Source organism: Sporosarcina sp. P19, from assembly GCF_002743165.1.
In the GTDB taxonomy this organism is placed as follows: Bacteria; Bacillota; Bacilli; order Bacillales_A; family Planococcaceae; genus Sporosarcina; species Sporosarcina ureae.
In genome coordinates, this window is the sequence record NZ_PDYR01000007.1 from 115,343 (window position 1) to 157,717 (window position 42,375).

Here is a 42,375-nt window from a genome sequence, read left to right on the forward strand (position 1 = left end):
TATCGCTATTCATTGCATTCGTAGCTGCAGCCATTGATATGGTTATAGGTGTTGCATACGGAGGGATTTCCGGATACTTTGGTGGACGGACAGATGACATCATGCAACGGGTTGTTGAGATCTTAATCGGTATTCCTACGCTAATTGTCGTTATTTTGATGATTATGATTATGGACCCCGGGATAGCCGCTATCATTGTCGCGATCACCATAACTGGTTGGATCGGGATGTCGCGTATTGTACGTGCTCAGACAATGAAATATAAATCACAGGAATTCGTATTGGCTTCACGCACGCTAGGCGCTAAGGATGGAAAAATCATTACGAAACACTTATTGCCGAACATGCTTGGGATTATCATCATTAATACGATGTTCACGATTCCGAATGCTATTTTCTTTGAAGCGTTCTTAAGCTTTATCGGAATCGGCCTCCAGCCACCAGCTGCTTCACTAGGTACATTGATCAATGACGGATACAAAGTGATGGAGAATCAACCATACGTTCTATTGTTCCCAGCCATTGTCATCAGCGTTCTTATGATTGCATTTAACTTAATAGGTGACGGACTACGCGATGCACTAGATCCTAAAATGAAAGATTAAGAGGAGGAGAGCAAGTTGACAAAAATATTAGAAGTAAAAGACCTCGAGCTTTCCTTCCACACATTTGCAGGTGAAGTGAAAGCGATTCGTGGCGTAAACTTTGATTTGTATAAAGGAGAGACGCTCGCTATTGTAGGCGAGTCGGGATCGGGTAAATCTGTAACGACGAAATCAATCATGCGACTCCTGCCTAAATCAAGTGCTGAATATAAGAATGGTCAAATTCTATTTGAAGGAAAAGATCTAACGAAAATTCCTGAAAAAGATATGCAAAAGATTCGTGGCAAAGATATTTCGATGATCTTCCAGGATCCGATGACTTCGTTAAATCCAACTATGACAATTGGAAGACAAATCATGGAGCCGATCTTGAAACACCAAAAGCTGAATAAATCACAAGCGCGTAAGCAGACGATTGAACTATTGAATTTGGTCGGTATACCGAATGCCGAAAATCGTTACAAGATGTACCCTCACCAATTTTCTGGTGGACAGCGTCAGCGAATCGTTATTGCGATTGCGCTTGCATGTAATCCGAAAGTATTGATTGCGGATGAGCCGACCACAGCACTGGATGTCACGATACAAGCGCAGATTCTCGAACTGATGAAAGACATCCAGAAGAAGACTGATACGTCTATCATATTTATCACGCATGACCTTGGTGTAGTAGCTAACGTTGCCGACCGAGTAGCGGTTATGTATGGTGGCCGAATCGTTGAAATCGGTACAGTAGATGAAATCTTCTATAATCCACAACATCCTTATACATGGGGCTTACTAAGCTCAATGCCATCTATGGATTTAGAAGATCAAAAGCTGTATGCGATTCCAGGTACACCGCCTGATTTATTAAATCCACCAAAGGGGGATGCATTCGCACTCCGGAGTGAGTATGCAATGAAAATCGATATGGAGCGGCAACCGCCTTTCTTCCAAGTGAGCGATACTCATTACGCGGCGACATGGTTATTGCATCCGCAAGCACCACAGGTTGAACCGCCTGCCCTTATTATTGAGCGTATGAAAACATTTAAAGGTAGCCGGTACTATGTTGATCAGACAGGAGGTACTGTGTGATGTCAGACAATTTAATTGAGGTGCGTAACCTTAAACAATATTTTAATGCAGGGAAATCTACTGAAGTCCGTGCGATTGATGATATTAGCTTCACTATTAAGCGCGGAGAAACATTCGGTTTAGTAGGTGAGTCAGGTTGTGGTAAATCGACAACAGGACGTACCATGATCCGATTATATGATGCGACAGCAGGTCAAGTTCTCTACAATGGTGTAGATGTACACGCGCCAAAAAGCAAAAAGGAAAATCATGAATTGAATAGAAAGATGCAAATGATTTTCCAAGACCCTTATGCTTCTTTGAATCCACGTATGAAAGTTTTGGATATTATTGCAGAAGGATTAGATATACATGGTCTAGTAAAAGGCAAAACGGAGCGTAAACAAAGAGTAATTGACTTGCTTGAAACTGTTGGTTTAAACCGTGAGCATGCTGAGCGTTATCCGCATGAGTTCTCAGGTGGTCAGCGTCAGCGTATTGGAATTGCACGTGCATTAGCTGTAGATCCCGAATTTATCATTGCGGATGAGCCGATATCTGCACTGGATGTTTCAATTCAAGCGCAAGTCGTCAACTTGTTGAAAGAACTACAGGAAGAAAAAGGGCTGACGTATTTATTCATCGCTCATGATTTATCGATGGTTAAATACATTTCCGATCGTATAGGCGTGATGTATTTCGGTAAATTGGTGGAGATGGCTCCAGCGGATGAGTTATATCGAAACCCCATGCACGCTTATACAAAATCTTTGCTGTCAGCGATTCCGTTACCTGATCCTATTTATGAACGTTCTCGTGTGCGCCATCCGTATAATCCGAAGGACCATCAATATGGACCAGACGAAAAAGTGGAATTTCGTGAAGTTGCTCCTGAACATTTTGTATTATGTTCAGAGAAAGAACTCGCCGAGATGCAAGCTACACGTGTATAAGATATGATCCTTCTGACTGTATAGTTGTCAGGGGGATTTTCTATTTATCTAATTCAATCCAACAGTTTATCTGATAATATGTACGTTTCATCGAACATTGTGCTAGTATTGAAATAATAAATACCATTTGAATCGATAGGGTGTGTTTGAAATAAAGAAATTAACGGAGACAGTTCAAAGACAATTGATGGAAGCGGTCATCGATGGTAGTAGAGTTGGAGCTCTGGTAACAGATGCTTCGCAAAAGGATAATCCGATAATTTTTGCTAACAAAACATTCGAAACGATGACGGGGTATACTCAAGAAGAAACACTTGGGCGTAATTGTAGATTTCTTCAAGGCAAAGATACAGATCCCACTACAGTATCGAAGATCAGAAAAGCTGTTTCAGAAAGAGTGCCTATCACAGTCGTTTTGAAAAACTATAAAAAAGACGGTACATTATTTTGGAATCGACTTAGTATTCGTCCAATTATAATTGACGAAGTACCCTATTATATTGGTACACAAACTGATGTTTCAGTACAATACAGACAAATAGAAGAGCTACATACGAAAGACCATGAAATAGAACAGCTATTGTTACCTATCATGAGAATTTACGATAATTTGGCGGCCGTGTCATTAATTGGTCAAATGACGGAAGAACGTTTTAATCTATTAATTACAAAATTGAGTGATTATGTTCACTCGAATGAAGTGGATCATGTAATGATTGATATAACAGGTTTATACTGGCAACAAGGGACTTCAATTGATCGGTTGTTGGAAATACAGCAAGTACTGACGCTTATAGGGTGTCAACTTTATATTACAGGCATCTCGCCAGAACTTGCACATAAATTAGCGGCAGCTAAAGATCCTCAGCAAAAATTAAAAACCTTTTCAAGTGTTCAGCAAGCAATTTACTATATTCAGCGATAGAGAAAAGACCTCTACCCTAACGAAAAGTTAGAGTAGAGGTCTTTATCAGATACCGAGTTGTTCTTTTACTTCTTTAATTTGTTCGATATGGCGCAGTTCATGATAGCCTACAAATGGAATCCACTGCGTAAGGCTCATTTCGCCAAAAACAGGGTGCGGATAGGACTTCACTGCTAATTGATCTTCTAGTGCGTTTTCAGCTACATCATGTAAAGTTAAATGAGTAGCAGAGAGCTTGATTTTCAAGTCATGGAGAGTAGAAAATTCTGAAGTCGGTGTCACGAAATTAGGTGCATCTACTTTTTTAGAACGATGAACAGTAAGTTGAATCGGCTTAACTGTAGTGATGCTTTGGCCGTCGTTAGCAAGCTGGGTCTGAATAGTTTTAGCGACACTACCTTCCATTAAGTACAGGTGCTGTAAAATTTGTTTAATGGACCATTTGTCTTCAGCTGGTTTTCGATTAATCACTTCATCTGACAGGTGTTCTACTTGTGCAAAAAGCTCTTTACGTGCTTGATCATTAATTTCCACAGTCCTCACCCCTTTTTATCATAGTATCACTGACTAGACAATTAATCTTTTTTAAAGCTTGAAGAATAGGAGTTCAAATGATGAAGCCAAATCAACCTAAAATCCCTGGTCGTTTAACGCCGGTACAGTTACAAGACTTACTACACGAGGAAGATCCATTCCTGCAAAATGCAAGTATTATCGATTCACGAATAGATGGGCAAACAATAGAACGTGCCCAATTAACAAGTATGCTCATTAAAAATTCCAGTTTTCAAGGAGCTATTCTACCAGATCTATTCGCTACCGATATTCAATTTGAAAACTGTGATTTTTCCAATGCAGACTTGACGGGTATAAGTATTCACCGAGTGAGTTTTCATAATTGCAAAATGCTTGGTGTCAACTTTACAAACGCCCGATTTACGGATGTGTTATTTGAGGAGTGTATTTGCAATCTTTCTGCGTATGTCCATACAAGGTGGGAGAGAGTGCGGTTCGATAATTGCCAAGTGAAGGATGCAGATTTCTTCGATTGTAAACTAAAAAATACATATTTTATGAAGTGCAATCTGGATTCTGCAAGCTTTGATGAGACACCCCTAAAAGGCGTAGAAATTAAAACTTCAAAATTCGAGAGCATGACAGTGTCTATGAAAGATTTGGATGGTTGTGTCGTATCATCGTTACAAGCGATTCAATTCGCTGCCATGTTGGGGTTAGATATTCAAGATGAATAAAGCGATACAATGAGGTACTAAAAATACTTGTGGAAAATAAGATAACGTATACTTATTATCACTAATTACTTTCTTTCTCTTTCAACAGCCTTAAAGTAGGAGTATTAGTGAATGTTCATGAAATAAAATAATGGCTATTAAAGGGGCTATGCTATGTTTATACATCAAGTAACAGAGGATATTTCACTGAAACTAGTAGGACAGAAAGATGCAGAAGAATTATTCACTCTTGTGGATGAATCAAGGGAACACTTGCGTGAGTGGTTACCCTGGGTTGATTCCATGACGGACGCGGAACAGTATGGATCAATCATAAATGCATGGTTACAACAATTCGCTGAAGAAGATGGGTTCCAAGCAGGTATTATGTACAAAGGAAACTTGGCAGGTTTTGCAGGCTTCCATTCAGTTAACTATACAAATAGGCAAACAAGTATTGGCTATTGGCTGGCTCAAGATTATCAGGGAAAAGGAATTATGACTGCGGTAGTGTCCGCGCTGGTCAACTATGCATTTAACGAATATAATCTACACCGCGTAGAAATCCGATGTGCTGCGGAGAATAAAAGAAGTCAGGCAGTTCCTGAGCGATTAGGATTTAAGAAAGAGGGAGTCATACGTGACGGAGAGTTTCTATATGATCATTATCATGATTTAATCGTATACGGTATGCTAGAAGATGAGTGGAAAAAGTGAAAAAACATAATACATTTCATGCAGGGTCCTTCTCAAACGGGACTCTGTTTTTTATAATTTCATTTCGGGTATAGTACAATTAACATGAAGGGATGGATCGTCTTGCTAACTACTACTGAAATGGATAGAGAACTGACGAAGAATAGAAAGTTAGAAACTGCAACATTTGGAATGGGATGTTTTTGGGGGCCTGAAGCACGCTTTGGTAGCTTGCAAGGCGTCATAAGAACACGAGTAGGTTACACAGGTGGGACTACAGTGGCGCCAACCTATAAGACGATAGAAGATCATACTGAAACGGTGGAAATCGATTATGATCCTACAAGTATTTCTTATGAAGAAATACTTCTTCATTTTTGGCGTAATCACTATCCGAATCGTGATCAATACAAAGGGCAACAGTATGTCTCATCATTGCGCTTTCATAACCAACAACAAAAACTGATAATCGATGTAGTAAAAAGTGAAATGGAGAAAGAGCTTGGTGAACCAATTGAAACGGAAATTACCCCTGTAGGTCATTTTACTTTAGCTGAAGACCGCCATCAGAAATATTATTTGAAGCGTTATCCGAATGTCTTGGATAAGTTATATTGGCTATATCCTTCTGAGGAGTCGCTTATCAATTCGACATTTGCGGCAAGATTGAATGGATTTGTCAAAGGTTTTGGCACGCGTGATCAAATTGTGACTGAAATTGAAAGTTGGCCATTACCTGAAAATGCACGTCAGCAACTCATTCGGCAGTTCATGATATTAAAGTGGTGAAATCAGTGAAATACTGGAAGTTTTCTTCTTGTAACTTCATTCGGTGGTTGCTATGATATTCCAATATCAACTTAGTACGAGCGTAGGAGAGAGTACATGAAAAAAGAATCCATCACGTTAGGTCTGCTACTAACCAATTTACTGATCGCATTTTTAGGAATCGGATTAGTCATACCTGTCATGCCAAGATTAATGAATGAATTACATATATCGGGTACGGTGGTTGGTTATATGGTCGCGACTTTTGCGATGGCCCAACTGCTTATTTCACCACTATCAGGAAGATGGGTAGATACCTTTGGTCGAAAAAAGATGATTGTCGTAGGTTTGATCATTTTTAGTTCTTCTGAATTCTTGTTTGGGATTGGACAGACATTGCCCGTACTATTTGCATCCCGGATTTTAGGTGGGATTAGTGCGGCTTTCATTATGCCGGCTGTTACTGCCTTTATTGCAGATATCACCACGATGGAAACTCGTTCAAAGGCATTAGGGTTTATGTCTGCTGCCATATCTACCGGATTTATATTAGGTCCAGGGGTTGGCGGATTTTTAGCGACATATGGTACTCGGGTTCCTTTCTTCTTTGCTGGAGGATTGGCTTTGTTTGCGGCGATCTTTTCCTTTATTGCATTACGTGAACCAGAACGTTATCAAGAAGCGGTAGCGGAGGATGTAACTAAACCTGGGTTGAAGCGGATTTTTGCACGTCATTATTTTATCGTCTTTATTATTATATTGATTTTATCTTTTGGCCTCGCTTCATTTGAATCGATTTTTAGCTTATTCGTTGATCATAAGTTTGGATTCACGCCGAAAGACATTGCAATCATCATTACAGGAGGCGGTCTGGTCGGAGCAGTCGCGCAAGTAGTGTTATTCGACAAGCTTGCGAGAACGATAGGAGAGAAACGTCTGATCTTTTTTTGTTTAATCTTTTCATCCATTTTAGTTTTTCTGACAACGTTCGTGCAAAGTTACTTCTCCGTACTGGCTGTTACAATGATTATTTTTGTAGGGTTTGACTTGATACGACCGGCAGCAACTTCTTATTTGTCGAAAATTGCGGGAAATGAACAAGGATTTGTTGGTGGCATGAACTCGATGTTCACGAGTATCGGAAATGTCTTCGGTCCAATCATCGGTGGAGCGTTATTTGATGTAGATGTCGATTATCCGTTTTATTTCGGAGCATTTGTATTATTACTTGGCGCAGTATTGAATTATCTATGGATTAAACGAACGCCATCTTTCAGGCCTAATATCTAGGGGGAATTGAATTGACGATTATTGGTTTTGTCCGGCATGGTGTGACTGCATGGAATAAAGAAGGACGTGCACAAGGGAGTTCGAATATTCCGTTGGACGAAGAAGGTATAGAGACTGTAAAGAAGCTGGCATTGCGCTTGGCGGATGAGAATTGGGACCTCATATTTACTAGCCCTATGACACGTGCTAGACAGACCGCAGATTTAATTGCCGCTCAATCGGGGATTGAAGTTGTGGAAGACGATCGACTGCGCGAGCGAAGTGGCGGTTTGATCGAAGGAACGACGGAGCAAGAACGACAGCAGAAGTGGGGGCCTCAGTGGAGAGAACTAGATTTGCAGTTCGAGACGGGAGAAAATGTTGTGGCCCGAGGTCTTGAATTTGTGAATGAACAGGTCCAGGAGAATCCTAATCAACGTCTACTCGTCGTAAGTCATGGTAGTTTTATAAAACGGGTGATTGTGGCTTTGATGGAAGATGAAAAATATACAGTCAAGATCGATAACGCTTCATTGACTATAATCAATATAGAAAAGAAAAGTTGCTTGCTGTTAAATGACACACTACACGTAACGGGAGGACTAAATGGAAATCCACTATGAATTAACGGAACAAGATGTGATAGCGTTTAATTTATATCATGTGAAGAATTCTAAAGTCGGTAAAAATTCATTGCAATGGCAGCGGTATATATCGCCGCTAATATTTTTACTGTTTGCATATTTTTTAACTGTTTTTACGGATATGGCGAAAGGTCCGTTATTTGTTACGTTTGGGCTAACTGCGATATTATGGGTAATTTTTTATCCTAAATATTTTTACTTTCATATTACACGACAAGTGAGCAAGATGCTTAAAGGCGGTAAGAATGAAGGGCTTGTTGGAGAACATTTTATGAAGCTGAATAAGACAGGCATAGCAGATCAGACAGCAGTTGGTGAAACAAAGGTACAATGGGCTGGTGTGAAGCAGCTAATAGAAGACCCGGATTATTTCTATATATATACGAGTACGGTGAGTGCATATATTATTCCGAAGCGAGATGTATACTCCGTTGATGGGCTAAAGACTTACGTTCAACAGCGGATTAAAGCGTAAATAAAAAATCAGAGGCTACGGAGCCCCTGATTTTTTATTTTCCTAAGCGACGATATCTCCAAAATGAAATAAGCAGTATAATGCGATAGCCAGCAGAACGCTTCATAGGCAGTCCTTCTTTCTGCAACAAACATATTTATTTTTTACTAGGTTTCATCTCATTTAAGCCAATTCTCATCGCAGCTATCGCGCACGTAACATTTAATATGATTGCGATCGCTAAAAATAACCATTTCAATTTTTCAGGTAAATCGAGAAAAATCGCTAAAAATAAAAATGTAAAGCCGATTACAAGCATGGACAAATACATAGCCAATTTCTTCGACACAAGTAGTCCACCTTTCTTAAGTTCTACCCTCATTGTATCATGAAAAAACAAGGAATTTAAAATGCGTGTTTTTATTTCGTAGTTCTTGGGAATAATAAAGTTATATAAATTAGACGGGAGTGTGGAAAATGACAAAGAGTTATGCAGATACACCTAAAGATGATCATGATAAGAGTTCAGCAAAAGTAGCTAACGATGCAGCAAAAAAAGCTGAAGAACAGGTAGAAGAAATAAAGAAAGATGCAAGGGAACAAGTGAAAAAGAAAAATAAATAAAGTTTAAAAGCGATTATTTCCGCGGAAATAATCGCTTTTTCATCCTATTCATTTATTTTAGCAAATAATGTAACATACGGTCCTTATCATAAAAAAACTGCTTCATAATTTGGTAATGACTTGTTTCTTCCAGCGTCGTTTCTTGCGCACCTTCATCAGAAAACTCGATGATTTTTGCGCCTGGATAAGATAGTAGAAGGGGGGAGTGTGTTGCAATCATGAACTGTGAGCCTTCACCAACTAAATCGTGGATTCTGCTTAACATGGATAGTTGACGCATTGGTGATAAAGCTGCTTCTGGCTCATCCAGTAAGTAAATGCCATTCCCTCTAAAGCGATGAATGAAAGTCGCCCAAAATGATTCGCCATGGGACTGTTCATGTAATGAAGTCCCCCCGTAGCCATCTATAATCCTAGGACTAGGACCTTCTGCACTATCTAACTCTTCAATTGTCGATGCTAAATTGTAGAAAGTTTCAGCACGCAAAAAGAATCCATCGGTCGGTCGGATGACGCCTTTGATGAGCGTAATATATTCATCCAATATGGAATGGGAATCATAAGTAGAAAAGTTGAAGTTCAGTGAACCACCTTCAGGATTGAAACCAAAGGCAACGGCAATAGCCTCAAGTAAAGTCGACTTTCCCATACCATTCTCTCCGACAAAAAATGTCACGTTCGGATGAAAGTCAAGCTCGGTCAGCGTATTGATACTGGGCAAATGAAATGGATAGTCTTCAAATGAAGGAACTTGATCACGCTTCAAACGCATTCCACGTATGAATTGGTCTGAATACATATGATACCTCTTTTCTCTATGGCTTTTAAAAGATTATTACGTAATGAAATCAGTCCAACAGGTCAGGTTCTTCGCTCACAATATTTTCCCATAGCGGTTGGAAATTTTCCCAACCATCAATATCTCTACCAACTTGTTTAGCGGTGCTCGCAGCATGCTCGGGAGGAATCGGACTTACAATGCCGGCAGCTTCTGCTAGTAATTGAACTTGGCAAGAACGTTCCAGCGTAATAAACCAAAATGCAGCAGCATCAACAGTTTGTCCAACCGTTAATGGGCCATGATTCTTTAGAAATATCGCTTTGTTATGTGCTAATGCGTTTGCAACTTTTACCCCTTCATTTTCCTCATACACAACACCAGAAAACTCATCCAATACAGAGTGATCATTGTAAAATGCACAAGCATCTTGTGTCAACGGATCAATTAGTCTACCTGTCGACGCCCATGTTTTTCCGTATACTGGATGCAAGTGAACTGAAGCAATGACGTCGGGTCTGGCTTCGTGAATAGCAGAGTGAATAACTAGGGCAGATTTATGGAGAGAATATTTCCCCTCAACCACTTCACCGCCCGGATTTACCAAGACGAGATCGGATGCTTTAATCTTAGCGAAAGGTATGCCATACGGATTAACCCACATATGATCTTTGAATTCTGGATCACGATATGTCGCGTGACCTGCTACACCTTCTGTAAAACCGAAACGAGCAAACAGGCGAAACGCACCTGCTAATCGTTGTTTATTATGTTGACGCTCTTCATCAAGAGTCGAAAATATTGGATATTGTAAATAATCGGTTACGTTCTCTCCGCGTACACGTTCTTCGCTGAAATTCATTAAATAACCCTCCATCTATTCTTAATAAATAAATATGCTCTATAACAAGAATAACTTGCCATTACGAAAATATCAAATGCAGTATGTTGTGTTTAGTGCTTGTATATTGGCATTTTAAGCAACTTCACAGCATATGTGATGAGTAATTGATAGACTACATGGTAGACAACGAGTAATGAAAGGAGTATGTAAAATGAATCAAGATCAAAAGATCGTGTTCTTTGATTTAGATGGAACATTAATGAATCATGACAAAACAATTTTAGACTCGACGAAACAATCACTCGCGGCATTGAGGGACAAAGGCATATACACTGTTATTTGTACTGGTAGGGCACCACTTATGTTCAAATGGTTACTAGAAGAACTATCGTTTGATTCCTATATTTCCATGAATGGACAGCATGTGGTATTGGATGGAGAGATAATTTACTCGAATCCTATGAAGCCTGAGGTTATACAACAACTTACCGATTATGCACATAAACAAGGGCATGGATTGACATACTCCACGTTTGAGTCATTCGTGACGAACGTAAAAGAACATCCACTTGTTCAAGAGGGAACCGCACGTTTAAAAATACCTTATCCCCCTGTAGATCCTGAAGTATATTCTCATTCTGACGTGAATCAAGTACAAATTTACTCCACTCCTAAAGAAACGGAAAAGTACATGGAGTTATTCAAGGATTATTCCTTTATAAGATGGGATGAAAATTCGGTGGATATGTTGCCGGAAGGGGCTTCCAAGGCGATTGGTATTCAAAAAATGCTAGAACACATGAATATACCTATTGAAAACAGCTATGCATTTGGAGATGGTGCGAATGACATGCAAATGATCGAGACGGTAGGTATCGGGGTAGCGATGGAGAATGCCATACCGGAATTAAAAGAGGTAGCAGATTTCATCACTGCATCTTGTTCAGATGATGGTATTATGAAAGGCTTAATCAAAGTAGGTTTACTAAAGGAAAAAGATATTCCATTACTGCATGATCGTATTAAGCAGTGAGTCAAAAGGCGTGAATTAGATTTCATTGTTGACAGTTATGTGAACGAAGAGTATATTTAGATGATATACAAAAAGGGAATATTTTAATATTTCAAATTACTTATTGAGTAATTTGGTTCACATCTTGGAGGAGGCCATATTTACAATGAAACTAGAAAAGCAGTGTCGGGAATCAAGGGTCGTACGAACGAGCAGGGTATTTCCAAATGATGTAAACAACCATAATACATTGTTTGGCGGACGTTTAATGAGCGATATTGATCAAATTGCATCGATTTCAGCAGCTCGGCACAGCAGAGCAGATTGTGTTACGGCATCTATGGATTCCGTTGACTTTCTGTATCCAATCCGTCCTTCCGATTCAGTCTGCTTTGAGTCATACGTGACTTGGACTGGAAAATCTTCCATGGAAATCTTTGTGAAAGTTATTGCGGAAGATTTGGCAACTGGTAGTTGTAAAATTGCGGCCACCTCATTGTTAACATTTGTTGCATTGGATGAAAATAAAAAGCCACTAACGGTTCCACGTGTTATTCCTGAAACAGAAGAAGAAATATATTTACATGAAACTGCACCACAGCGAGCGGAAATTCGTATCATGCGTAAACAGCAAAGTAAAGATTTGGCCACAGTATTAACGAATAACTATCCGTGGCATGATCCGGCGCAAGTTCATGCATAAAATACTCAGTCAACTACGTTTGACTGAGTATTTTTATAAAAAGATGTATAAAACTCAATACTTTGTTACATACTACGAATAGATAGGACGTTCTCTAATTAGTTTTCTTGGAGGATACCTATCTTTTTATTGTTATAAAATATATTCAACTACATAAACAGCTTCACGTATCAAAATATAGTTAGTTACAGCTATAATGAGAGGTATCATAGTAGAAGTAAGGAGATGATTCGTTTATGGTTAAAACGATTACTGCAGAGGAATTGTTCAGGAAAATAAAAACCGAGGAAGCACTTGTACTTGTAGATGTACGTGCTGAGGATAAATATAACCATTTTCATATCGAAGCGAATACGGTAAAAGATATAAATATGCCGAAAACAGAGATTTTTTCGTTAGAAGATGAAATGGAGAAAGTGATTCCACAGTTACCGAAAAATAAAGAAATGATTATTACCTGCACAACAGGAAATTCTGCAACTACATGTGCAAATATACTTTCTAGTAGAGATTACAATGTTACTATATTGGAAGGCGGAATAACCGCATGGAAAGAATACGTTAGTCAGGAATCAATTGAACGAATCTGGAAAGAATTTAAGGAAATTCATCCCGATGCACCTAAACAGTATGAAGCCTGGTCTTTCGGTAATTCAAAACAAATGGCGGATGAACTTGCAGAATTGGTAGTGAAGGGAACTAAAACAGCGACTTCATCTAACTATAGACTCTATGAATTAGAAAATGAACCATTACCGATGGTAGGTCTTCATAATATCATTCTTGACGGCAAGGGAATGGCAGTCGCAGTCGTGGAGACTATTTCAGTAAAAGTAGTGCCTTTTAATAAAGTGACAGAAGAACATGCGTATTTGGAAGGTGAAGGTGATCGTTCATTGCGTTATTGGCAAGAAGTTCACGAAGATTTTTTCACGAATGAATTAAAAGAAGTAAATCTATATTTTCATTATGAAATGCCAGTAGTTTGTGAGACTTTTAAATTATTATATAAGAATTAAGCTAGTCATGGGGAGTTATTGAGCTAACAGTAAATATCCATAGCAAAAATTGAGTGCAAATAAATCCTTCTGTTTGTAGGGGTAGGGGATGCCGAGGCCGGTTTGTTACGGCATTCAGCATCTCTTTTTGTTCATAATTTTTTTTGCTGAATAGGTTCAACTACCTCTATTTCTTCTACTGTTACATTATCTCTACTTTTATACACCCAGCTCTGAAGTAGTGGCTGAAAACGAGGCATGATATTACCGAGAATTTTCCCAATAAAGTATGCAGCTAGAATGGTTCCGATCCCGATGGCTCCAAGTGAGTTAATAAATACTAAGCAAACAATACCCGCAAGTGCGACGTTTACTAAATCACTGGAGACTTTCGCCTTGCCAAATTTCATATTAAAGCGGTCACTCACAACGTAGGTTAATGCATCATAAGGCATTAAGGGTAATTTGGCTGAAAAATAGGCTAACAATCCAGCTGATATAATATAAAAACTTATCAATAAAAATAAATACTTACCTACTAATGTTTCAGGAGCAGGAAGTAATTGTATGATGGCCAATGTCAAATCCATAAAAACACCAAATAGGAATACGATAACTAATTGAACAACAAATTCACGTAATCCAACACGTTTTGTATTCAAAAGAATCTGCATGAAAACAAATAAGATATTTGCAAGTATTGTCGTGATCCCTATCGTTAATCCGGATGTGAGGGAGATAGCGTAAGCTAATGATGAAACAGGAGAAACTCCAAGGTTAGCCTGTATGGAGAAGCTAACGCCTAGTGATAATAAAAATAACCCTATTACATACAGGGTAAGTCGTTTGGAAATAGTATTCATATGTAAGAAAAACCTCTGCTTTCGTTATCTAACACAATTAATTTTATCATGTAAAGTGAGATATAAATAATATATAATAGTGAAATATGACATATGAAATAGTGTATAACGGAGTGAAAATCATGGATATTAAACAGCTTCATTATTTCAAGGAAATTGTAGATCAGGAAAGTATTTCGAAAGCTGCCCTCAATCTGCACATAGCTCAGCCACCACTCAGTCAACAATTGAAAAAGCTAGAGATGGAGCTTGGTACAACGTTGATTCATCGCTATCGACAAAAATGGGAGCTAACAGAAACAGGGCATATTCTGTATCAATATGCAAAAAAAATACTTCTTAGCTTGGATGATGTGAAGAGACAAATCGAAGAAATTGAAAAAGGGAGTGCAGGAACATTGCGTATTGGTGTTTCGTCTGCCTGTTTAAATCTGCTCGTCGACTACGTCAGCATATATCGTAAACAGTTTCCGGATGTCAAAATCAGTATTGAAAAAGGGAATTCCGAGGAATTGCTGAGGAAGCTGGATCATAAAGAAATTGAAGTCGCTTTGTTATTGCGACTGGAACATAGTGCACACTGCGATGTATTGGCGTTAAAACAACAGGAATATGTGGTAGTGTGTCCGCGGAGCTGGGGAGATATTTTTTCATCCGAGCATGTTACATTTCAAGATCTTGCCGAGCATCCTTTTATAATGCTTGCTGCAATGGAAGGCCATTCGTATTATGAAAACATCCTAAAAGCTTTTCAAGAAGCACATACTATTCCAGACATTGTAATGGAGAGCAAGGATCTGACCACCGTAATCGCAATGGTTAGTAAAGGTTTAGGCTATTCTATTATTCCACGAGTAGCTTATGCGGTACCAATGGAACAATTAAAGATCTATGAATTAAAGCAATTTGATTTCCGTGTTGAGCCAGTCATGATTAAGACGAAGGGTGAACGAGTTTCTAAAGCGACATCTCATTTTTGGGAGTTAGTAGATTCTATACGTACCGACATTACCCATGACTGGCAGCAATCCATATGGTGCGATTATGACTGTAGGTAAAGACCATAATACGTAAAAATCCAATCACATACGTGATTGGATTTTTTGTGTAAATTGTTATTTCACTTGTTCTTTCGTATCTACTTTTTGCACTTCTATTTTCTTGGGCTCATCATCATCGTCATCCATAATGTCCTTTGCCGATTTCTTGAATTCAGACAACGTTTTTCCTACTGCTGAACCAATTTCGGGTAATTTACGGGGTCCGAACAAAATTAAAATAATCACTAAAATAATAATTAAGCCAGGTACTCCAATTGCGGCTAAGTTCATAGCGATTCCTCCTCTCGTAGCTTTAAAAAATGTAGTCCTCTTTACATCATAACCTATATTTGATCTCATAAAACACTATTTAAGGATTTAAATGAAGAAGAGTATTTCTACACTCTTCTGATTAAATTTCCAACGATTGGACAAACTAACAAATAACTTGTTTGATCAGAAAGTAGTGATGAGTATGGATGAAGCAACGTGTCATATAGAACCACCTGCATACTTTACACGTTTGGCTACACGACTGGAACCAACCGCGGATATAGTGAAAAAAACCTTGAAAAGTAGAGATCGAGTAGTGCACCTTTTGTATTTGAAAAGTGTAGTGGATATGATGCAACTACAAGAAATTGTGGTGAAACCTTTCTATGAGATGTCAGCCGAACAGAATTTTGCGGAGTATATTCAGTCATTACCTTATGAAACCAAGATGCCAACTGGGGATGAAGAGGTTCTTATAGAAATAACGAAGGGTAATGTATTTGTGATGATCGACAAGCAAATAACGTTACTTGAGTTAAAATTAGTAGCAGCCAATGCGGTGCAAGAAGCCATTATGGAGCCTACCATTCATGGTCCCCAACTTGGACTGAGTGAGAGTATTGAGACGAATATTAACCTAATGCGGCAACGTTATCATAAGCCGTCCTTAATTATTGAACCAATGCAACTGGAAGATGCTTCGAATCGTGATATTGCGTTAATTTATGATGAAGAAAGAGTAAAACCCCAACTATTGAAGATAATCAGAAAACGTATTCTCACCTTGGAGGTAGAACTAGTTCAGGGAAGCTCAGACTTACAGTATTACATGAACAATAAAAAATACAGCTTGTTTCCAACCAGTCTTCTGACTGAGCGACCGGATCGTATACTTCATAATATGGCGGTTGGAAAAGTTATTATTTTAGTAGATGGCAGCCCTCATGCAATTATTGCACCTACAACGTTTTTTGATTTTATGCTTTCGATGGAAGATGCGTATTACTCCTTTTGGGTAGTATCGTTAATACGGTTTCTTCGATATGCAGGATTGTTTACATGTATTATGCTGCCATCTATATATGTTGGGGTTACTTCCTATACACCGGAAGTTCTTAGGACAGAGCTTGCCTTGACGGTGGCTGCGAGCAGGATTGGCGTTCCGTATCCCTCATTTATTGAAGTGTTTTTCATGTTGATCTTTATTGAACTGCTGACGGAAGCTAGTATGCGGTTGCCAAATAGTATCAGCGCTACGGCTACAACAGTTGGGGGACTTATCCTTGGAACTGCAGCAGTAGAGGCTGCATTGACATCAAACATCATGGTCATCGTCGTCTCCCTTGTAGCGATTTCCACCTTTGTTATCCCAATAAGTGAAATGAATTATGCTGTCCGGGTCTGCCGTTTTCTACTATTGTTATATACGACGGCATTTGGTCTAGCAGGTATGGTACTCGGTATGTTGGGTTTATTGTTGTATTTGGTGAACAAAGACAGTTTCAGTGAGCCGTATTTACGGATGTTTTGGAAAAATAGACAAGAAGAATTGAAGGCGGATGATTCATGAGCCGCTTTGTTTATTTTTTACTCATATCCAATATGATCGCCAACCTCATTGCTGCTAGTCCAAGAATCTTTTTCGCTAAAAGTGAAGAAGGGGCAATTGTCACGATGATCATTGCGTTGTTTTTTGGCGTATTTATGAACTGGGCATTGATCACTTCTTTTAAAGCGTTTCCAGGGAAGAGCTTACCGGAAATTTTATCTTTATATCTATCGAAATGGATTACTATTCCGGCATTACTCTTAATAGGAGTAATTTGGTATGTATCAGGTCTTCAGACGCTGATTACTTATATAGATATTCTATTACGATTTTTAACCCCAGAGATGTCTGTTTATTTAGTCATTGCGATGTTTATTCCAGTGATCACTTTTGGAGTAATCATGCAGAGTCGAAATATATTATTTACACTTGAATTGGTGTTTGTTTTGGCGTTTCCTGCTGCAGCATATTACGTAGTAAAACTCTATTTTGCTGAACAGGTCAGCTGGGATCATGTGGCAATTGCGATGACTTTTATTGATAATCCACCAGACTATACAGTGTTTTCTACTACGACTTATTTATTCGCAGGAACTTTTGATATCGTTATTTTCAATTCGCTTCTGAAGAAAAAAATGACTTTTGGTATTAAACAGGCTTTAATTGTGTTCATTCTGGGCGCTTTTGCACTTTTTACTACCTATTTTATTCCGATTGGAGTATTAGGATTTGATCAAGTGGAAAGTATCCTGTACCCATGGATTCTGACTAGTGATTCTATTCGAATGAAGTTCGGGGTAATTGAGCGTGTGATATTTATCTTTTTGCTACTATTCTTGGCGATTGCCTTTTTAAATATTACGATTCATTGGCATGTTGCTTGTAAATTATTTCAAAGTGCATTTGGTATAGAACAATTGAAAATAAAGTGGCGTGAAAAAATCAGTCTTGTAATAATGGTTGTAGTATTTTGGTCCATAGCGATCTATACAACATTAAAAGTGACCGAGTACGATCTGTTTCTTTTTAGTGGGTATTACTTTAATTCTATTCCAATTGTGTTGACTGCTCTAATAACTCTAATGCTTGTAGTAAATAGGAGGGCGAAGTCTTGAAATTCCTCTCAGTGAGTAAATGGTTTATGGTGGTTTTATGCATGAGTGGTGTTTTGCTTCAATATGGCTGTGCGTTCAAAGATATTGATAAACGCCTTTTTGTGTCTGCGATTGGGATTGATCCTGCCGAAAATGTAGAGAATGGATACAAAGTAACATTGAAAGTCGCTTTACCGTTTGGGGCTATTAAGGATTCTGAGAGGCCGAGCTTTGCTTATCTTTCACGCGAAGGACAATCAATAGGCGAAGCGATTCGCATGCTGGAAACACATGTAGACAAAGTATTGGAACTTGGTCATATGAAAACAGTTATTGTAAATGAAAAACTTCTTAGTGATGATATGCAGTCATTCATGGATTATTTTATTCGACGCGGTGATATCCAATTAATCGCGTATGTTGCAGGGGCCAGGCCTTCAGCCGAAACGATTTTAAAAGTAGAACCAAATACTGAAGCACCGGCATCGGTTGCTTTAATCAACTTTTTTGGAGCAACGGCGAATGATAATCCATATGTTGTGACGACTTTTCTATTTCAATTGCGTAGAGATATCCTTGCAGATGGTATAAATCCCGTTTTGCCATTAATTGAGACAAATGCAGGAGGCGATGAACTAATAGTAAATAATTCCATAGTAGTTGATAAGAGAGAGGATCCGGCTGTTCTATCTGCTATTGATACGAAGTATTTTAATTCTTTATTGAAAGATTCAACTGGATTTACCTATCTAGTCAAAGAAGGAAGCCTTAAGTTATTATTGAACATTAGCCAAAGTAAAATGACGTATCAATTTGTACCGAGTAAAGGAAGTGGAGCGCCGCGTGCGATAGATATGCACATTGTGATGAAAGGAACGATAGGTGAAGCCAATAAAGATTTATCTATTGCTAAATTGGATGACTATAATAGATTGGCCTCAAAAGAAGTGAAACAAAATGTCATGCACTTTCTAACTAAAATGCAAGAGGAAAATCTGGATCCTTTTGGTTTTGGCTTACGTTACCGAGCTACACGGTTGCATACAGAAGATATATTTACTACGTGGCAAAAAGCATATCCTGATATCGAATTCAAAGTTACTGTGGACGTCAAACTACAGGGAACAGGAACGATAGAATAATTAGTAGAAAAACGTCATCCATCACAGTATCGGATGACGTTTTTCTACTAGTTTTTATGAAAGTTCTTTTTACTTTCTACGATTACGCCGCTCTTGATTGTCTAAGTTAGCTGGTTGCTGCCGTTTCTGATCGAAGGTAAACTCCTCACCGAACTCCATACTATCCAGCCGCTGTGGTTGTTCAAGCTGTACAGGTCTTTCTTGTTGTTTTCTTTCAGGCTTTCGTTTCTTCATGAGAAACCGCATCCTTCCTACCTTTTAGATGAATTTCTTTGGCCAAGTTAGGATGAGCACAACTACAGATTCTATTCATGATAAGAAAAAACTTCACCAGCGCTATACGCTTGGTGAAGTTTTGTGGTGATTATTGCAAATGCAATGGTGGTGGGAAAATCCAACCTTTTGATTTATTTAAGCTCAGTAATTTGGCACCGAATGCTACTTTCTCCATATGACACTTTGCAAACATAGCTGCCACGTCTTCACGTAGACATTGTCCCATTGCCATACTACATGAAACGAGTCCTTGTCCAACATTAATGGATATAGCTCCACTAATTTCGGGGTCCATAAAGCGTGCGCCCGCAGGAATGTCCTCAGCATTTGCTTTTGGTCTTTCAGGAAGTGCAGGTGGCGGTGTGATGCCATTTGCTTTCAGTACTTTGCCGAAATCTTTGTTCTCCGCTTTCATAGTTTTAATTGCATCTTCAAGCAGACTAATGAGATCCGTATCTTCCGCGTGGTTAACGAATGCTTCATATCCGCTGATTAGACCGTTATTTGCACCCATGAACGCCCATATAGCTGTGATTTCTCCGTAATGCATAGGCTGATCTTTTGGATTGCCATCTAAAATACCCATAAAAACACACTCCTCATCATTGTTTTCACTTCAAGAGTAGTCTTTACAGATATCATTTTTTTATACTTATTTTTTATATGTCGTAACAAAAGAAGGGCCTGAGAAAATGTTAGGTCGCTGATCGACGCCATCTTGAGTACCGCGTTTCGCATGCGCTTTTCCGTAAGCCTGTGACTCTTGCCAGTTTTTGAAGGACTCTTCGTCTTCCCACATTGTCAAAATCACATATGTGCCAGAGTGTACTGGTCGCAATACGCGAATCGCCACGAATCCTGGCTCTGCTTCTATTAGACGTGCACGGTTATTAAAGCGCTGTTCAAAAGTTTCTCTTCCTTCTTCAGTTACAGGAATATTGTTTAATACAGCAAAACGACCAGATGGTAAATCTCCGCTCTGATCCAAAATATCGTATTCGATGGCGTTGTTGAGAGTTGTCGTTTCCGCCTCTTGTAGCACAAGCACTTCTTCATCATTATTCATTAATGACGCACGTGCTTCTTCTGGTAAGTTACCTGCATCTTCTAGTGGGCCTGTCCATTTAAATAGTTTCATTTCAAACACCTCATCTTTTCTATTTTGTTGATTACAACATAGTATAACGGAGAAAAGAAAATGCTTTCAATGAATAAGCAAACAGTTCTATTGGTTTAAGTTCAGAAATAGCAGGGAAGAGTAAGGAAAATACTTTTGGAGGCGATCAAATGAATCACAAATATGCAGATGTACTAGCGGTATTAGAGGATTGTATAAAGGCGTGTAATCATTGTTTTGACGCGTGTCTAAAAGAAGAAGTTGTTCGTATGATGGCGGACTGTATTCGACTCGATCGAGAGTGTGCAGACATTTGTTCATATGCAATCCAGTCGATTACTCGACAAAGTCCATTTACCGATAAAATCTTGCAACTTTGTGCGGAAATTTGTGAGCAGTGCGCAGAAGAATGTGGCAAACACGATCATGATCACTGTAAGCAGTGCGCTGAAGCATGCCGCAAGTGTGCAGAAGCTTGTCGCAATGTAGCTTAATTTCGTATATACAGTTAAAACACCTTCCGCTATTATGAGGGTGTTTTTTGTTTGCAATGAGTTGGCTTCTCCTGATTTAATCATTTTGCATACAAAACAAAAACCTTCCATACAAGTATGGAAGGTTTTTTCTCTGTTTATGTAAGCCGTGTTTGCCGTACTTAGTCATAGAAAGTTTTAAACCACCACTCCTCAAAGTGGGTGTTTGCGGAAAACGTTCCTGTATGTCTGGATTGCTATAAGGAATCCAGCATGCCATTTCCGTTTCGTAATAAACTCCCTTTTACAGCTTAAAGGTTAAAACTTAATGTCATACGAACAATACAGCTTGTAGATTTATATTACACCTGTAAAAGCGAAAATGCAATGGAAAGTTCTTCTGTTTATTGAAACTAAAACGTATGTTAGAACGTATAGAAATGAAAAGACAGGAGTGATCATGTATGGAACAGCATGAAAACAACTCGGAAAAACAACAATTGGTTACAGGACAGACACGGGAAATCAGTACACTGAATCAGGAAGTGGATGAACTGCGTAAAGAAGTAAAACAGCTTCGTGAAGATATTGAGCTAATTGATATATTTCAAAAGAAACCCATCGTTTCATCTGCAGTCATCGGACAAATTGGTGGAATTATTATTGCTATACTGGTTATAGTCGGAATATTCTTTTAATTAAAAACTCTGCATGATGCTATAAAAATGGTGGACTTATAGTTTTTGCTGGTTATATTAAAAAGCTAGTGATTTTGACATATATTACGCCTGTTTCAATTACGCCCGTACAGAGTTTATTGGGATGTACGATTCCCGTGAGAACCCTGTACGCGATATTGAATTGCACAAAAAGCGAGGGCAAGCTAGAGCCACAATTAATGTATTCGCAGTTTTGATTAAAAGCATCATAAGAAGTGTCATTCAAATTAAAATGGCAGAAAATCAGAATTTCATTATTCGCTTGTCAATGTCTATTAAATCCCCGTTCTTCGATGATACGTACAGTAATGCCAGTTAATTCATCATGCTCAGTGAATCGTTCACTGAGCATATCTGTAAGTATATGTTTTAGAAAGTATTCTACACAGTTCATATCTTGATAAATCAGTATGGTTCTTAAGGCTTCTTCATAGATTTCTATAAACAATGGCTCTGGGTTATCCTTTTGGATCTCGCCAAATGATTCATAAAGCAAATCAACTTTATCAGCAACGGATAAAATGCGCCCCTCCAATGTTTCATCCTTTCCTTCTTTTAACCGCTCTAAATATATAGCTTGAAACTCAGTAGGAAATTCTTTTTCTATAAAACTTCTAGTCATTTCTTCTTCTACTTCACCGAATAGTTTTTTCAATTCTTTTGAAGCGTATTTTACAGGTGTCTTAATATCCCCTGTAAATAGTTCTGCGTAATCATGGTTCAAAGCCTTTTCATATAGGCTTTTCCAATTCACATTCTGTCCAGATTCCTCTTCAACTGTCCCGAGGAACTGAGCAATTTTTGTTACTTTAAATGAATGGCTAGCGACAGAATGCTCCTGAAATTTGAACTTTCCAGGACAACGAATAATTAGTTCTAAATCAGATAAGCTTTTAAAGTATTGGTGTACTCCCACAGCATTCATCACCTTTATTTAGTATTTACGGCTTAAAAACATTCCTATTCATGTTTTTAAGAGGGGCTTGTCTACATGCAGCACTATTATATAGTAACCCTAATGCAGACAGAATTATACGGATAGGTAAGAATTCCATTTAGCAACAAGTATATCCAATAACTAATTATAGAATAACTAGATCACAGGTGATGATGTTTAGACTCTTTATAATGTGGAATAGTATTTACAGAACATCACATAAGGAGTGGTAAGCATTATGGCTAAAATTGCAACAGTACTTGGTGATATGTTTGAGGACTCAGAATATATGAAACCGGCTGCCGCGTATAAGGAAGCTGGACACGAAGTAGAAGTGATTGGCGCTGAAGCAGGAACAGAAGTAACGGGTATGAAAGAAAATACAAAAGTGGGAATTGATAAAGCAATTGCTGACGCTAAATCGTCAGATTATGACGCGTTATTTATTCCAGGCGGGTTTTCACCGGACATTTTACGTGCAGATGATCGTTTTGTGAAATTTGTCAAAGAATTTATGGATGCAAAAAAACCTGTATTCGCAATTTGTCATGGTCCACAATTGCTCATTACAGCGAAAGCGCTTGAAGGGCGAGATGCAACAGGATATACGTCCATTCGTGTAGATATGGAATATGCAGGTGCAAAATACGCAGACAAAGAAGTAGTAGTCTGTCAGAACCAACTTGTAACAAGCCGTACACCTGACGATATTCCAGCTTTTAATCGCGAATCACTAAAAATTTTAGAAAAATAATAAATACTTCGATCGTCAAGGTGTAAAAGCCTTGACGTTTTTTTGTGTCTTCTGCACATTAAACCGCTACTTACAACATACGATAACCATACATTTTAACATTCGTTGAAAAAGATTCTCAATTGTACTTGAAAAAGGTTCTCAATGAGAGTATGCTAAAAGCAACGAATAAATCGGAAAGACGATCGCGTCTTACAAATGAAAGGTCGGGGATCTAACATGTATAAGATTGTTGCATTGGCGGTATTAGCAGGGATTGCATTAGGTGCAGCAGCTGGATTTTCCTTTGGAAGTAAAGAACTGACAGGTATGTTCGCCGGAATGGCGGCACTTGCGTTTATCGCAGCACCGGCAGCGGTCGTCTATGCAAGTGAAAAGAAAAAATGGCATCAAGCTCACTAATACAAAAAAGCATCCAAAATTTTGGATGCTTTTTTGTATTAATGTAATCAAATATTTCCAAGTCTTATTTCTACGAGAGATTAAATCTCAATATGCAGACCATCCATTGTCAGCTTCCATGATGACACCGTTAACATAAGAGGATTCATCTGATGCAAGGAATAGCGCAATGCTTGCGATTTCTTCCTTTGTTCCAGGACGGCTCATCATGTTTACGCCTCTTAGTGCTTGCTTCATGCCGAATGCATCTGGTTGAGTCAAGCCGTTTGTAATATTAGTTGGGATTTGTGCTGGGGCAATTGCGTTACAGCGGATGTTTAACGGACCGTATTGAGAAGCAACGCTTTTTGTCATCCCTGCAACGGCGTGTTTTGATGCAGTGTAGGCTAGTCCGCCCCGACCACCTGTTACCGCTGAAATAGAAGCCATGTTGACAATAACACCTGCTTTTTTCTCTTCGAAAATAGCTAATGCTTTACGAGTTGCACGCATAACACCTGTTGTGTTGATTGCTAATACTTTATCCCATACTTCATCAGGCACTGTAGCCGCAGAGTACATATTGTCCATAATACCGGCATTGTTCACTAGAATATCAAGTGTACCGAATTGCTCGACTGCTGTATCAATCATTTTTTGTACGTCTTCCTCAACTGTTACGTTGGTTTTAACTGCTAGCGCTTCACCGCCAGCATTTTTGATCGTCTGGACAGTTTCTTCTGCACCTTCTATATTCATATCTGCGATGATGAGTTTTGCACCTTCACGCGCATATAGTTCAGCAATTTCTCGTCCAATTCCAGACCCTGCGCCAGTTACTACTGCTACTTTGTTTTCTAGTCGATTCAACAAACTCGCCTCCAATTTATTCGTGCGTTCTTATTTCATTATATACTTTAACGTCTAACTATTGAAGGGTTTAGCTTTTGTTTTGATTGTAAAAAAACTCGAACTGTCAGGGTTGTACTGACGGTTCGAGTTGTGCTGTTTCATATTATTGAACTTTTACGCCTTCTACTACTTCCTTTGCAGCATAAAGTGCTTGTTTCACATCAGCAATTATATCTTCTACATCTTCTACGCCGACCGAGAAACGTAGCAGACGATCATCCACCCCACGGCGATTACGTTCTTCTAATGGGATATCCATATGCGTCTGTGTAGTCGGATACGTGATGAAGCTTTCCACACCGCCCAAACTCTCGGCGAATGAAATGAGGTTCATGTTTTCAAGGAATGGTCCTACCCATTCACTATTCTTTACTCGGAATGACAACATACCACCGATTCCAGCGTAGAGCACGTCGACAATGAGAGGTTCTTGTTCTAAATAAGATACCATCGCTTTTGCATTTGCGTCATGCTGTTTCATGCGTAAATGTAATGTTTTCAGACCACGTACGACAAGCCATGAATCAAGAGGGGACAATGTAGCGCCAATCGCATTATGGTTAGTAAATAGACGTTCGCATAATTCCTCACCCTTTGCGACGACTAAACCTGCTAGTACGTCATTATGTCCACCGATATATTTCGTTGCGCTATGAATGACGATATCTGCGCCTTCTTCAATAGGTCGCTGGAAATAGGGGGTTAGGAATGTATTATCGACAATTAGCAATAAGCCATGCTTTTTCGCCAATTCAGCATACGTCCTAATTGCTATGTTTTGCATTAATGGATTTGTTGGCGTTTCTAAGAAGATTGCTTTTGTGCGATCAGTAATCGCTTGCTCGACTTCTGAAACATCATCGAACGATAAGTATCGCGTCTTAACATTGTACGTCTCTTCATATTGATTAAATAAACGATAGGTGCCGCCATATAAGTCTTCAGGTGCCAGTAGTTCTGAACCTGACTTAAATAAGGATAAAATTAGTTGAATGGCTGCCATTCCGGAACTGCACGCAAATCCTTGATCACCGGATTCCAAGTTTGCGATACCATCCTCTAAGATAGAACGCGTAGGATTTTTTGTTCGTGTGTAATCATATCCTGTCGATTTCCCTAGACCTTCATGGTGGTACGCTGTAGACAAGTAAATAGGCGTATTGACTGCTCCGGTTTTCTCATCACTGTGGTTCCCGAGTTGTACTAATCTGGTTTCTAATCCATTGTTTGTCATGAATATCCATCCCCCCCAGCAAAATAAAAAAGAACCTCTTCTTTTCGAATAGGCCCTCGAACATACAAGTGTATACAGTATTCTCATCTTCAAGGTGGTGTCACCCTTGGAATTAGCACCGTGCCTGAGGCTGGTTGCTGAGACATCGCTGGGCCTATCCCTCCGTCTCTCTCGATAAGAATATTCACAATATAGGAAAAACTGTTGACGGATTTATTCTATCATGCGGATATACTAGAAGCAAGCTTCCTTTTATCGTCATCGGCTGATTTTTTGTTATAGCAAAAGATTTGCTATACTTATAGAGCTATTCATGACAGAAAGGAGATATTTATTTTGGCTTGGAGTTATGTCGCCCTAGCGGCTGTTATAGAGATTTTCTGGGTAGTCGGTCTCCGTTACTCTGAAACGGCAATTCAATGGACTGGAACAGGTGTGGCCATTGTATTAAGCTTTTATTTCATTATCAAGGCATGCGAAAAATTACCTTCAGGCACGGTGTATGCAGTCTTTACCGGGTCGGGAGCCGCGGCAATCCTTTTGGTGGATATATTCGTCTTTCAAGCAGGTTTCACATGGGTTACGCTGACCTTTATAGGATTAATTGTCATCGGGGTAGTTGGCATCAAGTTGACTACAGATGAACAAGTAGATACTGAAGGAGGTGGATGACGATGGCTTGGGTGTACTTGGCTATTGCCAGTCTCGGCGAGATTTTTGGTGTGGTAAGCATCAATTACTATTTACAAAAACGTTCTATTAAAAGATTGTTACTCATTGTCGGGATATTTGGTTTCGGCTTTGTTTTCCTGTCTCTTGCTATGCGTGAAATTCAGATGAGTACAGCCTACGCAGTATGGACCGGTTTAGGAGCAGCTGGAGCTGTATTGATGGGGATTTTAATATTCAAAGAATCTGCTAGCGTCAAACGCCTTTTCTTTTTATCGCTCATTATTCTCGGTGCTGTTGGCTTAAAATTATTCGGATAAAGGGAGTGGACACACTGGTTTATTGGACACGATTTAATTTCGACGGGTGGTCAGTAATACTAGCTGCTACAGAAAAGGGACTTTGCTACGTGGGGCTAGCCGAAAATAGTTTAGAACAACTGAAGGATTGGGCTAAGCGACTTGATAATGAAGGATTAAAGGAAGACGAAGCAAAGCTTGAAGTCTATAGCAATCAGCTCAAAGGGTATTTTTCGGGGAGGACTAACGATCTTTTAGCGCTGCCTCTTGATTTAAAGGGAACACCATTTCAACTGCAAGTATGGGAAATGCTACAACAGATACCCTATGATGAAGTCGTAACCTATTCAGAAATTGCAGAACAGATAGGGAAAGCATCAGCTGTTCGCGCTGTAGCATCTGCAATAGGCAAGAATCCTGTATTGATCGTGGTGCCTTGTCACCGTGTGATTGCAAAAAGTGGAGGATTGTCAGGCTATCGAGATGGGAAAAAGCATAAAAGGAACCTGCTACAACTGGAGAAATCGCGCTTGATAAGTGATAGGACGGAGTGAGCAACATGAAATATAAGCAAATTAAACCGAAGAAAATATATGAAGAAGTGGCGGATAGTTTATTGGATTCCATTCAGTCCGGAGAGTTAAAGCCAGGTGATAAATTGGATTCTGTGCAGCAGCTGGCTGAAAACTTTACTGTTGGCAGATCAACAATTCGCGAGGCCTTATCAACATTACGTGCTAGAGGGCTTATTGAAATGCGACAGGGAGAGGGGACTTATGTCAAGGAATTCTCACCCGTCGATATGATCTTCCCGTTACAGAGTGCCATGCTCATGAATCAACAGGATATTCAATATTTATTAGCTGTGAGAAAAATAGTTGAGACCGGAGCCGCAGCGAATGCAGCAGAATCCCGTACATCATACGATTTGAAAAAGATGGAAACAGCACTCAATGAAATGAAACAGCATGCCGGGGATATTTTGCTAGGTGAAAAAGCGGATTTGGACTTTCATTTTGCAATCGCAGAAGCAACAAAAAATCCGTTGTTGGTAAACTTGTTGAGCCAAGTTGCGGGACTGATGAGTGAATCGATGAGAGAGACGCGTCGTATTTGCCTATATTCGGAGACTGCAACAGTAGAGCGTTTGCATGATGAGCATGAGGCCATATTTTTAGCGATTAAATCACAGCAACCAGAAATTGCATCAAGTACTATGCAAGCCCATCTTCTGAATGTGGAGTCTGTTCTAATAAATCATTGGAAGTCAGTAAAAGAATAACATTATTCACTCATTTTCTTTTGAGTGAATTTTTTTATAGCCAAATATATGAATGCTCTGTCAATTGAAAGAGCTTTGTAGTATGCTATGTAAAATGTTAGTCATCTGATGACCTGTCGATTGCGTGCGTTGTCATAGTGAAGGAGTGAAGTGAGATGAAAGTAAGCTTATTTATAACGTGTCTTGTAGACATGTTCTATGCAGAAGCCGGTAAAGACATGGTTGAAGTATTAGAGAGACAAGGCTGTGAATTATCGTTTCCAAAAGGACAAGTATGCTGCGGACAGCCTGCTTATAACAGCGGTTACGTAGAAAATTCAAAATCAGCAATGAAGAATATGATTAAGACATTTGAAAATGCGGAGTATGTTGTCACACCTTCAGGATCTTGTGCGACCATGTTTAAATTGTATCCTGATGTATTCAAAGATGATCACAATTGGTTACCAAGAGCACAGGAGCTGGCAGATAAAACGTATGAGTTCACTCAGTTCCTTGTAAATGTATTGCAAGTGGAAAACGTAGGAGCAAAATTGATAGGAAAAGCGACGTATCATCCGTCTTGCCATATGACGAGATTACTAGGCGCTAGTGAAGAACCGAGAAAGCTTTTGAATCAAGTGGAAGGACTGGAAATGATCCCTTTACCCAATGCGCATAATTGCTGCGGATTTGGCGGAACATTCTCCGTTAAGATGGGAGATATCTCTGAACAGATGGTAGATGAGAAGGTCGATAGTGCCATGGCGACAGAGGTAGATTATTTAATTGGGGCGGACTGTGGCTGCCTCATGAATATTGGAGGGCGTGCAGAGCGTATGGGCAAGCCGATCAGGGTTATGCATATCGCACAAGTATTGAATAATCACGAGTAAATTAAAAAAAGTGAGGTGATAGCAATGGCGATGAAGTTCAGCAAGAAAAACTTTACAGATCGAACAAAGGATAATATTTCAGATGATTTCATGAGACAGGCAGTGGCGAGTGCACAAGAACGTTTGCATGGCAGAAGACTAGACGCTGCAGAAGAGTTAGGTAGTTGGGAAGAATGGCGTTCACACGGAGAAGAAATTCGTCAGCATGTTCTTGAAAACTTGGATTACTATTTATATCAGCTAAGTGAAAATGTTGCACAACGTGGTGGTCATGTATTTTTTGCGAAGACAGCTGAAGAAGCGAGTGATTATGTTCGGGATGTCATAAAGAAAAAAGATGGCAAAAAAGTCGTGAAGTCGAAATCCATGGTAACAGAAGAAATCAATCTAAATGCCGTTCTAGAAGAAGCTGGATGCGAAGTCATAGAGACAGACTTAGGCGAGTATATCCTTCAAGTAGATGATCATGATCCACCCTCACATATTGTAGCGCCAGCACTTCATAAAAACAGAGAACAAATTCGTGAAGTTTTTGAGCAGAAGTTAGATTATCAAAATACTTCTAAACCTGAAGAATTAGCTTTGCATGCACGTGAAAAACTGCGTCAAGAATTCTTGGATGCAGACATAGGTGTTACTGGCTGCAATTTTGCGATAGCTGAAACGGGCTCAATTAGCCTCGTGACGAATGAAGGGAATGCACGACTAGTCTCTGCGTTGCCTAAAACACAAATTACGGTAATGGGGATGGAGCGGGTAGTACCTTCCTTTGAAGAATTCGAAGTACTGGTCAGCTTATTGACACGAAGTGCAGTAGGTCAAAAATTGACGAGTTATGTCACGGCGTTAACAGGTCCTAGAGATGAAGGGGACGTAGATGGTCCTGAAGAATTTCATTTAGTTATCGTCGACAATGGTCGTTCTGAAATTTTAGGGACAGAATTTCAGTCGGTGTTGCAATGTATCCGATGTGCTGCGTGTGTCAACGTGTGTCCTGTTTATCGTCATATTGGCGGACACTCATACGGCTCCATTTATTCAGGCCCGATCGGTGCTGTGCTATCGCCATTGCTTGGAGGTTACGACGATTTCAAGGAGTTGCCTTTTGCTTCCACGCTTTGCGGAGCGTGCACGGATGCTTGTCCGGTGAAAATCCCTCTTCACGAACTACTTCATACACATCGACGCATTATTGTGGAAGAAGAAGGTCGATCACCTATTTCCGAAAGACTGGCAATGAAAGCATTTGGGATCGGTGCTTCTTCCAATCCGTTGTACTCTATGGGATCAAAGGTAGCATCTACTGCGATGAAACCATTGACGAAAAATGACCGAATTTCAAAAGGTCCGGGACCACTGAAAGACTGGACAGATTTACGGGAGTTCCCGGCTGTCGGAAATACGCGTTTCCGTGACTGGTTCTATGATCAGGAAGGGGGCAAATAAGCATGGTAGGATCAATTCAAAACCGCGCCACATTTCTACAAACCATCGCGACACAACTAGGTCGAGAACCCAAAGAGAAAGTAGAAAAACCGATCTGGAAACATCAGCCTCAACGCACAGTGTTAGCGGATGCTTCAATAGATGAATTACTCGAAGTATTACGTGTACAATGCGAGCGAATTCATACAGATATCGTGGAAACGACAAAAGAATCGTTGTCGGTTGTGCTGGATGAAGTCGTAAAAGCTTACGGTGGCGGACCGCTATCTCTATGGAGAGACGAACGTTTTGAGGAATATGAATTATCGGACCTACTAGAGACAAAGTGGCCGTTAGAACAGATTGAAGTCAATAGCTGGGATCCTTCAATTGGAGTGAAGAATATCGAATTGGCTGAACAAGCGAATATCGGTATCACATTCAGCGACATGACCCTCGCAGAGTCCGGCACGGTCGTACTCTTCAGTAGTGCAGACAAAGGTCGTTCCGTCAGCTTGCTCCCAACGCATTATATTGCGTTAATTCCTAAAAGCACGCTAGTCCCAAGAATTACCCAAGCGTCAGATATGATTCGAGATAAATTAAACAATGGCGAGCAAGTCCCGTCCTGCATCAACTTCATCACAGGTCCAAGTAACTCCGCCGACATCGAAATGAACCTCGTCATTGGTGTGCATGGCCCGGTCAAAGCGACGTATATTGTTATAGAAGATTGTTAAAAATGAAGTGACGACTCTTTTCGTTTAGAAAGTGGGTAGCTAAACCAGAACCAAGTTTCACAGAGAATAATTATATGTGACAGAAAACAAATTCCGAAATTAATCGGAATCTGTCTTCTGTCTTTCTTTTATTGCGGTAGAAAAACCAAAGCATTGGGAGCATATAGTTCAACGTCACTATATTTGGTAAGTTACGCTCTAAGGAAAATATCCGCTTAGAACGTCCATCCACGTTTCCTCCGTGTTCATATTTCTTTCATGAACTTTTCTTTGCTAACCTTGAAAAGTTATATTTCTGAAATCGATTCACCAGTTAATGATTACTTTGCTGAGAAATAGGGGAAATAGTGTATAATGACAATATTATTGCAGCGGAAGAAGGAGACGACTATGACTTCATCATACAAAGACGACAGCTTAGCGTTACACACAGACCTATATCAAATCAATATGGCCGAATCGTATTGGGCGGACGGCATTCATGAACGGAAAGCCGTATTTGAAGTGTATTTCAGAAAAATTCCATTCGGTAACGGTTATGCGATATTTGCTGGCCTTGAACATGTACTGAAGTATCTTGAGGAGTTTTCATTCACAGAAAGCGATCTAGATTATTTACGAGAAGAGCTTGGGTTTGCGAATGACTTCCTCGATTATTTGAAAGGCGTCCGTTTCACTGGAGACGTTTACTCCATGAAAGAAGGAGAACTCGTTTTCGCGAATGAACCGATCATTCGTATTGAAGCGAACCTGATTGAAGCGCAGTTGATCGAAACAGCATTGCTAAATATTGTTAACTACCAGACATTGATCAGCACAAAAGCTAGCCGTATCAAGCAAGTAGTAAAAGATGACATTGTGATGGAATTCGGGAGCCGACGCGCGCACGAAATGGATGCCGCAGTTTGGGGCGCGCGTGCAGCGGTCATTGGTGGCGTGGAGTCCACGAGTAACGTACGTGCAGGAAAACGTTTCGGACTAACTGTTTCTGGAACGCATGCACATTCGTTTGTTCAAGCCTATAAAGATGAGTACACAGCATTCAAAGTTTACGCACAACGTCACAAAGACTGCGTCTTCTTAGTGGATACGTATAATACATTAAAGATTGGCGTTCCGACAGCTATCAAAGTAGCAAAAGAGCTTGGAGACAGCATTAATTTTATCGGTGTACGCCTGGACAGTGGAGATATTGCGTTCTTGTCAAAAGAAACTCGCCGAATGCTAGACGAAGCAGGTTTCCCGGATGCGAAAATCGTTGTATCCAATGATTTGGATGAGTACACGATTTTGAACTTGAAAGCTCAAGGAGCTCAAGTCGACATTTGGGGTATTGGAACAAAGCTGATTACGGCATATGATCAACCGGCGCTTGGAGCGGTCTATAAAATTGTCTCCATTGAAAGCGATGATGGGGAAATGCAAGATACGATTAAAATTTCAGCTAACGTAGAGAAAGTAACAACACCTGGCCGTAAAAAACTCTATCGAATTATTGACCTCGAAAATGGTAAAGCGGAAGGCGATTATATTACGATGCATGATGAGGATCCGACAAAGGAAGAACGCCTCAAAATGTTCCACCCTGTGCATACATTTATCTCAAAGTTTGTGACAAATTTTGAAGCAGTGAACTTACATGAGCATGTGATTCAGAATGGAACCGTTATTTATAAAAATCCTCCAGTGTATGAAATCCGTGAATTTGCACAACGAAATCTTTCTCTACTATGGGAGGAATATCAGCGTTCGTTAAATCCTGAAGAATATCCTGTTGATCTTAGTCAGAAGTGTTGGGACAATAAGAGACGTAATATAGAAGAAGTGCATGAAATGGTCGAGAACTATACCAAACAATGAAAAGGAAGTGGGAGCGTTGACATTGCAGCAAGAAATTATCCAAGCATTATGTACGAAGCCGGAAATCGACCCGCAGCAAGAGATCCGGACTTCCATTGACTTTATGAAAGCATATTTGAAAAAGAATACCTTTTTACAAGGGTTCACATTAGGTATTTCCGGTGGTCAAGATTCTACATTAGTCGGCAAGTTGGCGCAGATGGCAATTGACGAGCTGAATGAAGAAGAAGGGAAAGAAAAGTACCGCTTCTATGCTCTTCGTTTACCATACGGTGTGCAGTTTGACGAAGACGATTGCCAAGATGCATTGCGTTTTATTAAGCCGTCAATCGTTTATTCAGTCGATATTAAAGAAGCAGTGGATGCCAGTGAGCGAGCTATGAACAAAGCGGGTCTCCATATTTCTGATTTTGATAAAGGAAATGAAAAAGCGCGCGAACGTATGAAAGCACAATATTCCGTAGCGGCCATCCATCACTCTGTCGTTCTAGGTTCGGATCACGCAGCTGAAGCAATTACTGGATTTTATACAAAGTTTGGTGATGGCGCAGCGGATCTTATGCCGATCTACCGATTGAATAAACGCCAAGGAAAACAACTACTAGAAGCGCTAGATTGCCCACCACATTTATACAATAAAATCCCTACGGCTGATTTGGAAGACAATAAACCTGCCATTCCGGATGAGGTAGCATTAGGTGTGACGTATGATGAAATTGATGACTATCTGGAAGGAAAAGAAGTATCGGATGAGGCGCGAAAGCAAATAGAAGGGCATTATTTGAAATCAGCGCATAAACGCCATTTGCCTATCACGGTATTTGATGAGTTTTGGAAATGAAATCTGCCGACCTTTTGTGCGTCAAAGGGTCGGCAGTTTTTTTCTGTTTGTCGAGGTTATGCGTTTCAGGTATGATAGTTTCATATAATAAGACGGATTCAGTTCGTGACGGGAGAGAATAACTATGCATTCAGAATGGATCGAACGAGTATTGGACAATATTGAAAAAGTTATTGTTGGAAAACGGGATATAGCGGAGTTAAGTATGACGGCATTATTAGCTGGCGGTCACGTATTACTGGAAGACGTACCAGGTGTTGGAAAGACGATGCTAGTGAGAGCGTTGGCGACATCAATTGGTGCGAAGTTTAAGCGGATCCAATTCACACCTGACCTATTACCTTCTGATGTTTCAGGCGTGTCCATCTATAATCCACAGACAATGCAATTTGAATTTCGTCCGGGACCTTTGATTGGTAATATCGTATTGGCTGATGAAATCAACCGAACATCACCCAAAACACAGGCTGCATTATTGGAAGGGATGGAAGAGGCATCGATTACGGTAGATGGAACGACTATTCAATTGCCGGAACCATTTTTCGTAATGGCGACACAAAACCCTGTGGAATATGAAGGGACCTACCCTCTACCGGAAGCACAGCTTGATCGTTTTATTTTCAAGTTGAAAATGGGGTATCCGACAAAGCAGCAAGAAATGGAATTATTGAAAAGAGCGGAACGGCAAACACCGATTGAGAAAATCGACGCCATTCTGACAGTGAATGAATTATTGGAGTTACAGCGTCATGTGCGAGAAGTGACAGTAGACGATACGATTGTTTCTTATATTGTGGATTGTGCGGATGCAACCCGCCATCATGAGTCTGTTTCTTTAGGCGTAAGTCCACGAGGTTCAATGGCATTAATGAAAGCTTGCCAAGCTTACGCGTTCATAAAAGGGCGCACGTTTGTCTTGCCGGATGATGTACAATATTTGGCGTCGTTTGCATTTTCGCATCGGATGATTTTGCGTCCTGAAGCGAAATACGAAGGAATTGATGCAGAGGCAATTGTTAGTCGGATCCTCGAGCGTCAGCCGGTTCCGGTAATGCGCAGGTCTACTACTCTATGAAGGCATTGCGATCATTTGGGCGATTCGCGAGTGTCGTAGCCATTGGTACAGTTGCTTACGTCTTCGCAAAATTTCAAGGGGGCTTCGTTAGCTGGTTCATTTTCTATATGTTAATTCCATTTGTGACATACTCCGTGCTTCTCTACTTGTATCCGTTACGAGATCTAACCGTTGCACGATATATTGAAGATCGACATGTATCTAGGAGTGGACAGGTCTCCATTCGGGTGGTTTTAAAAAGGAACTTCCCTTTCCCTCTACTATATGTAATTCTAATGGATAGACGAGTTCACGCTAAGCGCGAAAAGATTGAACGGAAAATTATGCTCTTAGGATTTCGGAGAACATATGAGCACACCTATTTGCTAAAGGATGTTCAGCGTGGCGAATACACATTGCCGACAGTAGAAGTGGAAATAGTGGATTTTTTTAATTGGATTCGTAAAAGAAAAGTATTTTTTATACAAAATCATTTTTTAGTCTATCCGAGCGTAACCGATTTAGTGTATGAATCAGCATCTAATGGGACGAGCGAAGGGCAGCAACTCTCAGCTTTCATGCTAGCCAAGGATGCAACAACCCCATCCAGCATCAGAGAATATGCGCCAGGGGACCGAATGTCTTGGATTCATTGGAAATCATTTGCACGTACTTCGAAATTAATGACAAAAGAATTTGATGAACAGCGTTCCGAGCAACATACGTTGTTGCTGGATTGCGGAATATCGGAAACCTTTGAAGATGCAGTGGAGTTTGCTGCATCGATTGTTGTATCCGCCAGAGAGAATCATGCCAAGTTGACCCTGATCACAGCGAGTGACCAGCCGAAAGTGTTTCCATCGATACAATCCGCAGGTCAGACGAGGCAAGCACTAGTACATCTTGCGAAAATCCAACCTGAAGACACACAAAAGGTAAGATTGCCGATAGAGAAAGAGATATCTGGAGATGCGTTATTGCTTATTACAGGAAATCTTCGCATGGAGTTTGTCCGTAGCGTGTTGACATGTACTCATGATGCATCCACAATGGTTTGTTTTGTGCTCATAACAGATGAAACGAACAAAAAATCTCTAGAAGCTAATGTTAATCAAGTGAAATCGCTTGGTATTACGGTGAAAATGATTTATCCGTCTGATCGTTTATCAATGTCGAGAAAGACGGTGAATTTATGAAGAGATCAAAGTTGGATTGGAAAGTGCTGTTGTTTTTATATGCGCTCAGTTCCGTTTTGCTGTGGGAGTGGTTTATCCCGATTGTGGATTTGACGGATTTTGGACATCCATCTCTATTCATCATCTATCTAGTACTCTTTTTTGCATTGACTTTACTGCAACTGCCATGGTGGATCAGTGGAACGGTCCAGATTCTATATGTAGTATGGGCTATTCATTATATGTATTTTAATAAACTATGGATCTCTATAGCTGTGACAGGCTATATTTTGCAAGATGTCCAACAGAATGTCCTGTTGCTATTCCAAGGTAATCTCGGAGAATTATCGAATTTATTCCGTACGTTATTGTTGTTTGTGCTAGTTTGGATGATCGCTTATTTACTTCGTCACTGGATTGAAGTGCGACGTAGTATGATGATGTTCTTTGGTTTTACAATAATATTTGTAGCACTTTTGGATACGTTCACTCCATATGACGCTACTTCGTCTATAGTGAGAATTATGATAGTAGGCTTAGTAATTGTAGGTTGCCTTACAATAATTAAATTATCGGGTGATGAAGGATTGTCACTTCGTCCTAAGAGATTGCTTTTGCTTTCATTGCCAGTGGTACTGATTGTTGTATCTATCGGATTGCTATCAAGAAATGCACCGGTATATCCTCCTGCATGGCCAGATCCTGTACCGTTCTTACTATCGTTGAGTGGAGCGGAGGATAACGTATCTGACAACGGACAAGCCAGAGCGGGTTATGACCCCGATGATACGCAACTGGGTGGAGCTTTCGTCCAAAACAATCAATTGGTGTTTGAAGCATCCGTGGACGAACGGCAATATTGGCGTATTGAAACGAAAGATACATATACTTCAAAGGGCTGGATACAGGATGAAGAGTCAGATAAGGAGCTGCTGGATACAGGCGAAGATCTATGGAATAATCCCGCAGAAGGGGAAGTCTTGCGTGCTACACTGGATTTCGTTGAACCACTTCCATTTCTTGCTACTCCTTATGGCACGACGAAGATTTCCTCGCCTGAAGGTTTGAATCTGATGCACGAGATAACGACGAACCGACTATATTTGTTGATGGGGCTACAAGAAAAGATTGAACAGTATGAAATGGAATTTGTTGAACCTACATACATCCTGTCAGATTTGCAGAAAACAGAGATGGTGAACTATGAGACGGTTCCGGAAGATTTGAATAGCTTTGTCCAACTTCCAGCAGAATTACCGGAACGCGTGAAGGAACTGGCTTTATCGATTACAGAAAATGAAACGGCTGTCTATGACAAAGTGAAAGCCATAGAGCAATACTTCAAAAAGAACGGTTTTGTTTATGAAACGCAAAATGTTCCGGTGCCTGATGAAGAACAGGATTATGTAGATCAGTTTCTATTCGACACGAAAAAGGGCTATTGTGATAACTTCTCCACTTCCATGGCGGTCATGCTCAGGTCCGTAGATATACCAACGCGCTGGGTGAAAGGATTTGCGCCAGGAGAAATGGCATATAAAGCATCTGGGAAAAGTGTCTATCGCGTGACGAATGATGAGGCTCATTCGTGGGTAGAAGCATACATTCCCGAAATTGGATGGATGCCGTTTGAGCCGACACTAGGTTTTACACATCCAACAGAGATCGAATTCGACATTCCGAATGAAAGTTCTGAAGAAGAGGAAATTAAAAAAACTGTGAAACCGGAAGTGGAAAAAGAGAAAGAACTTCCTAAGAAAACAAAAGGTTCGCCTGCGTTCGACGCATTCAAACAAAAATTTGTATGGTTGTTCAGTCAATGGTGGATTTATGTATCATTGTTTGTGTTAATTGTAGGAGCAAGTTTAATTGTCTATAATAAAAGAAGCAATTGGCTACCGAAATGGCGTATAAAACAACTCAGGAAACTGCCAAACGGTCGCGCGAAATTTGAACAGCAATTCACACAGTTATTACAACAATTAGCTCGGACCGGACTGCCAAAAGATACCGCGATGACGCTTTCTAACTATGCGAAACTCGTAGACGAGCGGTACGGCGGAGATCGTATGACCGTATTAACCAATGCGTATGAAATAGGAATATACGGGAATGACTGGGAGACGCAAGAATGGGATAAGTTGAATGAAGTATGGGAAGATTTAATTATTAGTACAACATGTTGATTTTTTAGCGAAATATGCGTAAAATGTAGAGCGGATGATGCTTGAAATGTCCTCGACATATCTTGCACTAACGAACGTCAGCTATCATTGAATAGCAGTACCTGGATTCTTTGATGGAAAAGACGCGTGGAAAGTTGACTTTCTAACGCGTCTTTTGTAGTTGAGGCGTGAAATGGTATTAAAAAATTGGAAGAGGTGGATTAGTTGTCAAATGCTCCTGTGTTAGCCGGACAAGAAAAAGTTGTAGTTCTCGATTACGGCAGTAAGTATAATCAGCTCTTCACGCGTACAATCCGCGAATTTGGTGTGTATAGTGAGTTACACGCACATACAACGACAATTGAGGAAATTAAAAAAATGAATCCAGTCGGTATCGTACTTTCCGGCGGTGCAGCATCTGTCGGAGACGCGAAAGCGCATGATATCAATCCAGAAATATTTGAATTAGGTATTCCTGTATTGGGCATCAGTTACGGAGCTCAAGTAATCGTTGATCATTTAGGTGGGAAGGTAGAAAAGAATGCAGGCGGTGAAAGCAAAGAAGAAACGTTGACAGTGGATACGACGTCTACACTATTTGCTGGTCAGACTGACAATCAAAACGTCTGGGTTAGTCACAGCGCTGACATTGTCGAATTACCTGAAGGATTTACTGCATCTGCAAAAGATTCTGCTGGTAATATTGCAGCTATTTCAAACGATGAACAACAAATCTATGCGATTCAATTCCATCCAGAAGATTATCGTTCGGAAAACGGGAAAGACTTCTTGCGTAACTTTGTTTTTGAAATCTGTAAAGCTTCAGGCGATTGGACAATGGATCGTTTCATCGAGATAGAAGTAGAGAAGATCCGCTCAACGGTTGGCGATCGTAAAGTACTTTGCGCGCTAAGTGGCGGAGTTGACTCATCAGTCGTAGCTGCTTTGATTGACCGTGCAATAGGAGATCAGTTGACATGTATTTTTGTTGACCACGGATTGCTTCGTAAAGGCGAAGTTGAAAGTGTAGTTAAGACTTTCAGTGAACAGTTCAGTATGCACTTCATTAAAGTAGATGCACGCGAACGCTTCTTAAATAAGCTCGAAGGTGTTACAGATCCTGAACAAAAACGTAAGATTATCGGCAATGAATTTATTTACGTATTTGATGAAGAATCTGCTAAACTAGACGGCATCAAATATTTAGCACAAGGTACGATTTATGCAGATATCATCGAAAGTGGAACAGCAACTTCCGCAACTATTAAATCTCACCATAATGTGGGCGGTTTGCCTGAAGATATGGACTTCGAGTTAATCGAACCATTACGTGCATTATTTAAAGATGAAGTACGTGCGGTAGGTGCAGAACTTGGATTGCCTGAAGAAATTGTTAACCGACAACCATTCCCAGGTCCGGGACTTGGAGTTCGTGTGCTTGGTGAAATTACGGAAGATAAGCTTGAAATCGTTCGCGATGCAGACTTTATTTTACGTGATGAAATCGCAAAAGCTGGACTCGATCGTTCAATCTGGCAATATTTCGCAGTATTACCAAATATCCGTAGTGTAGGTGTTCGTAACGAACAACGTTCTTACGACTATGCGATAGGTATAAGAGCGGTTCATTCAGTAGATGGTATGACGGCAGACTGGGCTCGTATACCTTTCGATGTACTAGAAAAAATTAGTACTCGAATTACAACTGAAGTGGATCAAGTCAATCGTGTTGTATATGATATTACAGCGAAACCACCTGGCACTATTGAGTGGGAATAAGTTAAACAACAGAATATGATCGTATAACGCTGGGAATAAGGCCTGGAAGTCTCTACCGAAACACCGTAAATGTTTCGACTACGATTCAAAATAGAAATGTATTTTCTATTGGATTAAAGAAGAGGCATGCGAATTTATTTCGCGTGCCTCTTTTTACATAATGAGAGTAAGGAAGGTCACAATGAAAAAATACTTTGAGTTTGATAAGCTTGGCACCAATTATCGTCGCGAAATCATCGGTGGAATTACTACGTTTTTAGCCATGGCTTATATTTTAGCGGTAAATCCAATCATGTTATCTTTAGATGTTGTACCTGACCTGCCTGATTCCATGCGTATGGATAAAGGCGCTGTATTTGTTGCCACTGCACTCGCGGCTGCTGTTGGAACACTGTTTATGGGTTTAATAGCCAGATATCCGATTGGCTTAGCGCCAGGCATGGGATTAAACGCATTCTTCGCTTTCACCGTAGTGCTTACGTATGGTATACCATGGCAAACAGGATTGACTGGAGTATTATTCTCGGGATTAATTTTTATTGTTCTTTCATTAACAGGATTACGAGAAATGATCATCAATGCAATACCGGCACAACTGAAATTTGCGGTAGGTGCAGGTATAGGTTTGTTCATTACATTCCTAGGTCTGCAAAATGCCAAGATTATTGTGGCGGATGAAAATACGTTAGTAGGTCTAGGTGATTTAACAGCTGGTCCTACATTGCTAACGATCTTTGGATTAGTCATCACGATTGTCATGATGGTAAGGAAGATCAAAGGTGCTATTTTCTACGGAATGATTATGACCACGGCTTTAGGTATGGCGGTCAGTTTAATAGACGTGCCACACAAGGTAGTAGATAAAATTCCGTCAGTCGCTCCCACGTTTGGTGCAGCTTTTGATGCGATCCTTAACGACCCAGGATCATTGATGACAACACAATTTGTCGTGATCGTCATCACATTCCTGTTCGTAGACTTCTTCGATACAGCTGGAACACTAGTTGCAGTAGCTACACAAGCAGGTCTAATGAAGGAAGACCGTCTGCCACGTGCTGGCAAAGCGTTACTTGCGGATTCCTTGGCAACCGTAACAGGAGCAGTAATGGGGACATCCACTACCACTTCTTATATTGAATCCACTGCAGGTGTTGCGGCGGGTGCCAAAACAGGCTTTGCTTCTATTGTAACCGCCTTGCTGTTTTTACTAGCAATGTTCTTCTCTCCTTTACTACTAGTCATTACACCGGCAGTTACGGCTCCGGCTTTGATTATCGTAGGGGTATTAATGGTGTCGACATTAGGAAACATAGAATGGACTCGTTTCGAGATCGCAGTTCCAGCATTCTTTACGATTATCGCCATGCCGTTGACGTACAGTATCGCAACAGGTATCGCAATCGGTTTCGTTTTCTATCCTATTACGATGCTAGTAAGCGGTAGAAGAAAAGAAATTCATCCAATTATGTACGGTCTCTTTGTGATCTTTATTTTGTATTTCATCTATATCAAATAACAACAAACCGCTTCCTAGGCCAATAGGGGAGCGGTTTTGTCTATTCTTTAGGCTTCTCTTTAAAAGGCGTTAATGGCATTGAATCTAAAAGAAAGGAAAAAGAAATTAAAAAAGGTTGTCTATAGTTGTTGACAGTTTAAAATGCGTCTGATATAGTAATAGAACAGTCAAGAAAGAGACTGCAACATGAACCTTGAAAACTGAACAGCAAAACGTTAACGAAATACAGTTTGTGCATCTAACGATGACATAAACAAAATGAGTATCTTAATTGATGCCAGCAAATGAAACTCGAGCTAATCGAATTTCTCTTATGGAGAGTTTGATCCTGGCTCAGGACGAACGCTGGCGGCATGCCTAATACATG

48 protein-coding genes, 1 other RNA gene and 2 riboswitches (1 of these 51 running past the window's edge) are annotated in these 42,375 nt (G+C 40.0%); of the genes, 36 read left to right on the forward strand and 13 right to left on the reverse strand.

The window, feature by feature from the left end; all coding sequences use genetic code 11:
* The 4 genes from opp3C to ytvA form a co-directional block, all read left to right on the forward strand.
* Nucleotides 1-605: the 3' portion of an oligopeptide ABC transporter permease gene (opp3C, locus tag CSV74_RS09525; RefSeq protein WP_099691458.1), read on the forward strand. It extends 421 nt beyond the left edge of the window; only the last 605 of its 1,026 coding nucleotides appear in the window; its start codon lies beyond the left edge, outside the window; it ends in the stop codon at nucleotides 603-605.
* A 15-nt stretch (nucleotides 606-620) separates the two neighbouring features.
* Complete coding sequence (locus CSV74_RS09530; protein WP_099691459.1) at nucleotides 621-1,685, forward strand: ABC transporter ATP-binding protein; 1,065 nt, start codon at nucleotides 621-623, stop codon at nucleotides 1,683-1,685.
* A complete protein-coding gene (locus CSV74_RS09535) occupies nucleotides 1,685-2,617 on the forward strand; it encodes an ABC transporter ATP-binding protein (protein WP_099691460.1) in 933 nt (310 codons plus the stop codon). Before CSV74_RS09530 ends, CSV74_RS09535 begins: the two co-directional genes overlap by 1 nt.
* 142 nt (nucleotides 2,618-2,759) lie before the next feature.
* A complete protein-coding gene (ytvA, locus tag CSV74_RS09540; RefSeq protein ID WP_143560760.1) occupies nucleotides 2,760-3,542 on the forward strand; it encodes a YtvA family blue-light photoreceptor in 783 nt (260 codons plus the stop codon).
* A gap of 45 nt (nucleotides 3,543-3,587) precedes the next feature.
* Here the strand turns inward: ytvA and CSV74_RS09545 are convergent, their stop codons facing one another.
* Entirely contained in the window at nucleotides 3,588-4,076 is a 489-nt protein-coding gene (locus CSV74_RS09545; protein ID WP_099691462.1) for a DinB family protein, read from the reverse strand.
* An 80-nt stretch (nucleotides 4,077-4,156) separates the two neighbouring features.
* On the opposite strand from CSV74_RS09545, the gene CSV74_RS09550 reads away from it, so the two are divergent.
* The 6 genes from CSV74_RS09550 (at nucleotide 4,157) to CSV74_RS09575 (ending at nucleotide 8,626) form a co-directional block, all read left to right on the forward strand.
* Complete coding sequence (locus CSV74_RS09550) at nucleotides 4,157-4,795, forward strand: pentapeptide repeat-containing protein (RefSeq protein WP_233190865.1); 639 nt, start codon at nucleotides 4,157-4,159, stop codon at nucleotides 4,793-4,795.
* 153 nt (nucleotides 4,796-4,948) lie between these two features.
* On the forward strand, nucleotides 4,949-5,491 hold the full coding sequence (locus CSV74_RS09555) for a GNAT family N-acetyltransferase (protein WP_099691464.1): 543 nt from the start codon (nucleotides 4,949-4,951) through the stop codon (nucleotides 5,489-5,491).
* A 102-nt stretch (nucleotides 5,492-5,593) separates the two neighbouring features.
* Entirely contained in the window at nucleotides 5,594-6,259 is a 666-nt protein-coding gene (gene msrA / locus CSV74_RS09560; protein WP_369823705.1) for a peptide-methionine (S)-S-oxide reductase MsrA, read from the forward strand.
* Between the two features lie 96 nt (nucleotides 6,260-6,355).
* Nucleotides 6,356-7,528, forward strand: a complete 1,173-nt coding sequence (locus CSV74_RS09565) for an MFS transporter (RefSeq protein ID WP_099691465.1) — start codon at nucleotides 6,356-6,358, stop codon at nucleotides 7,526-7,528.
* An 11-nt stretch (nucleotides 7,529-7,539) separates the two neighbouring features.
* The gene (locus tag CSV74_RS09570; RefSeq protein ID WP_029054202.1) at nucleotides 7,540-8,130 is read left to right on the forward strand and encodes a histidine phosphatase family protein; all 591 of its coding nucleotides are present in this window, start codon (nucleotides 7,540-7,542) and stop codon (nucleotides 8,128-8,130) included.
* Nucleotides 8,114-8,626: a YcxB family protein gene (locus CSV74_RS09575; protein WP_099691466.1), complete on the forward strand. Its 513-nt coding sequence runs from the start codon at nucleotides 8,114-8,116 to the stop codon at nucleotides 8,624-8,626. The genes CSV74_RS09570 and CSV74_RS09575 overlap by 17 nt, the downstream gene beginning before the upstream one ends.
* A 136-nt stretch (nucleotides 8,627-8,762) precedes the next feature.
* Here the strand turns inward: CSV74_RS09575 and CSV74_RS09580 are convergent, their stop codons facing one another.
* Nucleotides 8,763-8,954, reverse strand: coding sequence for a hypothetical protein (locus CSV74_RS09580; RefSeq protein WP_029054200.1), 192 nt, complete (start codon nucleotides 8,952-8,954; stop codon nucleotides 8,763-8,765).
* 128 nt (nucleotides 8,955-9,082) lie between these two features.
* Here CSV74_RS09580 and CSV74_RS16635 point away from each other — a divergent pair, with 128 nt between their 5' ends.
* Nucleotides 9,083-9,229 carry a hypothetical protein gene (locus tag CSV74_RS16635; protein WP_158231780.1) on the forward strand — a complete coding sequence of 49 codons (147 nt, stop codon included), beginning with the start codon at nucleotides 9,083-9,085 and terminating at the stop codon, nucleotides 9,227-9,229.
* 52 nt (nucleotides 9,230-9,281) lie between these two features.
* Here CSV74_RS16635 and CSV74_RS09585 read toward each other — a convergent pair whose 3' ends face one another.
* A complete protein-coding gene (locus CSV74_RS09585) occupies nucleotides 9,282-10,028 on the reverse strand; it encodes an AAA family ATPase (protein WP_099691467.1) in 747 nt (248 codons plus the stop codon).
* A 49-nt stretch (nucleotides 10,029-10,077) separates the two neighbouring features.
* Nucleotides 10,078-10,869: a class II aldolase/adducin family protein gene (locus CSV74_RS09590; RefSeq protein WP_099691468.1), complete on the reverse strand. Its 792-nt coding sequence runs from the start codon at nucleotides 10,867-10,869 to the stop codon at nucleotides 10,078-10,080.
* Nucleotides 10,870-11,062: 193 nt separating this feature from the next.
* Between CSV74_RS09590 and CSV74_RS09595 the strand changes: the two genes are divergently transcribed.
* The 3 genes from CSV74_RS09595 (at nucleotide 11,063) to CSV74_RS17130 (ending at nucleotide 13,585) form a co-directional block, all read left to right on the forward strand.
* The gene (locus CSV74_RS09595; RefSeq protein ID WP_099691469.1) at nucleotides 11,063-11,884 is read left to right on the forward strand and encodes a Cof-type HAD-IIB family hydrolase; all 822 of its coding nucleotides are present in this window, start codon (nucleotides 11,063-11,065) and stop codon (nucleotides 11,882-11,884) included.
* A gap of 145 nt (nucleotides 11,885-12,029) precedes the next feature.
* Nucleotides 12,030-12,566, forward strand: a complete 537-nt coding sequence (locus CSV74_RS09600) for an acyl-CoA thioesterase (RefSeq protein WP_099691470.1) — start codon at nucleotides 12,030-12,032, stop codon at nucleotides 12,564-12,566.
* 236 nt (nucleotides 12,567-12,802) lie between these two features.
* Nucleotides 12,803-13,585, forward strand: a complete 783-nt coding sequence (locus CSV74_RS17130) for an ASCH domain-containing protein (protein ID WP_099691471.1) — start codon at nucleotides 12,803-12,805, stop codon at nucleotides 13,583-13,585.
* A 131-nt stretch (nucleotides 13,586-13,716) separates the two neighbouring features.
* Here CSV74_RS17130 and CSV74_RS09610 read toward each other — a convergent pair whose 3' ends face one another.
* Nucleotides 13,717-14,427, reverse strand: coding sequence for a YczE/YyaS/YitT family protein (locus tag CSV74_RS09610; protein ID WP_099691472.1), 711 nt, complete (start codon nucleotides 14,425-14,427; stop codon nucleotides 13,717-13,719).
* A 122-nt stretch (nucleotides 14,428-14,549) separates the two neighbouring features.
* Between CSV74_RS09610 and CSV74_RS09615 the strand changes: the two genes are divergently transcribed.
* Complete coding sequence (locus CSV74_RS09615; protein WP_099691473.1) at nucleotides 14,550-15,485, forward strand: LysR family transcriptional regulator; 936 nt, start codon at nucleotides 14,550-14,552, stop codon at nucleotides 15,483-15,485.
* A 57-nt stretch (nucleotides 15,486-15,542) separates the two neighbouring features.
* Here the strand turns inward: CSV74_RS09615 and tatA are convergent, their stop codons facing one another.
* Nucleotides 15,543-15,758: a twin-arginine translocase TatA/TatE family subunit gene (gene tatA / locus CSV74_RS09620; protein ID WP_099691474.1), complete on the reverse strand. Its 216-nt coding sequence runs from the start codon at nucleotides 15,756-15,758 to the stop codon at nucleotides 15,543-15,545.
* Nucleotides 15,759-15,942: 184 nt separating this feature from the next.
* On the opposite strand from tatA, the gene CSV74_RS09625 reads away from it, so the two are divergent.
* From CSV74_RS09625 to CSV74_RS09635, 3 genes are read left to right on the forward strand one after another with little or no spacing between them, the layout of a single operon-like run.
* Nucleotides 15,943-17,310, forward strand: a complete 1,368-nt coding sequence (locus CSV74_RS09625; RefSeq protein WP_099691475.1) for a spore germination protein — start codon at nucleotides 15,943-15,945, stop codon at nucleotides 17,308-17,310.
* The gene (locus CSV74_RS09630; RefSeq protein WP_099691476.1) at nucleotides 17,307-18,404 is read left to right on the forward strand and encodes a GerAB/ArcD/ProY family transporter; all 1,098 of its coding nucleotides are present in this window, start codon (nucleotides 17,307-17,309) and stop codon (nucleotides 18,402-18,404) included. Before CSV74_RS09625 ends, CSV74_RS09630 begins: the two co-directional genes overlap by 4 nt.
* The gene (locus CSV74_RS09635) at nucleotides 18,401-19,525 is read left to right on the forward strand and encodes a Ger(x)C family spore germination protein (RefSeq protein ID WP_099691477.1); all 1,125 of its coding nucleotides are present in this window, start codon (nucleotides 18,401-18,403) and stop codon (nucleotides 19,523-19,525) included. Before CSV74_RS09630 ends, CSV74_RS09635 begins: the two co-directional genes overlap by 4 nt.
* A gap of 69 nt (nucleotides 19,526-19,594) precedes the next feature.
* Here CSV74_RS09635 and CSV74_RS16640 read toward each other — a convergent pair whose 3' ends face one another.
* From CSV74_RS16640 to CSV74_RS09645, 3 genes are all read right to left on the reverse strand, one after another.
* Nucleotides 19,595-19,759 (reverse strand): hypothetical protein, encoded by a 165-nt coding sequence (locus tag CSV74_RS16640; RefSeq protein WP_158231781.1) that lies wholly within the window; start codon nucleotides 19,757-19,759, stop codon nucleotides 19,595-19,597.
* A 130-nt stretch (nucleotides 19,760-19,889) separates the two neighbouring features.
* Entirely contained in the window at nucleotides 19,890-20,387 is a 498-nt protein-coding gene (locus CSV74_RS09640; RefSeq protein ID WP_029054190.1) for a DUF3231 family protein, read from the reverse strand.
* Nucleotides 20,388-20,453: 66 nt separating this feature from the next.
* The gene (locus CSV74_RS09645; RefSeq protein WP_099691478.1) at nucleotides 20,454-20,939 is read right to left on the reverse strand and encodes an antibiotic biosynthesis monooxygenase family protein; all 486 of its coding nucleotides are present in this window, start codon (nucleotides 20,937-20,939) and stop codon (nucleotides 20,454-20,456) included.
* 149 nt (nucleotides 20,940-21,088) lie between these two features.
* Here CSV74_RS09645 and CSV74_RS09650 point away from each other — a divergent pair, with 149 nt between their 5' ends.
* Nucleotides 21,089-21,412 carry a four-helix bundle copper-binding protein gene (locus CSV74_RS09650; RefSeq protein WP_099691479.1) on the forward strand — a complete coding sequence of 108 codons (324 nt, stop codon included), beginning with the start codon at nucleotides 21,089-21,091 and terminating at the stop codon, nucleotides 21,410-21,412.
* Between the two features lie 139 nt (nucleotides 21,413-21,551).
* Here CSV74_RS09650 and ssrS read toward each other — a convergent pair.
* Nucleotides 21,552-21,745, reverse strand: a non-coding RNA gene (gene ssrS, locus CSV74_RS09655) — 6S RNA.
* 110 nt (nucleotides 21,746-21,855) lie between these two features.
* On the opposite strand from ssrS, the gene CSV74_RS09660 reads away from it, so the two are divergent.
* On the forward strand, nucleotides 21,856-22,089 hold the full coding sequence (locus CSV74_RS09660) for a hypothetical protein (RefSeq protein WP_099691480.1): 234 nt from the start codon (nucleotides 21,856-21,858) through the stop codon (nucleotides 22,087-22,089).
* A 286-nt stretch (nucleotides 22,090-22,375) separates the two neighbouring features.
* Here the strand turns inward: CSV74_RS09660 and CSV74_RS09665 are convergent, their stop codons facing one another.
* Nucleotides 22,376-23,026 (reverse strand): HD domain-containing protein, encoded by a 651-nt coding sequence (locus tag CSV74_RS09665; protein WP_099691481.1) that lies wholly within the window; start codon nucleotides 23,024-23,026, stop codon nucleotides 22,376-22,378.
* 259 nt (nucleotides 23,027-23,285) lie between these two features.
* Here CSV74_RS09665 and CSV74_RS09670 point away from each other — a divergent pair, with 259 nt between their 5' ends.
* Together CSV74_RS09670 and CSV74_RS09675 are read left to right on the forward strand one after the other, a co-directional pair.
* Entirely contained in the window at nucleotides 23,286-23,801 is a 516-nt protein-coding gene (locus CSV74_RS09670) for a type 1 glutamine amidotransferase domain-containing protein (protein WP_099670843.1), read from the forward strand.
* A gap of 219 nt (nucleotides 23,802-24,020) precedes the next feature.
* Entirely contained in the window at nucleotides 24,021-24,203 is a 183-nt protein-coding gene (locus tag CSV74_RS09675; protein ID WP_029054184.1) for a hypothetical protein, read from the forward strand.
* Between the two features lie 87 nt (nucleotides 24,204-24,290).
* Here CSV74_RS09675 and CSV74_RS09680 read toward each other — a convergent pair whose 3' ends face one another.
* Nucleotides 24,291-25,052, reverse strand: a complete 762-nt coding sequence (locus tag CSV74_RS09680) for a glucose 1-dehydrogenase (RefSeq protein WP_099691482.1) — start codon at nucleotides 25,050-25,052, stop codon at nucleotides 24,291-24,293.
* A 145-nt stretch (nucleotides 25,053-25,197) separates the two neighbouring features.
* Nucleotides 25,198-26,328: a methionine biosynthesis PLP-dependent protein gene (locus tag CSV74_RS09685; protein WP_099691483.1), complete on the reverse strand. Its 1,131-nt coding sequence runs from the start codon at nucleotides 26,326-26,328 to the stop codon at nucleotides 25,198-25,200.
* Between the two features lie 80 nt (nucleotides 26,329-26,408).
* Nucleotides 26,409-26,509: riboswitch (SAM riboswitch) on the reverse strand.
* Between the two features lie 155 nt (nucleotides 26,510-26,664).
* On the opposite strand from CSV74_RS09685, the gene CSV74_RS09690 reads away from it, so the two are divergent.
* The 14 genes from CSV74_RS09690 (at nucleotide 26,665) to CSV74_RS09755 (ending at nucleotide 42,008) form a co-directional block, all read left to right on the forward strand.
* The gene (locus tag CSV74_RS09690) at nucleotides 26,665-27,000 is read left to right on the forward strand and encodes a DMT family transporter (protein ID WP_099670847.1); all 336 of its coding nucleotides are present in this window, start codon (nucleotides 26,665-26,667) and stop codon (nucleotides 26,998-27,000) included.
* Nucleotides 27,001-27,002: 2 nt separating this feature from the next.
* A complete protein-coding gene (locus CSV74_RS09695; protein WP_029054180.1) occupies nucleotides 27,003-27,317 on the forward strand; it encodes a DMT family transporter in 315 nt (104 codons plus the stop codon).
* Between the two features lie 5 nt (nucleotides 27,318-27,322).
* On the forward strand, nucleotides 27,323-27,850 hold the full coding sequence (locus CSV74_RS09700; protein ID WP_369823706.1) for a methylated-DNA--[protein]-cysteine S-methyltransferase: 528 nt from the start codon (nucleotides 27,323-27,325) through the stop codon (nucleotides 27,848-27,850).
* A 5-nt stretch (nucleotides 27,851-27,855) separates the two neighbouring features.
* Complete coding sequence (locus tag CSV74_RS09705; RefSeq protein WP_099691485.1) at nucleotides 27,856-28,578, forward strand: FadR/GntR family transcriptional regulator; 723 nt, start codon at nucleotides 27,856-27,858, stop codon at nucleotides 28,576-28,578.
* A 155-nt stretch (nucleotides 28,579-28,733) separates the two neighbouring features.
* Entirely contained in the window at nucleotides 28,734-29,453 is a 720-nt protein-coding gene (locus tag CSV74_RS09710) for a (Fe-S)-binding protein (protein WP_099691486.1), read from the forward strand.
* Nucleotides 29,454-29,477: 24 nt separating this feature from the next.
* A complete protein-coding gene (locus CSV74_RS09715; RefSeq protein WP_029054176.1) occupies nucleotides 29,478-30,899 on the forward strand; it encodes a LutB/LldF family L-lactate oxidation iron-sulfur protein in 1,422 nt (473 codons plus the stop codon).
* Nucleotides 30,900-30,901: 2 nt separating this feature from the next.
* Entirely contained in the window at nucleotides 30,902-31,618 is a 717-nt protein-coding gene (locus CSV74_RS09720; protein WP_099691487.1) for a LutC/YkgG family protein, read from the forward strand.
* A 390-nt stretch (nucleotides 31,619-32,008) separates the two neighbouring features.
* A complete protein-coding gene (locus CSV74_RS09725) occupies nucleotides 32,009-33,478 on the forward strand; it encodes a nicotinate phosphoribosyltransferase (RefSeq protein ID WP_099691499.1) in 1,470 nt (489 codons plus the stop codon).
* A 16-nt stretch (nucleotides 33,479-33,494) separates the two neighbouring features.
* On the forward strand, nucleotides 33,495-34,319 hold the full coding sequence (nadE, locus tag CSV74_RS09730) for an ammonia-dependent NAD(+) synthetase (protein WP_029054173.1): 825 nt from the start codon (nucleotides 33,495-33,497) through the stop codon (nucleotides 34,317-34,319).
* A 124-nt stretch (nucleotides 34,320-34,443) separates the two neighbouring features.
* On the forward strand, nucleotides 34,444-35,394 hold the full coding sequence (locus CSV74_RS09735; protein WP_099691489.1) for an AAA family ATPase: 951 nt from the start codon (nucleotides 34,444-34,446) through the stop codon (nucleotides 35,392-35,394).
* Entirely contained in the window at nucleotides 35,391-36,569 is a 1,179-nt protein-coding gene (locus CSV74_RS09740; RefSeq protein WP_099691490.1) for a DUF58 domain-containing protein, read from the forward strand. Before CSV74_RS09735 ends, CSV74_RS09740 begins: the two co-directional genes overlap by 4 nt.
* On the forward strand, nucleotides 36,566-38,734 hold the full coding sequence (locus CSV74_RS09745; protein ID WP_099691491.1) for a transglutaminase TgpA family protein: 2,169 nt from the start codon (nucleotides 36,566-36,568) through the stop codon (nucleotides 38,732-38,734). Before CSV74_RS09740 ends, CSV74_RS09745 begins: the two co-directional genes overlap by 4 nt.
* 204 nt (nucleotides 38,735-38,938) lie before the next feature.
* On the forward strand, nucleotides 38,939-40,492 hold the full coding sequence (gene guaA, locus CSV74_RS09750; RefSeq protein ID WP_369823707.1) for a glutamine-hydrolyzing GMP synthase: 1,554 nt from the start codon (nucleotides 38,939-38,941) through the stop codon (nucleotides 40,490-40,492).
* A riboswitch (purine riboswitch) is annotated at nucleotides 40,492-40,593 on the forward strand. (Overlaps the previous gene by 1 nt.)
* 80 nt (nucleotides 40,594-40,673) lie before the next feature.
* Nucleotides 40,674-42,008, forward strand: coding sequence for an NCS2 family permease (locus CSV74_RS09755; protein WP_099691492.1), 1,335 nt, complete (start codon nucleotides 40,674-40,676; stop codon nucleotides 42,006-42,008).
* The last annotated feature ends 367 nt before the right edge of the window (nucleotides 42,009-42,375 follow it).

What these genes read in the sequence shown, in the direction of transcription:
- CSV74_RS09535 (WP_099691460.1), top strand. Translation starts at nt 1,685, where the DNA reads ATGTCAGACAATTTAATTGAGGTGCGTAACCTTAAACAATATTTTAAT.
- CSV74_RS09550 (WP_233190865.1), top strand. Translation starts at nt 4,157, where the DNA reads ATGAAGCCAAATCAACCTAAAATCCCTGGTCGTTTAACGCCGGTACAG.
- CSV74_RS09555 (WP_099691464.1), top strand. Translation starts at nt 4,949, where the DNA reads ATGTTTATACATCAAGTAACAGAGGATATTTCACTGAAACTAGTAGGA.
- CSV74_RS09565 (WP_099691465.1), top strand. Translation starts at nt 6,356, where the DNA reads ATGAAAAAAGAATCCATCACGTTAGGTCTGCTACTAACCAATTTACTG.
- CSV74_RS09575 (WP_099691466.1), top strand. Translation starts at nt 8,114, where the DNA reads ATGGAAATCCACTATGAATTAACGGAACAAGATGTGATAGCGTTTAAT.
- CSV74_RS16635 (WP_158231780.1), top strand. Translation starts at nt 9,083, where the DNA reads ATGACAAAGAGTTATGCAGATACACCTAAAGATGATCATGATAAGAGT.
- CSV74_RS09585 (WP_099691467.1), bottom strand. Translation starts at nt 10,028, where the DNA reads ATGTATTCAGACCAATTCATACGTGGAATGCGTTTGAAGCGTGATCAA.
- CSV74_RS09590 (WP_099691468.1), bottom strand. Translation starts at nt 10,869, where the DNA reads ATGAATTTCAGCGAAGAACGTGTACGCGGAGAGAACGTAACCGATTAT.
- CSV74_RS09595 (WP_099691469.1), top strand. Translation starts at nt 11,063, where the DNA reads ATGAATCAAGATCAAAAGATCGTGTTCTTTGATTTAGATGGAACATTA.
- CSV74_RS09600 (WP_099691470.1), top strand. Translation starts at nt 12,030, where the DNA reads ATGAAACTAGAAAAGCAGTGTCGGGAATCAAGGGTCGTACGAACGAGC.
- CSV74_RS17130 (WP_099691471.1), top strand. Translation starts at nt 12,803, where the DNA reads ATGGTTAAAACGATTACTGCAGAGGAATTGTTCAGGAAAATAAAAACC.
- CSV74_RS09610 (WP_099691472.1), bottom strand. Translation starts at nt 14,427, where the DNA reads ATGAATACTATTTCCAAACGACTTACCCTGTATGTAATAGGGTTATTT.
- CSV74_RS09615 (WP_099691473.1), top strand. Translation starts at nt 14,550, where the DNA reads ATGGATATTAAACAGCTTCATTATTTCAAGGAAATTGTAGATCAGGAA.
- tatA (WP_099691474.1), bottom strand. Translation starts at nt 15,758, where the DNA reads ATGAACTTAGCCGCAATTGGAGTACCTGGCTTAATTATTATTTTAGTG.
- CSV74_RS09625 (WP_099691475.1), top strand. Translation starts at nt 15,943, where the DNA reads ATGGATGAAGCAACGTGTCATATAGAACCACCTGCATACTTTACACGT.
- CSV74_RS09630 (WP_099691476.1), top strand. Translation starts at nt 17,307, where the DNA reads ATGAGCCGCTTTGTTTATTTTTTACTCATATCCAATATGATCGCCAAC.
- CSV74_RS16640 (WP_158231781.1), bottom strand. Translation starts at nt 19,759, where the DNA reads ATGAAGAAACGAAAGCCTGAAAGAAAACAACAAGAAAGACCTGTACAG.
- CSV74_RS09640 (WP_029054190.1), bottom strand. Translation starts at nt 20,387, where the DNA reads ATGGGTATTTTAGATGGCAATCCAAAAGATCAGCCTATGCATTACGGA.
- CSV74_RS09645 (WP_099691478.1), bottom strand. Translation starts at nt 20,939, where the DNA reads ATGAAACTATTTAAATGGACAGGCCCACTAGAAGATGCAGGTAACTTA.
- CSV74_RS09650 (WP_099691479.1), top strand. Translation starts at nt 21,089, where the DNA reads ATGAATCACAAATATGCAGATGTACTAGCGGTATTAGAGGATTGTATA.
- CSV74_RS09660 (WP_099691480.1), top strand. Translation starts at nt 21,856, where the DNA reads ATGGAACAGCATGAAAACAACTCGGAAAAACAACAATTGGTTACAGGA.
- CSV74_RS09670 (WP_099670843.1), top strand. Translation starts at nt 23,286, where the DNA reads ATGGCTAAAATTGCAACAGTACTTGGTGATATGTTTGAGGACTCAGAA.
- CSV74_RS09675 (WP_029054184.1), top strand. Translation starts at nt 24,021, where the DNA reads ATGTATAAGATTGTTGCATTGGCGGTATTAGCAGGGATTGCATTAGGT.
- CSV74_RS09685 (WP_099691483.1), bottom strand. Translation starts at nt 26,328, where the DNA reads ATGACAAACAATGGATTAGAAACCAGATTAGTACAACTCGGGAACCAC.
- CSV74_RS09695 (WP_029054180.1), top strand. Translation starts at nt 27,003, where the DNA reads ATGGCTTGGGTGTACTTGGCTATTGCCAGTCTCGGCGAGATTTTTGGT.
- CSV74_RS09705 (WP_099691485.1), top strand. Translation starts at nt 27,856, where the DNA reads ATGAAATATAAGCAAATTAAACCGAAGAAAATATATGAAGAAGTGGCG.
- CSV74_RS09710 (WP_099691486.1), top strand. Translation starts at nt 28,734, where the DNA reads ATGAAAGTAAGCTTATTTATAACGTGTCTTGTAGACATGTTCTATGCA.
- CSV74_RS09715 (WP_029054176.1), top strand. Translation starts at nt 29,478, where the DNA reads ATGGCGATGAAGTTCAGCAAGAAAAACTTTACAGATCGAACAAAGGAT.
- CSV74_RS09720 (WP_099691487.1), top strand. Translation starts at nt 30,902, where the DNA reads ATGGTAGGATCAATTCAAAACCGCGCCACATTTCTACAAACCATCGCG.
- CSV74_RS09725 (WP_099691499.1), top strand. Translation starts at nt 32,009, where the DNA reads ATGACTTCATCATACAAAGACGACAGCTTAGCGTTACACACAGACCTA.
- CSV74_RS09735 (WP_099691489.1), top strand. Translation starts at nt 34,444, where the DNA reads ATGCATTCAGAATGGATCGAACGAGTATTGGACAATATTGAAAAAGTT.
- CSV74_RS09740 (WP_099691490.1), top strand. Translation starts at nt 35,391, where the DNA reads ATGAAGGCATTGCGATCATTTGGGCGATTCGCGAGTGTCGTAGCCATT.
- CSV74_RS09745 (WP_099691491.1), top strand. Translation starts at nt 36,566, where the DNA reads ATGAAGAGATCAAAGTTGGATTGGAAAGTGCTGTTGTTTTTATATGCG.
- CSV74_RS09755 (WP_099691492.1), top strand. Translation starts at nt 40,674, where the DNA reads ATGAAAAAATACTTTGAGTTTGATAAGCTTGGCACCAATTATCGTCGC.